We start from the raw sequence: 51,184 nt of genomic DNA, 5'->3' as shown, positions 1-51,184 counted from the left end.
AGCCGCATGGATGGCGCCATCGAGCCCCCAGGGATGGGTTTACGGCGTGTCCTGCCCACCCACACCGCCCCGCCCAACCATCAACAACCCAGGGCCGCCTTGGCTTCGGCCGTTGCCTTTGCCTGAAAAAAGCGGTGCAGCCGCAGGCTGCAAAACACCCTCAATCCTGATCCTGCGCGCGTGCCGCCTCCGCCTGGGTCTCTTCCTGCGCCGCCATCTCGCGTGCGATCCACGCATCGATCATGCGCCGCTGGCGCTGCGCCTGCCGCCGCTCGCGCGTGTACTCCTGGTCCAGCACCCGGTACAGCGACACCATCACCAGCACCATCAGCAGCGCGAACGGCAACGCCGCAATCGTGATCATGCCCTGCAACGCATCCAGCCCGCCCGCCAGCAGCAATGCCGCCGCAATCAACGCTACCGCGATGCCCCACGCCAGCTTGCGCTTCAGCGGCGGATCCCCGGCTTCGTCGGTGGACATGCTGGCCAGTACCAGCACCGCCGAATCGGCCGAGGTCACGAAGAAGATCATCAACAGCACCAATGCCACCGCCGACAGCATCAGCGACGCCGGCAGGCTGTCGAACAGGGTGAACAGCACCGTCTCATAGCCATTGCCCAGTGCCTGCACAAGGTCGGCGTGGCCGAAGATCTGCGCCCACAATGCCGTTCCCCCGAACACGGCGAACCAGAAGAAGCCAAGCAGGGTCGGTGCCAACACCACGCCGATCACGAACTCGCGCACGCTGCGGCCGCGCGAGATGCGCGCGATGAAGGAACCCACGAACGGGGCCCACGAAATCCACCAGGCCCAGTAGAAGATCGTCCAGTCGGCCACCCACGTGCTGCCGGAGAACGGCGACATGCGCAGGCTCATGGTCACCAGCTGGTTGAGGTAGGAACCCAGCGTGGTGGTGAACGTATCGAAGATGAAGCCAGTCGGCCCCAGCACAAGTACGGTCGCGGCCAGCAATGCAGCCAGTGCCAGGTTGAAGTTGGACAGCCACTTCACGCCGCGCTCCACACCGCTGGCGGTCGAGGCCATGTACAGCACGAAGGCAATGGCGATGATGGTCATCTGCACCGGTACAGTCGCCTGCAGGCCAAATACGCGCTCCACGCCTGCAGCGATCTGGATGGTGCCGAAGCCGAGCGTCGTCGCCACGCCGATCGCCGTGGCGACCACCGCCGCGATGTTGACGACACGGCCGATCCAGCCGCGATGGTGGCGGCCGATGATCGGCTGCAGCATATCGCTGACCAGCCCCCGTCCATTGCGGTTGAACTGGAACCAGGCCATCGCCAGGCCGATCAGTGCATAGATCGCCCACGGATGCAGGCCCCAGTGGAAGAACGCATAGCGCATCGATGCACGCGCGGCATCCATGCTCTGTGGCGCAATGCCTTCCGGTGGCTTGGTGAAGTGTGAGATCGGCTCGGCCGCGCCCCAGAACACCAGGCCGATGCCCATGCCGGCGGCGAACAGCATCGACATCCAGCTGGCGCGCGAAAATTCGGGTTCAGCGTCTTCGCCACCGATGCGCAGGTTGCCGAAGCGGCCGAAGGCCAGGTACATCAGGAACACCAGCGCCAGGAACACCACCAGCAGGTACAGCCAACCGACGCTGCGGATGACATCAGCCAGCGCCGCCTGCACGACGGTATTGAAGGGGCCGGGCGCGAGGCCGGCCAGCAGCACCAGGACAAGCACCAGTGCGATGGAAATGCGAAACACCATGAAGGAGCTTCTCCGATCAAGGGAATGAGGGGAGCGAGCGAAAGCTTGCAGGGAGTAGGCCGGCGACAGTGTGCGCGCACCGGACAGGCACCGCGATGGCGGCAGGGAAAGCGCCACGTGCAACGGTGCGGCGCGCGTGCACGTTACTGAATGCGACGTCACGGTTCTGTTAACGCGGGTGCGGCAGATCTGCGCCCTGCGTGGATGAACGGCCAGGAGGTCGAGTGGTTTCTATGCTCTAATGCCCACCAAGAAGCGGGGGTACCGCGGCCTTGTGGCCACGGTTGAGATAGTCCCTTGGAACCTGATCCGGCTCATACCGGCGTAGGGAAGCTTTGCAATGCAGCCGTACCCGGAACCTGCCCAGGGAGCGCCTTGGTGCCGTCCGTGCGCGGGTGCAGTGCGCCGCCGCTTCGTCCCTGACCTTCCTGGACGATGCCCGATGAACGCACAGCTCTCCGCCCTGCAGCAACAGGCCCAGCAACTCTCCGAATCCGTGACCCGGCCGATACCCGGCTCGCGCAAGATCCACGTGCCTGGCTCGCGCCCGGACCTGCAGGTGCCGATGCGCGAGATCGCGCTGACCCGCACGCCGACCGTGTTCGGCGGCGAAGAGAACGCACCGGTCACCGTCTACGACACCTCCGGCCCGTACACCGATCCGGACGTGCGCATCGACCTGTCTGCGGGCCTGCCGGCACTGCGCCGTGGCTGGGTGGAGGAGCGCAACGACACCGAACAGCTCGACGGCCTCAGCTCCTCGTTCGGCCGCGCGCGCGAGCATGATCCGAAGCTGGACCCGGTGCGTTTTCCCGCGCGCAGCCTGCCACGTCGCGCGCGGGCCGGCGCCAACGTCACCCAGATGCACTATGCGCGCCGCGGCATCATCACCCCGGAAATGGAATTCGTGGCAATCCGCGAAAACCAGCGGCTGGAAGCCATCCGCGATGCCGCACTGCTGCAGCAGCATCCTGGCGAGGCATTCGGTGCGTCGATCCAGCAGATCATCACCCCGGAATTCGTGCGCGAGGAAATCGCCCGCGGCCGTGCGGTGCTGCCCAACAACATCAATCACCCGGAAAGCGAGCCGATGATCATCGGCCGCAACTTCCTGACCAAGATCAACGCCAACATCGGCAACAGCGCGGTGTCCTCGGGCATTGCCGAGGAAGTGGAAAAGCTGGTGTGGGCGATCCGCTGGGGCGGCGACACGGTGATGGACCTGTCCACCGGCAAGCACATCCATGAAACGCGCGAATGGATCATCCGCAATTCGCCGGTGGCGATCGGTACGGTGCCGATCTACCAGGCGCTGGAGAACGTCGACGGCCGCGCCGAAGCGCTGACCTGGGAGATTTTCCGCGACACCCTGATCGAACAGGCAGAGCAGGGCGTGGACTACTTCACCATCCATGCCGGGGTACTGCTGCGCTATGTGCCACTCACCGCCAGGCGGGTTACCGGCATCGTCAGCCGCGGCGGTTCGATCATGGCCAAGTGGTGCCTGGCCCACCACAAGGAAAACTTCCTCTACACCCATTTCGAAGACATCTGCGAAATCATGAAGGCCTACGACGTGACCTTCTCGCTGGGTGACGGCCTGCGTCCTGGCTGCATTGCCGATGCCAACGATGCGGCGCAGTTCGGCGAGCTGGAGACGCTGGGCGAGTTGACGAAGATTGCGTGGAAGCACGACGTGCAGACCATGATCGAAGGCCCCGGCCATGTGCCGATGCAGCTGATCAAGGAGAACATGGACAAGCAGCTGCGCGAGTGCGGCGAGGCGCCGTTCTACACGCTTGGCCCGCTGACCACCGACATCGCACCGGGGTACGACCACATCACCAGCGCGATCGGTGCGGCGATGATCGGTTGGTTCGGCACTGCCATGCTCTGCTACGTCACGCCGAAGGAGCATCTGGGCCTGCCCAACCGGCAGGACGTGCGCGACGGCATCATGGCCTATCGCATCGCCGCCCATGCTGCTGACCTGGCCAAGGGGCATCCGGGTGCGCAGGTGCGTGACAACGCGCTGAGCAAGGCACGCTTCGAATTCCGCTGGGAAGACCAGTTCCACCTCGGCCTGGACCCGGAGAAGGCCAAGGAATTCCACGACGAGACCCTGCCCAAGGACGCGCACAAGCTGGCCCACTTCTGTTCGATGTGCGGCCCGCATTTCTGTTCGATGAAGATCACCCAGGACGTGCGCGAGTACGCCGAGAAGGGCATGCAGGAAAAGTCCGAGCAGTTCCGGGCGGCCGGCGCCGAGGTGTACCAGCAGGGCTGATCGCAGATGGGCAGTGCCGGGTCACGCCCGGCACCGTCCAGTCACCCAACTCACCGACATGCCGCTATCCTCGCCCCATCGTTCCCCGGGGACACGGAACCATGCCCATTGCCGTCACCACCCGCTGGCTGGCCATCGCCCGCCGTCATCCCTCTGCCTGGCTGCTCGGCGCACAGCTGTTGTCGGTGCTGCTGTACCCGGCGTTGGACGAAACCGCTGCCGGGCGCGCGGCAGTAGGCGTATTCGGGATGGCCGTGCTCGGCCTGGCACTGTGGGTGGTGCAGCGCAGCCCGCTGGGGACATGGCTGGCGTTGGTGCTGGCCATCCCGGCGGTGGTGTTTTCCCTTTCGGCGGCCCTGCTCGACCGGCCTGCACTGGGCATCACCGCGCAGCTGCTGGAAAGCCTGCTGTATTTCTACACCGCCGGTGCGCTGATCGCTTACATGCTGCAGGACCACAAAGTGACGCGCGACGAGCTGTTCGCCGCCGGTGCCACGTTCACTCTGCTGGCATGGGCATTCGCTTTTACCTTTGCCGTATGTCAGCAGTGGTATCCGGGCAGTTTCCAGGGAGCCAGTGGCGGCGCGCAGCGCACATGGATGGAGCTGCTTTATCTGAGCTTCAGCTTATTGTCGGGGGTAGGTCTCAGCGACGTCGTGCCACTGCATCCGCAGGCCCGCGCGCTGGTAATGCTGGAGCAGTTTTCCGGCGTCATGTACGTAGCGCTGGTGGTTTCGCGGCTGGTTGGCCTGACCATGCTGAAACGCTTCTGAAAATGAACGCCAGATAAAAATATCGCGCCCAAAAGGGCGCGAATGATGATGCGTATTATGTGAATGCGTCGGCGAGAGAGAGCCTGATGTCGACCACGCGATAGGCGAGGTAACTCGCATAGGCTAATATCCGGAGGCTTCGTTTTTTTTGCGGTATGCGCCGATGCTTTGTGCGGAATCTGGCTTCTTGCTGTGCCAAGGATGGGAAGGGATCGATGGTGAACAGTGTTTGCGGCCTGTTTCAGCCCCATAGCAACGAATGATCAACAGCGAAATCCAGTCGCCTGAATCCGACCGCGTCCGCGTCGGTGAGTGCATCGTTACTTTGTCCTCGCGTGAGGTCGAAGTCGCCGGTGCCCGCCGTACACGCCGTTTGACGCCCAAGTCGCTGGGCGTGCTGCGCGTGTTGATGCGGCAGCCGGGGCGGGTGGTGACCCGTGACGAGCTGTTCGCCGAAGTGTGGCCGGACACGCTGCCGACCAACGATGTGCTGACCCAGGCCGTGACCCAGCTGCGCAAGGCGTTCAGCGTCGACGACGACAACGGCCAGGCGTACATCGAAACCATCGCCAAGACCGGCTACCGCCTGCTTGTGCCGGTGCAACCGCTGGCGGACCACGAGACCGATGCGATCGCCGTTGTAGAGGACTCGACCGCATCACAGCCGCCTGCGCCGGATGCCGTGGCCGCCGTCGGCGTGCCGGCGGTTGAACGCGGAAGCCGCCGCTGGCGCCGTCTGCGCCGTCGCCTGCTGCTGGCACTGGGCGTGGTGATGCTGCTTGCGCTGGTGGTGTTGAGCGTACTGCTGCTGCGCCGCCCGGCGCCGGTGAATTCTCCGGTGGATGCGGCAGTGGAGAACGGCACGCGGGTGATCGGAAGCCCTGAGCGGCCGTATCGATTGATTACCGCGACGGCCGGTTTTGAGACCTATCCCACACTTTCTCCTGATGGATCGCAGGTCGCCTACGAAGGCGCCAACGACGATGGCGCCGGCGGCAACGCCATCAAGGTGCAGACCTCCGGCAATGCCCCCGCGCGCCAGCTGCTATCGCCACCGGCAGGTGCCAGCGACCGCTTCCCGAACTGGTCGCCCGATGGCCGCGAAATCGCCTTCGCCCGCTTTGGTGCCGATGCCAGCTGCCAGGTGCTGATCGCCAGCGCCACCGGCGGCGCCGTGCGCCAGGCCACGCGCTGCGACGGCACCGAGCTGCTCAGTTTCGACTGGACGCCCGATGGTCGTGGCCTGGTCTTCGGCAGCATGGTCGGTCGCTATGCCCATCGCGGCATCCGCGTGCTCGATCTGGCCACCGGCCAATGGCGTGCGCTGGAGTACGCTGTCGACGAGGATGATTTCGACTACGCCCCGCGCTATTCCCCGGATGGCCGATGGCTGGTGTTTGTCCGCAACCCTCAGCTGGGCGACCTGTGGCGGATGCCTGCCAGCGGCGGCACGCCCGAGCAGTTGACCACCGAATCGGCCGAACTGCGTGGTTGGGCCTGGCTGGGCGATGGTCGGCATATCGTGTTCGGTCGCCGCGTGGACAGCGAAGCACGCCTGTACTACCTCGACGTCGAGCGCCGCACGTTGCGCGACGCTGGGCTCGACGATGCGCAGTGGCCGGCAGTGTCCCGCCGCGGCGACATGCTGGCGTTCGTGCATCGGCGCGCGCAGTTCGGGGTGTTCAGGATGCCCGCGCAGGGCGGTGCCGGTGAGCGCCTGTTCGCCTCCAGTGGCCGCGACGGGCAACCGATGGTGGCACCGGATGGGCGGCAACTGGTGTTCAGTTCCGATCGTTCCGGCAGCTTCGCCCTGTGGTGGGCCGACATGCAGCGGCCGGAGTCGCTGCGGCCGATCGAGGGGCTGAAGCCCGAGGCACGGCAGGCGCCCGACTGGTCGGCCGACAGCCGGCATCTGCTGGTGGTGGGCCGCGATGAGCATGGCGAAGCGGTTGTCTACGAGATCGCACCGCGCGATGAACAACTGCATCGCCTTCCGGTTCCCGCCGAGCAGCCATTGCAGGCGTTGTACGGCGCAGACGCGGAGCAGCTGCTGGTGGTCGAACGTGATGCCGACCAGCACACCCGCTTGAGCCTGTTCGACCGCAGCGCGCAGCCATGGCGGCGGTTGGCCAGCCTGGAAGGCGTATCGCAGGCGCGCTTCGACCGCAGTACCGGGCGGGTGCTGTTCACCCGGCTGGCAGCCGGTGGGCTGTGGTCGGTGGACGCAGCGTTGACCCCTGCCAGCGTGCAGCAGGTCAGTGAGGACCGGCCCAGCCGTTGGCGCTACCGGACCTGGACGGTGGCCGGCAACGGCAGCATCGACTACCTCGGCAGCAGTGCCAGCTGCGGCACGACCCTGGTCCGTATCCAGTCCGGACGCGAAGAAGCCGAGCGTTGCCTGGACGCCCAGCGGCTGAGCGCGGGCAATGGACTGAGCGCCAGTGCCGACGGAAACAGCCTGTACCTGGCCCTGGCCATCAGCGATGGTGCCGACATCGGTGTGATGCGATTGCCCGAACAACCGCCCGCACTGTTCCCGGCATTCTCCAAATTATTGATCTTGAACGAGAAAGGGCCTTCGTAATTTCTTCGTGACGATCTCGCCGCGAATTCGTGGCGATCTCGGCAGTCTTTCCTGACGCGCTGTCACCTCATTTGGCAAAACGGAGGCCTGTACTTGGCAAATCCGTGGTGCCCCTATGCGTCAACTCTCGCTGGCTGATCGTGGCCAAACCGTATCCCTGGACAAGGCGATCGACGATGTCGCGCCGACCTGCATGGGGGTTGCCCGCCTCGGCAGCCTGCAGACCGCCGGCACCAGTTTCAGCGTCTGGATGCAGGTGCGCGGCACCTCGTGGGTTGAAGCCAAGGAAGGGCGGTTCCGGCTTCGCCAGGGCGAGTGGATCGCGTTCGAGAAGGAGTCCAGGCCGCTGGTCCAGGCCGGGCGCAACGGCTTGTGCGTGGGCATGAACCTGAACGTGGAAGCGCTGCGCGTGCTGACCGAAATGGCCGACTGCGGCCTGTACGCCGGTCGTGGCCAGATGAACCGCGCTGATGCGCGGGTGGCGCTGCGCCTGTGGCGTGACGCCCTCGCCAGCGGGCAGCCGGCGCAGGCACTGCGTCCGTTGCTGCTGCATCTGGCCGGTCTGCAGCGCAGCCTGGCCGACAACGTACAGCGTTGCCCGGGCCGCTCGCGCAGCCGCAAGCGCCAGGTGTTTGGTCGCATGCAGCGCGCGCGCCTGTATCTGGAAGGCAACAGCCACCGTGTGGTGCGCATCGGCGAACTGGCCGAGCTGACCAACTTCTCCAGCTGGTATCTCTCCAAGACGTTCCAGAGCCTGTACGAGGAAAGCCCGCAGTCGCTTTCGGCACGGTTGCGCCTCGAACGTGCGGCCGATCTGCTGCGCGATACCGACATGATGGTCGGCGAAGTCGCTGCCGCCAGCGGTTTCGACAACTGCTGCAGCTTCGCGCGTGCCTTCCGCGCCCGCTACGGCCAGTCCGCCTCGCGCTTCCGCGAGAATGACGGGCAGCTTCCGCCACACTCCGCAAAGTCTCCGGTTGTGTCGCGCAAATACAGCGCTGCAACGCAATCGTAACGTGCTACGGCGTTTTAACACGCTACTAACACGTACCTTGGAGAGATTGATGAACGTTCGTATTCCCGCAGTGCGGCTCGGCTTGCTGCCGGCCGGCATTGCGCTTGCCTTGGCACCGTCCTTCGCTTCGGCGCAGGACGCAGCTGCCGGCGGCACGACCGACCTGGACCGCATTTCGGTCACCGGTTCGCGCATCCGCCAGGCGAGCATGGAAACCGCGCAGCCGGTGATCGCGCTGCAGCGCGCCGACATTGAAAAGCAGGGCTTCACCAGCGTTGCCGACATCGTGCAGAACCTGTCGGCGACCGGTTCGCCGGCGATCAGCCGCGCCGATGCCCTGAGCTCCGGCGAAGAAGTCGGCGGCCAGTACGTCGACCTGCGCAACCTCGGCCCGGAGCGCACCCTGGTGCTGCTGGACGGCAAGCGCATGGGCACCAGCACCGGCGGCTACACCGACCTGGCCTCGATCCCGACCTCGGTCGTGGAACGCATCGAAGTGCTGACCGACGGTGCATCGGCCATCTATGGTTCCGACGCCATCGCCGGCGTGGTCAACATCATCACCCGCAAGAACTTCGACGGCCTGGAAGCCAGCGTCTACGGTGGCCAGTACGGCCAGGGCGACGGCCAGAAGCAGGTCTACAACTTCGTCTACGGCCAGACCGGTGAGCGCGGTTCGATCACCTTCGGCGCCGAATACAGCAAGGAAGACGAGGTCAAGGCCAAGGATCGTTCCTTCAGCCGCTACCCGAACGGCCGCTTCCACCCGTTCCCGACCGACGACGATGCCAATGGCTGGTCGCCGGCGTCGAACCAGGGCGTGCTGATCGACGACATGGGTACCCCGAAGGACGCCAACGACGATATCTGGTACACCCGTGCCAATACCGGTGCCGGCAACGGCATGGGCGACTTCCGTGAGTTCGGCACCGCCGACTACACCAATGCCAGCCAGGAAATGTGGCTGCAGAACAAGCTGACCCGTCGCTCGGTCTTTGCCAACGGCAACTACGACCTGACCGACAACATCCGCGCCACCGCGAACGTGCTGTACACCAAGCGCACCGCGACCTCGCAGATTGCCGGCTACCCGTACCAGTCCGAGGTCTACGGCACCCCGCTGTCGGCCGACAGCATCTACAACCCGCTGGGCAAGGACGCGAACTTCATCCGTCGCACCTCCGAGTTCCCGCGCCAGACCGAATCCGAGCAGGAAACCTTCCGCTTCTCGGCCGGCCTGGAAGGTTCGTTCGAGTTCGCCGACAAGTTCTGGGACTGGGACGTGGGCTACGTCTACAACCAGAACAAGGGCGTCAAGACCGGCACCGGCAACCTGTTCATCCCGAACGTGCAGAACGCCGTCGGCCCGTCCTTCATGGACGGCGACGTTGCCCGTTGCGGCACCCCGGGCAAGGTGATCGCCGGTTGCACCCCGTGGAACCCGCTCGCACCGTACGGCTCCACCGGCAACGGTTCGCTGGCTGACCCGGCACTGCAGGCCTACCTGTTCCTGCCGAGCCACGACACCTACACCAACACCACCAAGGCTTACAGCGCCAACATCTCCGGTTCGCTGTTCACGCTGCCGGCCGGTGACCTGGCCATCGCTGCCGGTTACGAGCACCGCCAGGAAAGCGGTGAGTACAACCCGGATGCACTGCTGCAGTCGGGCCTGAGCACCGACCTGGCCGGCGCACCGACCAAGGGCAGCTACAAGCTCGACGAGTTCTACGTCGAACTGAACGTGCCGGTGCTGGCCGACATGCCGTTCGCCAAGGAACTGTCGCTCGACATGGCCGGTCGCTATTCGGACTACAACACCTTCGGCGACACCATCAACAGCAAGTTCGGCCTGAAGTGGAAGCCGATCGACGACCTGCTGGTGCGTGCGACCTATTCGACGGGCTTCCGCGCGCCGAATATCGCCAACATGTACGGCGGCACCTCGCAGACCTTCGACGCCTACACCGATCCGTGCGACAGCAGCTTCGGCTCGGCTTCGCGCAATCCGTCGGTTGCCGCGGCCTGCGGCGCACGTGGCGTTCCGGCGAACTTCCGCCAGATCACCTCCGGTGGCGCACAGTCGACCGGCCCGGGCACCCAGTCCTACAGCGCCTTCGAGTCGGGTTCCAACCCGGAACTGCAGCCGGAAACCTCCAAGACCTGGACTGCTGGCCTGGTCTACAGCCCGAACTTCGTGCAGGGTCTGGACGTCAGCCTGGACTGGTGGAAGATCCGCATCAACAACGTGATCGCCGCCGAGTCGGTGACCTCGATCCTCAACCAGTGCTACGTGCTGGGCGTGGCGTCGGCGTGTGACCGCTTCAGCCGCGGTACCGAAGGCCGCACCGTCAACCAGGTGGTCGACGTTACCCGTACCCTGATCAACGGTGGCTACCAGGAAACCGCAGGTTACGACCTGGGCATCAAGTACCGCCTGCCGGAGTTCTCCTTCGGCAAGATCGTGGTTGACTGGAAGACCACCTACGTCGATTACCTCGAGTACAAGCGCGACAACGAAGCCGAGACTCCGGTCGAGCAGCACACCAGCTGGGCAACCGGCGACTGGGGTGCGAACTTCCGCGTCCGCTCGAACCTGAATGTCGATTGGAGCCTGGGCAACCTGGGCGTGAACTGGGCCGTGCGTTACTACTCGAGCATGAAGGAGCCGTGCTCCTACGACACCGAGTGCAACCTGCCTGACTTCACCTCGGCCTACACCCTGGGCCAGCCGACCCGCAAGGTTGGTTCGAACACCTTCCACGATGTGCAGGTGCGTTACACCCTGCCGTGGCAGGCTACGGTCTCGGTCGGTGCCAACAACGTGTTCAACCACGAAGGCCCGGTCATGTACAGCCAGCCGAACTCGAGCTTCTCCTACTACGGTGGCTTCGACATCGGTCGCTACTACTACATGAAGTACACCCAGCGCTTCTGATCCATCGAAGCGTGACAGCAGAAAGAGGAGGGCGGGCCGCAAGGTCCGCCCTTCTTCTTTGTGCCACCAGCACCGCACGCGCGTGAATGGGAACATGGGTGTGCGGATGAGCCTGCGCCGACGTGATTGACTCTGTAGAGGGGCTCAGTGTGCTGCTATCTTCATTGCATCACCCGCCACTTGACGGGCGTAACGTCGTTCACCAGAAAACGGAGATCGAGCACAATGAAGGCAGTGAACAAGGTCAAAACCATGGCTGTGATGGTCGTGTGCGCAGCCACGGCGCTCCCCGTATCGGCCACAGACATCAAGCGTCATACATCCGAGGCTATTCCTGTTGCTTACGCTGTCGAGGTGCCCCCAGGGCGTACGACGGTCTACCTCAGCGGCAAACTGCCGGAACCGACCGGTGTTGGCGCTCCTCTGGACTACGGCGATACCAGAACGCAAACGATCAGCGTGTTGCGGCAGATCCACGAGCAACTGGCAAGCATTGGATTGCGAATGGAAGACCTGGTGAAACTGCAAGTTTATCTCGTTGGCGGTGAGGAAACCGGTGGCAGGATGGATCTGGCGGGGTTCGCTGCGGGCTACTCACAGTTCTTCGGTAGTCCCGCAAAGAGCACAGCTCTGCCGGCCCGTTCTACCTTCCAGGTGGCGGGCTTGGCCCATCCGGCCCAACGGGTGGAGATCGAGGCCATCGCGGTCCGTCCCTGAACAACGACAGCACTCTTTGCAACCTGCCTTCAACATTCCCGTGACGTAAACGTCAGGCCTCGCTCGGCACCAGCCCCATCAGGCTGTTGGCGTGCTCGCGCCATTGCGGCAGCTTGTTCAGCACACCGGCGCGCTGCAGATACTCTTCATCCACCGGGTCACCGTTGACCAGCGCCAGTGCCACGTGCACCGCACCGGTCACCCAGAAGCTGCGTGTATTGGCGCGCTGCGGCTGCAGATGGAACGCCACCGCCTCGATGATCGGCATCGGCAGGCCCCACAGGCCCAGCAGATAGGCGCCGGCTTCGGCATGCCCGGGGCGATCATCATCGGCCGGCTCCGTTTCGCTGCGCTCGTTGCGTACACCCGGCAGCAGCAGGCCGATGTCGGCCAGCAGGGCGGCGGTGGCACCGAGTTCGGCGCTGGAGTCGGGCAGCAGGCGTGCGGCCAATCGCGAGGCCATCAAGGCACGCTGCTGCAGCGAGTTGCGTTCGGCCCCGGACAAGGTAGGCGCGGAGAACACCTCACTGGCCAGCACCAGGTCACGCAGCGTGGCCAGGCCCAGCCGGGTCACGGCGGTGCGCAGGTCGGCGATGGTGCGGCCCTGGCTGAAGAACGCCGAATTGGAAAGCTGCAGCACCTTGGCCGCGATCGCCGGGTCGGCGGCGACCAGCTTGGCGACATCGGCGCTGTCGGCGTCGTCGTCATGTTCCAGTGCCTGGGTCAGGCTCAGGTACAGGTGCGGCGGCGAAGGCAGCTTCTCGATGCGGCCGATGGCATCGCGCAGGCGCGGGCTGTCCAGCACTTCGCGCAGCTCTTCCAGGCTGGTCAATGCTTCCAGCAGTACTTCTGGTGCCAGCGGCAATGGCAGGAAGCGATGGGCGACCCCGATCAGGCGTGCCGGCGGCGGCCGGTTGCCATGCTGTGCATCGACCAGTGCGATGCGGATGGTCTCCGGGCGCAAGGTGCGGATCTGTCCCAGCAACGTGGTCGCGTTGAGATCGGGCAACTGCGGGCAGACGATCACCGCGTCCACGCCCTGGGTGGCGACCGCGGTCATCGCGGCATGGCCATCGGTGGCGGTCAACGGCTGCCAGTCTTCCCCAAGATCGGCAATGAATTCGGTCAGCTCAGCCGGCAGGCTGGCTGTATCCCCAACAAGCAGAATACGCACGACACATTCCCCTGGCTGTCTCGACGGTCGATGTCGATGACGTGTGAAGTGACGCAATTTACCTAATACGGCGGCAAAGGTGATGTGCCGCCGTCATGAAACGTGACCCGCATCGCTCCGACGCCGTGCGCCGGAGCAATGCTGTTCAGTCTCAGGCCTTGCTGTCGAGGTGGCGCTGGTGCGCCTCGATCAGGATCTGCTTGGCCTCGGCCGCGCCGCCCCAACCGTCCAGCTTGACCCACTTGCCCTTCTCCAGGTCCTTGTAGTGCTCGAAGAAGTGGCCGATGCGCTCCAGCCAGTGGCTGGACACCTGCTCGATGTCTTCCACGTGCGCGTAGCCGCCGAACACCTTGGTGACCGGCACAGCCAGGATCTTCTCGTCGCTGCCTGCCTCATCGCTCATCTTCAGCACGCCGACCGGGCGGCAACGCACCACCGAACCCGGGACCAGCGGCAGCGGCAGCACCACCAGCACGTCGGCCGGATCGCCGTCGCCGCACAGGGTGCTCGGCACGTAGCCGTAGTTGCAGGGGTAGCGCATCGGGGTGGACAGGATGCGGTCGACGAAGATCGCGCCGGTTTCCTTGTCCACTTCGTACTTCACCGGCTCGGAATCCTTCGGGATCTCGATGATGACGTTGATTTCTTCCGGCGGGTTCTTGCCGGGCGAGACGAGTTCCAGACCCATGGTGTGCTCCAGGTGGGGGATGTAGACGGATAGCCCTTCATTTTATGCCTTTGCCGGTCGCTGTGCAGGGTGGGGCGCCGACGGGCCGTCGCGGTAGCCGACGACCGGCCAGGCCGGGGTTTCCCGATGGGGCCGGCCGGGCGGCCGGGGCAGGCTGGAACCCTGAACCGAGGAGACCTGCCATGAACTGGAATCGTTGGCGCTGCGGCGTCCTGCTGTTGCTTGCTCCGTTGGCCGCGCTCGCGCGCGGGACGCATGTCGACCTGATCCACTACCCGACCCGGGAGGCCGGGTGGGACAGGGCCTACGCGCTTGAGGGAGCGCTTGCACAGGCATTCGACCGTGTGTGCGCCGATACCTTCTGCGAAGGCGATTACAGCAACTACCGGGTGATGGAGTTCCGTTGTGCGGTGCTGGCCCATCGGGGCACGGTGCAGCGGTGTGTGTGGGTGCTGGCGGCCAGCGAACTGGTGGTGCAGGGTGACACCGGCCAGGTGCAGGTGGACAACGGTCGCTGGACCTGCCCGGTGGAGATGCGGCCCGGGGTGCCGGTTGAAGCCTTCTTTGCCGCGCTGGAGGCGCCGGATGGGCTGATGGCACCGTTGCCCGGGCTCGATTACGGTCTGTTCGACGGGCTTGCCGATTGCCTGCGGGCGCAGGGGAGGGACGCCTGATGCGCACTTTCCCGGCACGATGGCTGCTCTGCGGTCTGATGGTGGTTGGCGCTGCGCAGGCCGCGCCGGCGTTCGTGGACGCCCGTGACTATCCCGATCCAGCGACCGGCCGGGAGCGGTTCCTGGCCGCCGAACGGATGCTGGTGCGCGGGTTCGATGATGTCTGCGGCGACACGTTCTGCGAGGGGCAGTACTACAACCTGTGGGCCATGCGCCTGCGCTGTTCGGTGGAGCGAGCGACAGGTGTGGTCGGCAGTTGTATCTGGACCTTCGCCGGCAGCGATACCTGGGTGCGTAAGGAAGGACGGATCGATGTCGACCTTGGCAGCTATGCATGCGTGCTGCCGCTGGCATCTGGAACCCGGTTGGAGCAGCTCCTGCAGGTCTGGCAGGTGGGTTCCGGGGATGAGGCGATCCACGCGCCCTTGCCCGGTACGACCACGAGCGTCTATGGCGGGCTGACAGACTGTCTTTGACGTCGACGATTGCGAATGCAAACGTGATTTATTCGCATTAACGGAGTAGCATGCGCGCCGCCCTGTCCGTCCCTTGGCTCCGCGCATGTCCTCCAATGCCCTCACCCTGACCGAACTGCTGATCCGCGAACGACCGGCACTGCTGCGACGCGTGCAGCGCATCCTCGGCGGCGACAGCGGGGCCGAAGACGTGATCCAGGCGGTCTGGTTCAAGGCACGTGGGGTAGACAGCAGCCAGGGCATCGACAATCCGCGCGCCTATCTCTATCGATTGGCCATCAACCTCGCCACCGACCACGGCCGCGAATCGACGCGCCGCAACCGCCTGCTGGCCGAGCACTACCTGTGGCAGGAGGACGAGCAGATCTCCACCGAGGAACAGGTGATGGCGCAGGATGAACTGCAGCGTGTGCTTGATGCCGCCGGCCACCTGCCCGAGCCGACGCGCACCATCTTTCATCTCAATCGCCTGCAGGGCCTTACCCAGGCCGACATCGCCCGGCGCCTCGGTGTGTCGGTGACCACGGTGGAGAACCACGTACGCACCGCGCTGCAGCGGCTTGCCTGGGCGCGCAGTGGCCGATGAACGATCCGGCTTGGGGGCGCACACCCGTCATGCGTCTTGATTCGCAGGCCCCCCATGCGCTCTAGTCCTTCCGCCCACCTCTGACCGTGTCCCCTGCCAGCCGATGAGCCCGCCCTCGACACCCCGCAGCACCGCCGATGATGCCGTGGCCGAACAGGCCAGGGACTGGATCGTGTGCCTGGCGTCCGGCGATATCAGCGACGCGCGCATGGACGCGTTCGAGCAGTGGCTGGCCGAGCCCGCGAATCGGCGTTCGTTCGAGCATGAGCGCATGCTGTGGCGCAGTGTGGGCCCGCGCCCGGCCGCCACCGAACGCAGGCAGGCAGCGCGCCGTCCGCGGCGGCTGCGCTGGGCCATGGCCACGGCCGCTGCGCTGGCGGTGCTGGTGGCCTGGCCCGATGCCTGGCTGCGCCTGCAGGCGGATCATCGCAGCGACCACCGGGTGCAGGATGTGCATCTGCCCGATGGCAGCCGCGCCGTGCTCGATGCCGACAGCGCGATCGCCGTGCACTTCGATGACCAGCGCCGTCGCGTTGAACTGCTGCGTGGCCGCGCCTGGTTCGACGTGGCGCCCGATGCGCAGAGGCGATTCAGCGTTGCTGCTGGCAACGGTGTAGTGGAAGACATCTCCACAGCTTTCACGGTCGCCCATGTTGCGGCCGGGGTGGAGACCGAAGTCGGGCAGGGCCGGGTACGCGTGGCCAGTCCTGTCGATGGCGGCTGGACCTATCTGCAGGTGGGGCAACGTGCCAGCTATGGCGAGCACCGAGGCGTGCAGCGTCTGGCTGACGTTGCTGCGGATGGCGTCGGCGCCTGGCGCCAGGGCGAACTGCTGCTGGAGCAGGCCAGTGTGGCCGACGCCGTGCATGCGGTCGGCCGCTATCGCGCAGGGCCGACCTTCGTGCGCGGCGATCTTTCCACGATTCCAGCCGTGAGCGCGGCGCTGCGCGTCGATCATCCGGAGCAGGCACTGGATGCACTGGCGGCCACCGCCGGCCTGCAGGTCGCCCGCCTGCCGCTGGGCGTGGCGATCGTGTACCGGTAGTACCGCGCCAGGCGCGGATGCAGCGGATGCAACGCATCGGTCTTGGGGAAAGCGCGCCGCCACTCGTCTCATCCACGAACGTACCCGCCGCCGCCACGTACGTCGTTGGGTCCGCGCATGCGCGGATGATGCCGCGCCCGCGGCCACGCTTCTCTGACAGGTTCCCCCATGTACGAATTCCGCCGCCCGGGCCGCGCACCGCGCCCGTCCCGTCTGTGCATCGCGTTGCTGGCCGCCGGCCTGGCAACCGCCGCCCCCGCCGTGATGGCGCAGTCCAGCAGCGCTGCTCCGGCAGCGGCACAGCACTTTGATATTCCCGACCAACCGCTGGACGATGCACTGCGCGCCTACATGCGCCAGTCCGGTGTGCAGGTGGTCTATCCGAGCACGCTGGCCAAGGGCGTGATCTCGCAACCGGTCAGTGGCACGCTGTCAGCCGACGAGGCCCTCGCCCGCCTACTGCGCGGCAGCGGCCTGAGCGTGCGCCGGGTAAGCGCCGATGCGGTCACGCTGGAGGTCGCTGCGGCGGGACAGACGGGCGGCGTGATCGTCACCGATACCCTCAGCGTGGCCGGAGACCGCGTGCAGGGCGGTGCGGTCAGCGATGAAGCGCGCCTGCTCGACAGCTACCGCAGCGTGGGGTCGACCACCACCATCGGCCGCGTCGCGCTGGAGCGTTTCCGCGGCACGTCCAACGGCGACATCGTCAAGGGCGTGGCCGGTGTCACTGCGGGCGATCCGCGCGTGGGCAACGGCTTCGACGTCAACATCCGCGGCATCCAGGGCCAGAGCCGGGTGCCGGTCATCATCGACGGTGGCCAGTCCAGCATGGACACCTACCGTGGCTATGCCGGCCAGTCGCAGCGCACCTATCTCGACCCGGACCTGATCTCGCGCCTGACCATCACCAAGGGCCCGAGCCTGCAGGCCAATGCCTCCGGCGGCATCGGTGGCGTGGTCGAAATGGAAACGCTGAATGTCGATGACGTGCTGCGCGAGGGGCGTGATGTCGGCGTGCGCGTGCGCGGGGGGCTGGCCAACGGCAGCGCCAACAACCTGCCCGGCTACGAAGCCGCGCCGCGCAGCGATCGTAGTGCCACCGGCAGCCAGTTCTTCAACGTGGCCGCTGCCGGTCACTGGGACCGCTTCGACCTGGTGGCCGCCTATGCATACCGCGACAACGGCAACTACTTCTCCGGCAAGCACGGCTATGACGACTTTCCGCAGACCCGTCGCACGCTGGCGCCGCTGAATCCGCCACGCACCGAAGTGTTCAACACTTCCTCGCGCTCGAAGTCGACCCTGCTCAAGGGCACCTGGCGCATCGACGACGCGCAGACGCTGGAAGCGGGCTATCGTCGTTACGAAGGTAGTGCGGGCGAGATCATGGCGTCGCAGATCATCCGCGTCGACCGCGACCGCGTGCCGCAGTGGGACCCGGGCCATGTGGACATGGACAGCTACAGCCTGCGCTACCGGTTCAACCCGGACAGCGAGCTGATCGACCTGCGCGTCAACGCGTGGTACACCGACGCCGACAGCGTGATGTACAACAGCCTGACCGGCATCACCCCCTGGTACTTCGATCGCCGCACCGAGTGGTACGACGCACCCAGCTTCAGTGGCAATCCCGGCTACAAGGATGCCTACCGCAACCCGTTGCGGCAGAAGCGCTTCGGCCTGGACGCCAGCAACACCTCGGTGTTGGACGGCAGTGCCGGCCGCTTCACCCTCGATTACGGCCTGTCCTACAGCGACGAGGACATCGCCCCGGGCAGCTCCGGGCCGATCATGCACGACGACCTGGTCAACAACCGCTTCCTGCGCAATGCCGAGCGCAAGGAATACAGTGCGGTGGCATCGCTGAAGTGGGCACCGGACGAACACTGGGAGATGCTGCTGGGTGGGCGCTGGAACCGCGTGGACGTGCATGACCGCAATCGCCTGGCCACGCCGGACGGATACGAAGTGCAGGGTCAATACCGCTACACCGAACTGCTCAACGGCAATCCCAAGCTGCCGTCGTGGCGGGCCAAGCGCATTGCCCTGTTGAACTGGTATCCGGACGCCAACGGCAACTTCACCCAGGAGTCGCTGCTGGCCTCCCCGTACAAGAAGGGCACCGTCGGTGACATCGGTGGCTGGAACTTCCATGACGCTGACGCCGCGGAGGACCTGAAGGTACCGGTGAGCTGGACCTGGTCCCAGCCGATCCGCCGTCGTGACAGCGCGTTCTCGCCGACCGCCAGCGTGGCCTTCCGTTTCAGCGAAGACAGCATGGTCTACCTGAAGTACGCAGAAGGCACCAAGCTGCCGAGCCTGTTCGAAACCACGCTCGGCCTGTTCACCGCGGCCAAGCCGGTGGATGAACTCAAGCCCGAGCGTGCGCACAGCTGGGAACTGGGCGCGAGCACGATCCAGCACGACCTGTTCACTGCCGGTGACCGCCTGGCGCTGAAGCTGGCCTACTTCGATACCCGCATCGATGACCTGATCACCCGCGACTACCGCACCTTGTCGGCCGGACTGATCCGCAACGTCGACCGCTTCAAGGTGTCGGGCATGGAGTTCCAGTCCAGCTATGACAGCGGCAAGGTATTTGCCGATCTGTCGGCGCACTACTACTTCAAGGCCAAGACCTGCGCACCGGACATCGCGGCCGAACGCCGCGCCTACGGTGTCCAGCGCAGGATCGAGGAACTGGTCGGCACGCCGGACTGCGTGGATGGTGGTTTCGAAGGCTCCTACAGCAACACCCAGAACCCGCCGCGCTACATGATCAACCTGACCCTGGGCTCGCGCCTGTTCGACGAGCGGCTGACCTTCGGCACCCGCGTGGTCCACAACGCCGGCCCGATCAGCAAGCTGGACAAGGAATGGAACGTCGGCCTGTCGGCGATCCAGCAGCTGTACCGGCCGACCACGCTGGTGGATCTGTTTGCGAGCTGGAGCTTCAACGACCAGCTGTCGGTGGAAGCGAACGTGGACAACGTGACCGACCGCTACTACCTGGATCCGCTGGCGCTGGGCGTGATGCCCGCACCTGGGCGGACTGCGCGACTGGCCTTTACCTGGCGGTATTGATCAACCCTCCACGCTTGCACCGGTGGAGGGGGCGGATCCCTTTCCCGCGGAAAGGGACCTGGCCCCATCGGGTCCGGTCATCCACGCATGGCGTGGATCTACTGGGGGGGGCGCCGGGCCATGCCCGGCGCTGCCGCCTGGCGCTTACAGCCCGGTCGCGGCCTTCACCGCCGCTTCGTGCAGCGCTTCATTCAGTTCGTCCACCACGGTGGTCCATGCCGCATCGGCCTGCAGCGATTCGGCCAGGAACTGGCGTTGGGCTTCGTTCCAGTACGGGGCATCGGCCACTTCCACGCCGGCGGCCAGCTGATGGTCGGCGATGAACCGGGCAATGCCCTCGGCACTGGCATCCAGGCCCAGCTGCAGGAACAGGTTGGTCATGCGCGGTTCGGTGGTGATCATCGGTGGTGCCCTGGCAATGGAAAGGAACCTGCATTATCGACGCAAGCAGGGTTGGGGGAACCCTCGCCAGGATCGTCTACAGGGGGACGCTTTCCCTGGCACTCCCGATGACCGTTCAGACATCCCTCGAAGACAGCCGCAGCGTGCGGCTGAAGGCCGCCACCCGTGACAGCCATGGCGCCCTCGACAAGCGCATCATGGCCGGCGACATCTTCGCCGACCGCCGCAATTTCGCTCGCTTCCTGCGCGTGCAGTACCGCTTCCACCGCAGCATCGACGCGTTGTACGCAAGCCCTGCGCTGGACGCATTGCTGCCGGACCTGGCGGAGCGTCGCCGCCTGCAGCAGGTGCGCTGCGACCTGCAGGACCTGGAGCAGGCGCTGCCGGGCGAGGACATCGCGGCCCTCCGCGACGACCTGCCGCTGCCGACCGCGTTGGGCTGGTTGTATGTTGCCGAAGGTTCCAACCTGGGCGGCACCGTGCTCTACAAGATGGCCGCTGCACTCGGCCTGGATCGGAACTTTGGTGCTCGTCACCTGGCGGCACATCCCGATGGGGCCGCGCGGCATTGGCGCGAATTCACTGCTGCTCTCGATGCAGTGGTGCTGTCGCCGGCACAGGAACAGGAAGTGATCGATGCCGCCGATGCCGCGTTCCGCAGCGTGCACGGCCATGTCGAAGTGGAGTTCTCCTGATGTCCCTGCACCGCCCGCTGGCGCGCGATTGATGCGCTGGCTCTGGTTCGTGCTCGGCTGGTTGATGGTCGCGCTGGGGGTGATCGGCGCACTGCTGCCGGTCATGCCGACCACCATTTTCCTGATCCTGGCGGTGGGCTGCTTCGCACGCAGTTCGCCCAGGTTCGAACAGCGGCTGCTTTCCCATCCGCGCTACGGTCCGTCGCTGCGCCTGTGGCGTGAGCAGGGCGCGGTATCGCGCAAAGGCAAGGCGTTTGCCAGCGCCGGCATGGCGGTGGGATTCGCGATGTTCTGCTGGGGCGCACACCCGTCCTGGCGTCTGCTGCTGGGCGTGGGACTGTTCTTTGCGGTCAGTGCCGGTTATGTCCTGAGTCGACCGGCGCCCCGTTTCGATCCAGCGCCGCTGGTGGGCGTGGACGACGCCACCGATCCGCGCGCTGCCCGCCGTCGCACTACTTCTACCGATTCCAATGGAACCTCCGACGATGCTGCCTGCTGATCTGGCTCCCATGGCCGCCCCCGCACTGACCCCCTGGGGCATGTACCTGGCCGCCGATGTGGTGGTGAAGGGCGTGATGATCGCCTTGGCCGTGGCCTCGCTGGCCACCTGGACCGTGCTGCTGGCCAAGGGCTGGGAACTGGCCCGGCAGGCACGCGCGTTGCGCCTGGCGCGAAGCGTGCTGCTGTCGGCACCCAGCCTGCCGGTCGCAGGCGGCGAGCCCGCACTGCAGCAGAACATCGCCGCAGCCATGCTGGATGCCGCGCGCACCGAACTGCATCTGTCGCAGGAACTTGATCACCGCGAGGGGATCAAGGAGCGGGTGGCATCACGACTGGAGCGCCTGGAACTGGAGACCGCACGCAACCAGCGTCGTGGCATCGGCGTGCTTGCCAGCATTGGCGCGGTGGCGCCGTTCGTAGGCCTGTTCGGCACCGTGTGGGGCATCATGAACAGCTTCATCGGCATCGCCCACAGCAATACCACCAACCTTGCCGTGGTGGCGCCAGGTATTGCCGAGGCGCTGCTGGCTACAGCGCTCGGTCTGGTCGCGGCGATCCCGGCGGTACTGGTCTACAACCACTTCACTCGGGTGCTGGCAGGCCTGCGCGGCCTGCTGGGCGATCTTTCCGCGGCTGTGCAGCAGCTGGTGTCGCGTGATCTGGATCGGGCTGCACGCCGGGCGCCGACAGGCACGCTGCGTGCAGTGAACTGAGGCACGCCATGGCGATCAGGACCGCATCCACACGCGATGACACCCCGGAAGAAGCTCACGAGATCAATGTCACGCCCTTCATCGACGTGATGCTGGTGCTGCTGATCATCTTCATGGTGGCCGCGCCGCTGGCCACGGTGTCGGTGCCGGTGCAGCTTCCTGCCAGCAGTGCGCAGGCGGCGCCGGCAGAAAATGCGCCGGTGTATGTGACCGTGCAGGCCGATCTGTCGCTGCGGGTGGGCGAGGCGCCGGTGGCACGCGATGGCCTCGCCTCTGCGCTGCGCTCGGCAACGCATGGCGATACGTCGCAGCGCCTCTATCTGCGTGCCGATCAGCGGGTCTCCTATGGAGACCTGATGGCGACGCTGGATGCGTTGCGCAGTGCCGGTTACCTGAAGGTCGCCCTGGTCGGGTTGGAGCAGGGCGCACGATGAGCGGGCTGCAGCGCTGGGCAACCAGCCTGGCAATCGTGCTGCTGGCCCATGCGGTGCTGATCGCTACGGCGTGGTGGTGGGCATCGCGTACGCCGCCGGTCGTGGCAGCGGCACCTCCTGCCGCCTTGATGCTGGAACTGGCTCCCGCCGCACAGGCCCCACCGGTACCGCCGCGCGCGCTGCCGGCCGGACCGCTGCAGCAGGAGCAGCAGCGGCGCGTGACCGTGCCCAGGCAACAAGAACAGATCAAGGCGCCGGTGCTGCCCCAAGGCGAACTGGCGGCCCCGGCCGAGCCACCTGCAGAACCGGCAGAGGAAGCGGCGGACAGCAACATCGATCGCACGCTGGCGCCGCCGGACGTTCCTGCCCAGGCCGCAGCGAGCTACGCCGCACCGCGTACCACGGCCGGCGAACGCAGCAGTGCCAACGCCACCTGGCAGGGGGTGCTGCTGGGACACCTGCAACAGCATCGGCGCTATCCACGCCAGTCCGAACGGTTGCGCCAGCAGGGCGTGGCCTATGTGCGCTTTGCCGTTGCCCGCGACGGCCGTGTATCGGCGCCGCGCATCGAGCGCAGCAGCGGCTTCGCACTGCTTGACCAGGAGACGCTGGACACGGTGCAGCGCGCCAGCCCGGTGCCGGCGCCGCCGGCCGATGTGGCCGGCGACCCGGTGGAGGTGATGGTGCCCGTCGCGTTCTTCCTGCGCGGGCGGTAATCGTCGGCGGGGTCGGATCCCTTCCCACAGGAAAGGGCTCTGACCCCATCGGAGGCGACCCCATCGGAGCCGCCATCCACGCATGGCGTGGATCTACAGCAACGGCACCAGCAGCAGCGCCACGATGTTGATGATCTTGATCAGCGGGTTGATCGCCGGGCCGGCGGTGTCCTTGTACGGGTCACCGACCGTGTCGCCGGTCACCGCTGCCTTGTGCGCTTCGCTGCCCTTGCCGCCGAAGTGGCCATCCTCGATGTACTTCTTGGCGTTGTCCCAGGCACCGCCGCCGGTTGTCATCGAAATGGCCACGAACAGCCCGGTGACGATCGTGCCGATCAGCAGCCCACCCAGCGCGCGTGGCCCCAGCAGCAGGCCGACCACCACCGGCACGGCCACCGGCAGCAGCGACGGTACGATCATTTCGCGGATCGCCGAGCGGGTCAGCATGTCCACCGCCTTGTCGTACTGCGGCTTGGCGGTGCCCTGCATGATGCCGGGAATCTCGCGGAACTGCCGCCGCACTTCCTCCACGACCGCGCCGGCCGCGCGACCGACGGCTTCCATCGCCATCGCACCGAACAGGTACGGAATCAGGCCACCGATCAGCAGGCCGATGATCACCGTGTGGTCGCTGAGGTCGAAGCGGAACTCCTGGCCGGGATTGGCCGCCTGCAGGTTGTGCGTGTAGTCGGCGAACAAGACCAGCGCGGCCAGTGCTGCCGAACCGATGGCATAGCCCTTGGTGACCGCCTTGGTGGTGTTGCCCACCGCATCCAGCGGATCGGTGATGTCGCGGATCTCCGAAGGCAGCTCTGCCATCTCGGCGATGCCACCAGCGTTGTCGGTGATCGGCCCGTAGGCATCGAGTGCGACGATCATGCCCGCCATCGACAGCATTGCGGTGGCGGCGATGGCGATGCCGTACAAGCCGGCCAGCGCGTGCGCGCCCCAGATCGCCGCGCAGACGGCAATCACCGGCAGCGCGGTGGACTTCATCGAGATGCCGAGGCCGGCGATGATGTTGGTGCCATGGCCGGTGGTCGAGGCCTGTGCCACATGTTGCACCGGCTTGTACTGGGTACCGGTGTAGTACTCGGTGATCCACACGATCAGGCCGGTCAATACCAGGCCGATCAGCGCACAGCCATACAGCGCCATCGGCCCGTACACGTTGTCCGCCATCAGTCCTGTGGTGATCGGATAGAACGCGATCGCTGCCAGCACACCGGAGACAATCACGCCCTTGTACAGCGCGCCCATGATCGAGCCACCGGGCTTCACCTTCACAAACAGCGCGCCGATGATCGAAGCGATGATCGAAACACCGCCCAGCACCAGCGGATACAGCACCGCATTGGCGCCGGCCTCGGCCAGCATCAGGCTGCCCAGCAGCATGGTGGCGATCACGGTGACCGCATAGGTTTCAAACAGGTCGGCGGCCATGCCGGCGCAGTCGCCCACGTTGTCGCCGACGTTGTCGGCGATCACCGCCGGGTTGCGCGGGTCGTCCTCGGGAATGCCTGCTTCGACCTTGCCGACCAGATCGGCGCCGACATCGGCACCCTTGGTGAAGATGCCGCCGCCCAGGCGCGCGAAGATCGAGATCAGCGATGAGCCGAAGGCCAGGCCGACCAGTGCATGCAGTGCCTGTTCCATCGGCAGGCCCAGCCGCAGCAGCAACGCGTAGTAGCCGGCCACGCCGAGCAGGCCCAGGCCGACCACCAGCATGCCGGTGATCGCACCGCCGCGGAAGGCCACGTCCATTGCCGCGCTGATGCCGTGGCGCGCCGCCTCTGCGGTGCGTACGTTGGCGCGCACCGACACGTTCATGCCGATGTAGCCCGCTGCACCGGACAGCACCGCACCGACCGCGAAGCCGATCGCGGTGTACCAGCTCAGGAAGATGCCGACCAGCACGAACAGCACCACGCCGGCGATGCCGATGGTCAGGTACTGGCGGTTGAGGTAGGCGCGCGCGCCTTCCTGGATGGCCGTGGCGATGGCGACCATGCGTTCATTGCCGGTGGGTTGGCGCAGGATCCAGCGCGCCGAGACGATTCCGTACAGGATCGCGAGAATGGCGCAGCCCAGCGCCAATGACAGCCCGTGACGTTCCAGCATTAGACCCCTCCGCAGAATGGATGGACAAGCATCCAGTGGCGATGAACGGCACCACGAGGGGGACGACGGGCTGCAGCCTGGAACCAACCCGTACCGACCTTGGTGGTCGTCCGACGTATGGCGGTGTTCAGCATTCCCTGGTGTCCGCAGTATGCGTGCACCCGCGCCCGGATGGTAGCGCCGGGCCGCGCCCGGCGAGCGCAGCGGTTGCTGCAACGACGCGATATCCATCGTCCCCATCGCCACCTTTGCACCCCGTTAAGCCAACCTCTGCAAGCCTGCTCGCAGTCCCGTCGGAGAATCCCCATGCGCCTGTCCCTGTTGATGCTTGCCGTTCTGGCCCCGGCCCTGCCTGCCTTCGCGGCGGAAGCACCGGAACTGCAGCGCGCGGTGGGTGCACCACAAGCGGTCGGCGCGGTGCACACGCTGCGGCAGATTCCCGAAGCCTGTGCCCGCCTGGAAGGCGCGTTTACCGGCCAGGCGGCGGAGCCCTATCGTTTCTCGGCGGTGCGCACCAGCGAGCAGTGCCAGCCGCGTGCCCGCTTTGTCGACTACAGCAAGGCGCAACCGAGTGCGGACAAGGGCTGGAAACTCAATGATGTGATCCGTGTTCCGAATGCCACCTGTCCGGCGCAGCAGGCGGTGGTGCGCGTGTGGCGTCTGCCGGTGAACAACGCCCAGGCGCTGGATGGGCAGGGGCAGTCGCGCATCTATCTGGAAGAAGCCAAGAAGCAGGCCGCCGCCGGCAAGATCCCGCAGGTGACGATGTTCGCCGCGCAGCTGCAGATGGAAGGCAAAGCCTGCAATTGAGGCCGAGCATCCACGCATGGCGTGGATCTACTGGGAGGGAGGCCTGGGCAAGGCCTGCAATTGAGGTCGAGCATCCACGCATGGCGTGGATCTACTGGGAGGGAGACCTGGGCAAGGCCTGCAATTGAGGCCGAGCATCCACGCATGGCGTGGATCTACTGGGAGGGAGGCCTGGGCAAGGCCTGCAATTGAGGCCGAGCATCCACGCATGGCGTGGATCTACTGGGAGGGAGATCCGGGTAGTGCCGGCCGCTGGCCGGCAACCCCGCGATCAATCCGCAAGCCTCGCTCCACGCGCCACCAGCAGCTCGCGCAGTGCCGACCGGTGGCAATGCGCCTCGTCCTCGCAATAGCAGCCCACCGCGATATCGCTGTGCTGCGACAGCGCTGCGAGCAGGTCCAGCGCATGCGCTGCATCGGGCGCCTTCATTTCGGCCTTGTAGTGACGGAAGAACGCCGTCCAGTCGGCGGCGCTCTTCGCCTCATGCGCCTGTTTCACCAGCTCCGCGCTGGGGGACAGCGTCGGGAACCACACGTCGTACCAGTCCTGCCGGGCAAATTCGCTGCGCGGCACACCACGCGGCGGGCGCCGCACGGTGCCGATGCGCAGGCCTTCACCGGGCGCACGCGGAGAGCCAAGTCGAACAACGCGCAACGCCATGGCATTCCTCGCAAAAAGGGGACGGAGGGGGTCAGCCTTCGAACGCAGGCAGCTTCTGCTTCACCGCCACGTTCTTCAGCGTCACGTACTTGGGCAGGCCATCGCTACCGTAGGGCAACGGTGCTTCGCCCTTGATCAACGGCTGCAGGTAGGCGCGCGCCTTGGCCGTGATGCCGAATCCATCGCGACGGATGAAGCTGGCCGGCATCTTCTTCTCGTGGTTGGCAATCTTCGACAGCGGTGCGGCTTCGATCTTCCAGCGATACGGTGCATCGCTGCTGCGCACGATCACCGGCATCACCCCGTTCTGGCCCTTCAGCGCCAGCTGCACCGCGGCCTTGCCGACCGCCTGGGCCTGTTCCCAGTCGGTTTTGCTGGCCAGGTGGCGGGCTGAGCGCTGCAGGTAGTCGGGCAGGGCCCAGTGCACCTTCAGCCCCAACTGGTCCTTGACCCGCCCGGCCAGATGCGCGGCCACGCCGCCCAGCTGCGAATGGCCGAAGGAGTCCTTGCCGCCGCCGGCGTCGGCGACGAAGCGGCCATCGGCGGTGGCGATGCCTTCCGACGCCACCACCACGCAGTAGCCCACGCGCGCGACCACGGCCTTGACCTTGGCCAGGAACGCGGCCTCGTCATAGGCGCGCTCGGGCAGCAGGATGATGTGCGGGGCGTCGTCCTCGCCGGTGCCGGCCAGGCCGGCGGCCGCGGCCAGCCAGCCGGCGTGGCGGCCCATCGCCTCGTAGATGAAGACGCGGGTGGAGGTCTCGGCCATCGCGGCCACGTCCAACGCCGCTTCGCGCACGGACACGGCCGTGTACTTGGCCGCCGAGCCGAAGCCGGGGCAGGTGTCGGTCACCGCCAGATCGTTGTCGATGGTCTTGGGCACGCCGATGCAGGTCAGGTCGTAGCCGGAGCTTTTTGCCAGCTGCGACACCTTCAGTGCGGTGTCGGCCGAGTCGTTGCCGCCGTTGTAGAGGAACCAGCGCACGTCATGGGCGCGCAGGACCTCCAGCAGGCGGTCGTAACGGGCACGGTCGGCCTCCAGCGATTTCAGCTTGACCCGGCACGAGCCGAACGCGCCGCCGGGGGTGTGGGCCAGGGCGCGGATGGCCGCAGCACTCTCCTTGCTGGTGTCGATCAGCTCCTCGCGCAGGGCGCCTAGGATGCCGTTGCGCGCAGCCAGGACCTTGATTCCCTTGGCGCGGGCCTGTTCGATCACCGCCGCGGCAGTGGCGTTGATGACGGCGGTGACGCCGCCGGACTGGGCGTAAAGGAGGGTGCCATTGCGCATGCTTCTACCTGTTCGGGGGAGGGGACATTGCAGGGACATTACCCGGATGCGCTAAAGTGGCGCTATTGCGGTGCAGCGATACCGGACCGTCCGGGGCGCGAACCTTCTTTATTTTCAACACGTTGGAGTCAGGTCAATGCGATTGGTTCTGTTGGGACCGCCCGGTTCGGGCAAGGGGACACAGGCGACGCGCCTGAAGGAAAAGCTCGAGATCGCCCACATTTCCACCGGCGACATGCTGCGCGCTGAAATTGCCGCCGGCTCGGAGCTGGGCAAGCAGGCCAAGTCGGTGATGGATGCCGGCAACCTGGTGTCCGATGAGATCCTGCTGGGCATGCTGAAGTCGCGCCTGGCCCAGGCCGATGTCGCCAAGGGCTTCATTCTTGACGGCTATCCGCGCAATGTGGCCCAGGCCAACGCGCTGGACGGCATGCTGGCCGAGATCGGCCAGCCGCTGGATGCCGTGGTGCAGCTGGACGTGGCCACCGAACTGCTGGTCGAGCGCATCGCCGGCCGTGCGCAGGAGCAGGGCCGCGCCGACGACAATCCGGAATCGGTGCGCAAGCGCCTGCAGGTCTACACCGAGCAGACTGCTCCGGTGGTGGACTTCTACGCCGGCCGGGGCACCCTGGCCCGCGTCGATGGCGTCGGCGAACTGGACGAGATCGAAGCCCGCATCCTGGCGGCGATCAAGCGCTGACCCTCGTGGCCGGTTTATGCCGGCCACCGCAGGCGCAAAAAAACAGGCCTGATCCGCGAGGATCAGGCCTGTTTCGTTTCATAGGTGCCAGCAAAGGGCTTGCTCAGGGCCCCCACAGCATGAGCTCCCTTGGGGATGGCCTCTTGGGGAGTAGGACCGGTTCGGGTACTGCGGCTGGCATCCTGAATTGTGTCCGGGTTCACAGAACATCGCTATCAGGAATTCCCTGACATGTGGCTGGAGTTTTCTCACAGCAGCTGTAGGGGTTCTCTTACCCCGGTGCTGACAATGGCCCTATACAGCCGTGATCGGTCACAATCCCCGGTCATGAGCAGCGTACATATCCTTGCAATCGCCGGCACCTTCATGGGTGGCGTGGCCGCCCTGGCGCGGGAACTGGGCCATACGGTCAGTGGCAGCGACCAGGCCATCTATCCGCCGATGTCGACCCAGCTCGAGCAGCTGGGCATCACCCTGGACCAGGGCTACCGCGCCGACAGCGTGCCGGAGGGCACAGGGCAGGTGGTGATCGGCAACGCGCTGTCGCGCGGCAATCCCGCCGTCGAAGCGGTCCTGGACGCCGGCCAGCGTTACATTTCCGGCGCCCAGTGGCTGTCCGAGCAGGTCCTGCCGGGCCGTGACACCCTGGCCGTGGCCGGTACCCATGGAAAAACCACCACCACCACCATCCTGACCTGGCTGCTGGAGAATGCCGGTCGCTCCCCCGGCTTCCTGATCGGCGGCGTGGCCGAGGACTTCGGCGTGTCCGCCCGCTTGGGCCAGGGCCGCGAGTTCGTTGTCGAAGCCGACGAGTACGACACCGCGTTCTTCGACAAGCGCAGCAAGTTCGTGCACTACCGGCCGCTGGTGGCGATCCTCAACAACCTTGAGTACGACCACGCCGACATCTTCCCCGACGTGGCGGCGATCCAGCGCCAGTTCCACCACCTGGTGCGTACCGTGCCGGCGCGCGGCCGCCTGATCGTCAATGGCGAAGACGCGCACCTGGCCGAAGTGCTGGCGATGGGCTGCTGGACCCCGGTCGAACGCTTCGGCTTCGACCCCGCGCTGGAATGGCATGCCGAGCTGTTGGCCGCCGATGGCAGCGCGTTCCGCGTCCATCATCGCGGGCAGGCGCTGGGTGATGTGCACTGGTCGCTGCTGGGCCGGCACAATGTGCTCAATGGCCTGGCTGCGCTGGCCGCTGCGCACGCCGTGGGTGTCGCGCCGGCCGAGGTGATCCCGGCGTTGGCGCGCTTCCGCAGCGTCAAGCGGCGCATGGAAGTGATCGGCAACCACGATGGCATTACCGTCTACGACGACTTCGCCCATCACCCGACCGCGATTGCGACGACCCTCGAAGGGCTGCGTGCCAGGGTCGGTGATGCCCGCATCGTGGTGGCGATGGAGCCGCGCAGCAATTCGATGCGGTTGGGCGCTCACGCACAAGCACTGGCACCGTCCTTGGCACTCGCCGATGAGGTGGTGTTCCTGCACCGCCCGGAGCTGGCCTGGGATGCGGCAGCGGTGATCGCGGCGGTGCGCGGACAGGCGCATGCTGTGGCCGACACCGATGCGCTGTTGGCGCAGCTGCAGGCCGACGTGCGCAGCGGCGACCATGTGGTGTTCATGTCCAACGGCGGCTTCGACGGCGCGCCGCGCCGCTTCCTTGCAGGGCTGCAGGCACGATGAGCAGTGAGGGTTCGCTGCCGCTGTTCCCGCTGCATACGACGCTGCTGCCGGGCGCGGCCATCGGCCTGCGGGTCTTCGAGCCACGCTACCTGGATCTGGTGCGCGAAACCGGCCGCAGCGGCGAAGGTTTCGGTGTCTGCCTGATCCTGGAAGGAAACGAAGTGGGAGCGCCGGCAACGCCGGCCGCCTTCGGCGTGCAGGTGAAGATCGAGGATTTCGATGTCGGTGCCGATGGCGTGCTGCAGCTGCGATTGCGCGGCACCCGTCGTTTCCACGTCGAGCGCACGCGCGTGCGCGACAACGGGCTGGTGGTTGCCGATGTGCGCTGGTGCGATGAGGATCCCGATGACGAACTGCGTCCGCAGCATGCGCTGCTGGCGACGGTACTGGACCACATCATCGAGCAGGCGGGCACGGCGTTCGCACCGGCCTCGCCGGCCTTGATGGACCAGGCCAGCTGGGTCAGCTGGCGGCTGGCCGAGCTGCTGCCGCTGAGCGAACAGCAGCGCCTGCAACTGCTGCAGCTGGACGACCCGCACCAGCGCCTGCAGCAGCTGCTGGGCTGGATGCCGTAAAAACCGGCCGTCGTGCTCGCCGGGCATGACCCGGCGTCGTCGGTAGATGCCAACCGTGGTTGGCAGCCTTTCCCGAAAGCGCCAACCAAGGTTGGCGACTACCAGAGCGGAGCAGTCGCGCCGGGCCATGCCCGGCGGCTTCGTTACGGCGTGGCGGTCTTCAACCGCAGTACCGGCAGCCCGGTCTCCGGCTGCACATCCTCGCGCTGCGGCAACGACTGCACCGCTTCCTTGACCGCATTCAACGCCGGGTCGATGCCTCGCACCGGGTGCCACATGCCGATCCACTGGAAGTGGCGCTCGTAGCGCAGGGTCTGTGCGCTGCCCAGCCACAACGGGGTGTCGCCCGGCTGCAGCTGCGCCGGCGCCTGCCACAAGCGCAGTACGTAACGCTCGTCGGCCTGCGCGCCCTGGCGCACCATCAGCAGCGCTTCAACGCGCGTATCCAGTGTCGCCGGCAGTACCGGCAGTTCATTGGCGCCGGTGTTCTTGTCCAGCATCAGCAGCGCTTCCTGCCAGCCGGCCTGGGCCTGTACCTGCCAGCCGCGCGCTTCCAGCTGCGCCTGCAGCGGCGGCAACGGACCGGCCACCTGCACGTCCAGTGGCCAGCGCTGGTCATCGTCGAATTCGTTGCGACGCGCCGGCAGCTTCGCCCAGTCGTGCTGCCACCAGGCCTGCGCGTCCATCGCCAGCGGCGCCGGCAGGGTCGGCTCGAAGCGTTCCAGCTTGATGGCGATGTTGCGCGGCGCGTACCACATCGCCGCCACCACGAAGACGCCGTAGAACAGCCATGCCACCGGCTTTACCCAGAACGAGCGGTTGAAGCGGCGGCGGTAGGCGATGCCCAGCACCAGCAGCCAGAAGGTGCCGAACAGCATGCCGCCGATGACATCGCTCAGCCAGTGCGCGCCCAGGTACAGGCGCGCAAAGCCGATCAGGCTGACCACGATGCCCGACACCAGGTAGGGCCAGACGCGGGTGCGGCCGGGCATTTCGCGGGCGATCAGCACCGCGAAGAAGCCGAAGGTGATGGTGGCCATGGTCACCGACACCGACGGGAAGCCGAAGCCGCTGCTGGCATCGATCGGGCGCACCACATCGACGGTGGTACCGAGCAGTTTGGTCAGGGCCAGGCCGAAGGCCAATGCGGCCAGCCAATGGGCGGCCGCCATCCAGCGCCGGCGCCAGATCAGATAGCCCAGCGCGGCAGCGGTTGCCGGCAGCAGCACCTGCCATGCGCCAAGCGAGGCCAACGCGGCCATCGGGTAGTCGGCCAGCGGATTGCGCAGGGCCAGCATCGCCTGGTGCACCAGCAGGTCCACCGCCAACGGCTCGCCATGGGCGACCACCACCGTCAGCAGCGCGAACCAGCCCCAGCCCAGCAACAGCAGCATCAGCGCCAGCATCGCCAGCGGCACCGATTCGCGGCGCTTCGGGTCGAGCACGCCCACCGTGTAGCGGCCCAGCGTCGGGTGCCGGTTGGACCAGTCGAGCAGCCGCGCCAGCCAGCTGTCCATGCGCGCGGCCGACCAGCGATAGCCGTACAGCACGATGGCCCAGACCAGGCTGAGGATCACTGCCAACAAGCCCACCACCACCACCAGCCGGCCGGCAACGGCAGCGACGGCATCATAGGCTTCGCCAAGAATCCAGCCCGGTGCCAGGAACAGCACAGCCCAGGAAATACTGGCGATGCCACTGGCCTGCACGTAACGGCTGGCGGGCATTTTCATCATGCCGGCAATGGCGGGCACGAACGGCCGGATGGCACCGACATAGCGGGCGATCAGGATGCTCTTGAACGCATTGCGGCGGAACAGATTCTCGCCCCGGTCAAGCAGCTGCGGGTAGCGGCTGAACGGCCAGACGCCACGCAGGCGGTCGCCCCAGCGCCGGCCTATCCAGTAGCTGATGCCATCACCGGCGAACGCACCCAGCGCCGCGGCGGCAACCGCATACGGCCCGGAGATCTGGCCCAGGCCGATGAACACGCCAACGGCGAACAGCAACGGCAGCGCCGGCACGATGGCGCCAAGAATGATGACCGCATCGCAGAAGGCGATCAGAAAGATGACCGCACCCGCCAACACGGGATGAGCGGCAATCCACGCGAGGGTGGCGTCGATCCATGAAGAGTCCATTGTCCGATTATAGGGGCGTGAAGGTGACTGGTTCCCAGCCGCTTGGTGACCGATTGCAACCGGCGCCATCGCCTAGAATGTCGCCATGCCTGTATCCAATGACGCGCCAACGCATGCACTGAAGGCCGACAGTTTCGGCCGGATCCTCCTCGTGCAGGGGCCTGAAGGCCCCTTCGTGCGCCGCGATCTGGGGGCCACGCCGCTGTGGCTGCGGTTGCCAGCGTGGTGGTTGGCGCGACGCGAAGCGCGTGCATTGCGCCACATCCATGGCATGGCCGACGTGCCGCAACTGCTGGACTGGGATGGCCGCCACCTCGACCGCAGCTTCATGGCCGGCGATGCGATGTACCAGCGCCCGCCGCGCGGTGATGTGGCCTGGTTCCGCGCCGCACGCCGCCTGCTGCAGCAGCTGCATCGGCGCGGTGTGGCCCACAACGACCTGGCCAAGGAAGCCAACTGGCTGGTGACCGAGGACGGTCGACCGGCCCTGATCGACTTCCAGCTGGCAGTGATAGGCGACCCGCGCTCGCGCTGGATGCGACTGTTGGCGCGCGAGGACCTGCGCCACCTGCTCAAGCACAAGCGCATGTACTGCCGGGAGTCGCTGACGCCGGTGGAGAAGCGCGTGCTCAAGCGCACCTCGTGGGTACGCGATCTCTGGTTCGCCACCGGCAAGCCGGTCTACCGCTTCGTCACCCGCCGCATCCTGCATTGGGAAGACAACGAAGGGCAGGGCCCCAAGCCGTGAGCGCCCAGCTGAGCGAAGGCAGCGTGCTGCGTTCGCAACTGCCGGGTGCCGATTTCGTCCATGCCTGCCAAGAGGCGGCGCCGCGCAACGGCCGTTCGGCGCTGCAGGCCTACCGCGATATGGCCGCGACGGTGCCCGGCTGGTTCGATGGACTGATGGCGCTGCGCAACAGGGGCATGCGGCTGCTGGGCATGAAGGATCTCGGCTCGCTGCGCGGAGTGCAGCAGACCGCCGATCCGCAGCGCGGGCAACGCCTCGGCATCTTCACCCTGCAGGCGCTGGACGAGGATGCCATCGTGCTGGAAGACAACGACCGCCATCTGCGCGTGCAGCTGGCGCTGCAATGGCACGGCGATATGTTGGAAGTGGCGACGGTGGTGCACACCCACAACGCGTTCGGCCGCCTGTACATGCTGCCGGTGGCACCGGTGCATCGATGGATCGCGCCGCACCTGCTGAGCAAGCAGGTGCGCGGATATCAGTAGATCCACGCCATGCGTGGATGCGCGTTGCCGCATGGCGCGGCAAACCCCTACGGCGTCACCGGCACCACCTGCTGGCCGATGAAGTTGCGCTTGCCATCGAAGTCATAGCCGATCTGCAGCTGGCCCACGTCCGGGCACGCATGGCAGTCGCGCAGCGGCGTGCGGTACAGCAGGCGGATGCCGCCCCCATCCAGCGCCGCGGTACCCGCGGCCTGCGCCGGCGCGAACGGCGTGGCCTGCGGATGCGCCTTGAGCACCTCCTGCACGCCGGGATCGGCGCGCAGCGTGTCGTCCAGCTGCACCGCATCCACGTCGATACGCTTGCCTGCGGCATCGACCAGGCGCGTGCCTTCATTGGTATTGGCGCGGAACGGATACTCGACGGTGGCCACGCCCAGGCCGTCGTGTTCATGCCAGGCGGTCACGTAGGCCAGTTCGCCACCGGTGGACAGCTGCTCGGCCGCAGTGACCGCATCGGCACTGGCCCCACCGGACCGCATCGCATCGCGCAGGCAATCGCGGGTGGCCGCGCTGTCGCCCTGACGGCAGGCGTTGAGGTCACCATCCCAGACAACGGCCTCGCTCCAGCGCAGCTTGCCATCACCGGTGGCCTTGTCGACGCTGGCGGCGTCATCCTTGGCCGGCGCGCTGCCGGGTTCGGGCGAGCGGCCCTGGCAGGCGGTGAGCAGGGCCAGGCCCAGGGCAGGCAACAACAGGCGGGAACAGCGCATGGCATGGACCTCGTGCAGTGACCGGGGCGCCAGTATCGTCAACGTGCGGTGAACTCCGCGTCGGCGCGGCATACTAGCGGCTCATTGCATACGCTGGAGTGTGGAACGTGGGCAGTCTGCAGGGCAAAACCCTTTTCATCACCGGTGCCTCGCGTGGCATCGGCCTGGCGATCGCGTTGCGCGCCGCGCGTGACGGCGCCAACGTCGCCATTGCCGCCAAGTCGTCGGTGCCCAATCCGAAGCTGCCGGGTACCATCCACAGTGCTGCCGAGGCCGTCATTGCAGCCGGTGGCCAGGGCCTTGCGCTGAAGTGCGACATCCGCGAAGAAGACCAGGTGCAGGCGGCCGTTGCTGCCGCCGTGGACACCTTCGGTGGCATCGACATCCTGGTCAACAACGCCAGCGCCATCTGGTTGCGCGGCACCATGGACACGCCGATGAAGCGCTTCGACCTGATGCAGCAGGTCAATTCGCGCGGCAGTTTCCTGTGTGCGCAGGCCTGCCTGCCGTACCTGCTGCAGGCGCCGAACCCGCATATCCTGACCCTCGCGCCGCCGCCGAGCCTCGAGCCCAAGTGGTGGGGCGCGCATACCGGCTACACGCTGGCGAAGATGGGCATGAGCTTTGTCACCCTCGGCCTGGCCGCCGAGTTCGGTCCGCAGGGCGTGGCGGTCAATGCGCTGTGGCCGCGCACGGTCATTGCGACCGATGCGATCAACATGATTCCGGGCGTGGACGTCGGCGGCTGTCGCACGCCGCAGGTCATGGCGGATGCTGCACATGCGGTGCTGGTGCGCGAGGCGGCCGGTTTCCACGGCCGTTTCCTGATCGATGACGAGGTGCTGGCCGAAGCTGGCGTGACCGATCTTTCCGGGTATGCGGTGGATGCGTCGCGTCCGTTGCTGCCGGATCTGTTCCTGGATTGAGCCAGCCGGTAGGGAAAGGCCGATGGCTGCCGCCTTCGGCCCGCTGCGCTAGAATGCGCGGCTGTAATCGTTTTCAACAGGGATGTGAGCCCATGTCACGTACTCTTTCCATCGCGGCACTGGCCGCTTCGCTGTCGCTTCTTCTGGCTGCCTGTGGTGGCAAGGCGCCCGCAACCGACGGCGACCCGGGTTCCGCCGGCAAGCCGGAGGCCAGCACGGCATCGGCTGACGCCCAACAGCAGTTGACCGCAAAGCTCAACGCCTACATCGGCTGCTTCAACGCGCTTGATTCGAAGACGCACAGCAGCATCCAGACCTACACGCGCTGGATCAAGGACGTGGACGCCGGCCCGAGCGGGCGCGAGACGAACGTGTACGGACCATTCGAGATCGGCGATTACGACATGAAGCAATGCGACGCCCCCGTGACGGAGGCGATCGCTGCCAAGCCGGCGCTTGCCGATCTCGATGCCGCTGCCGGCCACTACCAGCAGGCGCTGAAGGCGCTGGTGCCGATCAGCAAGGAAGCCCACGACTACTACGAGCGTCAGGACTTCGAAGACGACAAGTTTGCCAAGGGCAAGCAGCTGCACGCGCCGTTGATGACCGCCTTCAAGGATTTCGTGGTTGCCAGTGAAACATTCAACACCGAACTGGAGCGCCAGAACGACGCTGCCCAGCGCGAACAGCTCAAGGCGCTGGAGCAGGCCGAAGGACGCACCCGCGAGTACTACCGACTGGCGATGATGCTGGAAGCGAAAGCGATCATGGAGATGATGGGCGAGGACGACTTCGACGTGGCCCGGGCACGGGAGCGGCTGGACGCCTTCAACCGCATTTCCGACGAAGCGCATGCCAAAGTGGCCGATCAGGAGCCGGGCAAGCTGGACTGGAACAGCTTCGAACGCGAGGCCGAGAACTTCCGCCGCGAAGGCAAGGAGCGCCTGCAGCGCGTCAGCGCGAACACGCCCTACACCGACTTCGAACGACGCATGCTTGATTCGCCCTCGATGGCGCCGAGCGGCTCGGCCGGGCGACTGCTGCACATCTACAACGCACTGGTGTTCCAGAGCAACCGCCAGTAATCCGGGGCGCTGCACCCACTTCTGTCGCATTCGAGCAGGCTGATTGCGACGTGAAGGATGGGGTGCCCCGTCGTCTCGATGGCATCGGCGTCCGCATATGCGGGCTGTTCCACCGCGCGCGCGAATGTGCGCCGTCTCATATCTGCAAGGAACCGGTTTGAATTCTTCCGCGCGTGTACTTTCTCTGCTTATGCTCGGCGCTGCCGCCGCCCTCGCTGGTTGCAACGGATCGGCAGGACTGCCGGTGGCCGATCCGGGCCTGCAGAAGATCAACGCCTACATCGAGTGCTACAACGGCGTCGAACAGCCCATCCACGAGGGCTTCCAGACCTATACCGGCTGGATCAAGGATCCCGAAGCGGGGCCGACGGGCAAGGAAGCGCAGCCGCGCTCGCCGGGCAAGGTGCTGTCGCATCGTGTCGAGTACTGCGGCCAACCGCTGACCGATGCGTTGGCCCGGACGCCGGCCACGCCGCTGGATGAGCCGGTGCGGCAGTACCAGGCGGCCTTCCAGTCGTTGTATGCGCTGATCGAACGCGCTGATGGCTATTTCACCCGTGAGGACTATCGGCGCGACAACGGCGAAGGGATGCGCGCCCAGCATGCGCCGCTGATGCAGGCCTACGCTGACTTCTTCAAGGCCAGCGAGGCCCTGGACGCGGCGCTGGAGAAGAACGAGGAGGAACGCCGTGCCGCGCAGCTCAAGCAGATCGAAGCGGACGAAGGTCGTTCACTGGCGTACTACCACCTGCGCATCATCGGTGACGGCAAGCGCCTGGCACTGTCGCTGCAGGGAGAGGCGCCGGACCTGCAGGTGGCGCGCACGCAGCTGGCCGACTACCAAGCGCTGGTCAAGGAAATGCAGGATGCAGGGGTGGGTAGGGACAACCCGCTGTGGGCACATGTACAGCGGTCGACGGACGTGCTGATCCGGGATGCCGGGCGCCGCGTCGAGCGCCTTGCATCAGGCAAGGCATTCACCGAACGTGAGCGCGAGGAAGAACGGACATCCAGTGGCCGTGTCGGATCGGCGCCTGCGGGCTCGGAGGCGGCAGTGATGGCCGCCTACAACGATCTGGTGACCACCAGCAATCGCATGAATTGAGCCAATGGGTCGACTGCGATGGATGGATGCGGGATGCCGCATTCGTCCATCGCGCGGATCTGCTGTGTGCCTTTGGTGGGGCTTCATCCACGCATGGCGTGGATCTACTCCGCTGGCTTCGGTGGGGCCGGCCGTCGGCTGGGCTCATCGTCAGTGGCTGAACGTATCCGGCAGCGGTCTGCCACACTTGCGGCAGTGCCGCGCATCCGGCTCGTGGCCCTCCAGCCCGCAGTGCGGGCAGCCACGTGCATCGCGGCGCGCGGCCAGCTCGGCATCGCGCATGGTGCTGGCCAGTTCGGCGGTGTAGATGCCGGTGGGCACGGCGATGATGCTGTAACCGATCAGGATCAGCACCGAGGTGACGAAGCGGCCGAGCACGGTCTGCGGCACGATGTCGCCGAAGCCGACCGTGGCCATCGTCACCACTGCCCAGTACATGCTGCTGGGAATGCTGGTGAAGCCATGGTTCGGTCCCTCGATCACGTACATCAGCGTGCCGGCGATGATGGTGATGGTGACCACCGTGAACAGGAACAGCAGGATCTTGCGCCGGCTGCGCCACAGCGACTGCATCAGCACGCCGCTTTCTTCGATGTAGCGGGTCAGCTTGAGGATGCGGAACACGCGCAGGATGCGCAGTGCGCGCACCACCAGCAGGCTCTGCGCACCGGGAATGAACAGCGACAGGTAGGTCGGCAGGATCGAGGCCAGGTCGATGATGCCCCAGATGCTCACCGCGTAGCGCAGCGGGCGCTTGACCACCACCAGCCGCAGCACGTATTCGGCGGTGAACAGGATGGTGAAGCCCCATTCCAGCACGTACAGCCAGTCGGCATGGGCGATGTGGAAGCGCTGCACGCTGTCGAACATCACCACCAGCACGCTGGCGATGATCGCGTAGACCAGCAGCAGGTCGAAATTGCGCGAGGGCCGGCTGTCGTGGCGGTAGATGATGTCGAACCACCGGCGGCGCCAGCCGGTCTCGGTGGCGGGGTTCAGCTGGGGGGCGGAAAACGGTCGCATGCGTGCATTGTGCCGCACGGGTTCCAGCGCGAGAATGGGCATTCCTGAACCCTGCTGACCGCCATGACCGCCGCTACCGATCCGCTGATCTCCCTGTCGCACTACTACCTGCCGGTGTACAAGCCCCGCCAGGTGGTGCTGGAGCGAGGCCAGGGCGCCCGCGTGTGGGACAGCCAAGGCCGTGAGTTCATCGATCTGGCCGCGGGCATCGCCGTGTGCGGCCTGGGCCACAACGACCCGGACCTGGTCGCCGCGCTGGTCGAACAGGCCGGCAAGCTGTGGCACACCAGCAACGTGTTCTACAGCGCGCCGCCGCTGCACCTGGCCGAGGAACTGGTGAAGGCCAGCCGCTTCGCCGAGCGCGTGTTCCTGTGCAACTCCGGCGCCGAAGCCAACGAAGTGGCGATCAAGATGGTCCGCAAGTGGGCCTCCAGCCAGGGCCGCCCGGCCGACAAGCGCGTGATCATCACCTTCCGCGGCAGCTTCCACGGCCGCACCATGGGCGCGGTGACCGCTACCGCCCAGCCGAAGTACCAGGAAGGCTACGAGCCGCTGCCGGGGGGCTTCCGCTACATCGACTTCAACGATGAAGTGCAGCTGGAAACGGCGATGGCCGCTGGCGACGTGGCGGCGGTGATGCTGGAGCCGATCCAGGGCGAGGGCGGGGTGATGCCGGCCAAGTCCGGTTTCCTCAAGCGCGTGCGCGAACTGTGCGACCAGCACAACGCACTGCTGGTGCTGGACGAGATCCAGGCCGGCATGGGCCGTACCGGTACCTTGTTCGCGCATTGGCAGGATGACGTGGTGCCGGACATGGTGACCCTGGCCAAGGCACTGGGCGGTGGTTTCCCGATCGGCGCGATGCTGGCCGGCCCGAAGGTGGCCGAGACCATGCAGTTCGGTGCCCACGGCACCACCTTCGGCGGCAATCCGCTGGCCGCGGCCGTCGCCCGCGTGGCGCTGCGCAAGCTGGCCTCGGCCGAGATCGCAGCCAATGTCAGCCGCCAGTCGAAGGCGCTGCGCGATGGCTTTGCCCGCATCAACGATGAGTTCACGGTGTTCAGCGAGGTGCGCGGTCGCGGCCTGATGCTGGGTGCGGTGCTGAGCAAGGAGTTCGCTGGCCAGGCCGGTGCCATCCTCGACCACGCTGCGGAGCAGGGCCTGTTGACCCTGCAGGCTGGCCCGGACGTGCTGCGCTTCGTGCCGTCGCTGAACATCACTGACGAAGAAGTGGCCGAAGGCCTCAAGCGCCTGCGCGCGGCGATTGCCGCGTTCGTCGCCGCGCGCTGATCATTGACCAAGGTAGCGCCGGGCCATGCCCGGCGTTGCTTTTCCGCTGCGCTCGTCGTGCATGGCCCGGCGCTACCGCACCCCGTAGCGCTTCAGCACCTTCCCCAGTCCGCGTCCGTCCTGCACGGTTTCCGCGTGCAGGCCCGCTGCGCGTGCACCGCGCACGTTGACGAACAGGTCATCGACGAACAGCGTGTGCGCCGGTGCCACCTCGAGGGCTGCGAGCGTGCGCAGGAATACCTCCGGTGCAGGCTTGCGCAGGCCGAAGTCCGCGCTGCAGAACACCCGGCCCTGCAGCTTGGGAAACAGCTCCGGCAGCAGCGTCGGCAGCGCCTGCGTCATCAAGGCACCATTGTTGGTCAGCACCGCCATCGGCACCCGCAGGGCGTTCAGCCGTTGCAGCACGGCGTGCTGCGGGTGGCTGGCCGCGTGCCGTGCGGCGATCCAGGTGTGCAGCGTTACCGTTGTGCCGAGCCGTTCGCCAAGCTGGGCCAGATAGCGCTCGCCATCCAGCGCACCGCTGTCGTGTGCCGCTTCGAGCCCGCTGTCGTACAGCGCGGCCTGCACGTGCGCGGTCGGCACGCCCAGCGCCTGCGCCAGATGCAGCACGCGCTGTGCGCGCTGGTAGTGCAGCAGCACGCCATCAACATCGAGCAGGAGAAGATCGATCCGCATCGGTCGAGCATGCCATTGCCGTATCCGCACGCAAACCCTGGACCACCACTGCGACACACGGTCGCAGCCGGGTGGCCAGGTGTCTGCCTAGAATGACCACCGAACCTGCAGGAGACGCGACGATGAAGGCTTGGATGGTAGCGGTGGGGCTGGGTGCGCTGATGCTGGCGCCATCGGCGATGGCGCGCGTATGTGCGGTGAGCATCGACAGCAACGACCAGATGAGCTTCAGCAGCCGGGAGATCAAGGTGGCTGCCGATTGCAGCGAAATCGACCTGACCCTGCGGCACACCGGCAGGCTGGCCGCCACCGCGATGGGCCACAACTGGGTGCTGACCCGCACCGCCGACTACCAGCCGGTGGCGATGGCGGGCATGCGCATGACCTTGGCCGACAGCTACCTGCCGAAGGCCGACAAGCGCGTGCTGGCCCACACCAAAGTGATCGGTGGTGGCGAGACCGCCCGCGTGCGTTTTTCCACGAAGGGCATGCAGAAGGGCGGCGATTACACTTTCTTCTGCTCGTTCCCCGGCCACTTCGCGATGATGAAGGGCAAGTTCGTCTTCGGTTGAGTGCGCAGCAGCCACGCATGGCGTGGCTCTACTCCAGAGACGCAGCTCAGTAGATCCACGCCATGCGTGGATGAAGCACATCGATCCAGTAGATCCACGCCATGCGTGGATGAGGGCAGGCAGTGCCGACCAAGGTCGGCACCTACCAGGCCTGGATTCAGCCCTTGGCCGCCTTGAACGCCACGCGTGCCGCTGCCAGCGTGGCCTCGATCACGGCATCATCGTGGGCGCTGGACAGGAAACCGGCCTCGTACGCCGACGGTGCCAGGAACACGCCCTGGTCCAGCATCGCGTGGAAGAAACGGTTGAACGCGGGAATGTCGCAGGCCGTGGCCTGGGCGTAGGTCTCCACCTTCTCAGCGGTGAAGAACAGCCCGAACATCGCGCCCACCTGGGTGGTGGTCACCGCTACGCCTGCATCGGCGGCGGCGGCTTCCAGTCCCGCACACAGGCGGGCGGCGCGCGCGCTCAGGTCGTCGTGGAAACCCGGCTGCTGGATCAGCTCCAGCATGGCCAGGCCGGCGGCCATCGCCACCGGGTTGCCGCTGAGCGTGCCGGCCTGGTAGATCGGGCCAGCGGGCGCGATCTGCTGCATCAGCTCGCGGCGGCCGCCGTAGGCGCCCACCGGCATGCCGCCGCCGATGATCTTGCCGAAGGTGGTCAGGTCCGGGCTGATACCGTAGTGCGCCTGCGCACCGCCAAGGGCAACGCGGAAACCGGTCATCACTTCGTCGAAGATCAGCAGCGCGCCATGCTGCGTGCACAGCGCGCGCAGGTGCTGCAGGTAGCCTTCGCGGGGCGGAATGCAGTTGGCGTTGCCCACCACCGGCTCGATGATCAGGCCGGCGATCTCGCTGCCGCGTGCGTCGAACAGGGCGGTGGCCGCCTCGAAGTCGTTGTAGGGCAGGGTCAGGGTCAGTTCGCTCAGGCCGGCCGGCACGCCGGGCGAGGTCGGCACGCCCAGGGTCAGCATGCCGCTGCCGGCCTTGACCAGGAACGAGTCGCCGTGGCCGTGGTAGCAGCCTTCGAACTTGACGATGCAACTGCGGCCGGTGGCACCGCGCGCCAGGCGGATCGCCGACAGGGTGGCTTCGGTACCGGAGTTGACCATGCGCACCATCTCGCACGACGGCACCAGCCGGGTGATGGTCTCGGCCATGGTCACTTCCGCTGCGCACGGCGCACCGAAGGACAGGCCGTTGTCGATCGCCTTCTTCACCGCCTGGCGTACGGCGGTGTGGTTGTGGCCGACGATCATCGGGCCCCACGATCCCACGTAGTCGATGTAGCGGTTGCCGTCGACGTCGTACAGGTAGGGGCCGTCAGCGCGCTCGACGAAGAAGGGTTCGCCGCCGACCGACTTGAACGCGCGCACCGGTGAGTTGACGCCGCCAGGCAGCAATTCCTGGGCGCGGGAGAACAGGGCGTGGGACTGGTCGTGGTTCATGGGGTTTCCTGGGGGTTACTGCTGCGTATCGAATCGGGCGAGGTAGGCGCGCTGGGTCGCGACCGGGTCCTGCGCGGCGTAGATGCCGCTGACCACGGCCAGCAGGTCGGCGCCGGCATCGATGATGGGACCGACATTGTCCGGGCTCAGGCCACCAATCGCCACCCGCGGCACGCCCAGTGCGGCGCTTTGCCGCAGCAGGTCGGGGTGGGCGCGGCTGCTGGTGACCTTGGTGGTGGTGGGGAAGAACGCGCCGAAGGCCACGTAGCTGGCGCCGGCTGCCACGGCGCGCTCGGCGTTGGCCAGCTGGTCGTAGCAGGAGGCGCCGATGATGGCGTCCGGGCCGAGCAGGCTGCGTGCGGCGCCGATGTCACCGTCGGTGCCGCCCAGGTGCACGCCCGCCGCGCCGATGGCCTGGGCAAGCGCCGGGTCGTCGTTGACGATCAGCGGCACGCCGTGGGCGGCGCACAAGGCCTGCAGCGCCGTGGCCTGTTCCCGCCGCAGCGCATCGCTGGCGGTCTTGTTGCGGTACTGCAGCCAGGTGGCGCCGGCGGCGAGCAGCGGCGCGGTGCGCGCCAGCAGGCGGGCGGTATCGGGTTCATCCGGGGTGATCAGGTAGACGCCGCGGGGCGCCGGGGAAGCAGAAGTCATCGATGGCTACCGGTGAGTGGACCGCGATGGGACAATGGCGGCCCGTGAATCCAGCCCTGATTATCCGATGAGCGAAGCCACCCCCACCACCCTGCGTACCTGGATGTGCGTGGTCTGCGGATTCCTGTACCGCGAAGCGGATGGGCTGCCGGAAGAGGGCATCGCCCCGGGCACGCGCTGGGAAGACATTCCCGAGACCTGGACCTGCCCGGATTGCGGCGTGACCAAGGACGATTTCGAGATGGTCGAGATCGATTGATCGCAATCGCCGCCGGGCATGGCCCGGCGCTACCGGTGGGGCGGATCGTTGGTGGGGGGTGCGGACCGTTGGTCCGCACACCGGACAACCTCAATGCAGCCGCGGTACCGGGCCGCCCAGGTCGATCAGCTTCTCGCGCAGCCATTGCGCGTCGCTGGCCTCGGGGTTGCGCTTGAGGTACAGGCCCAGGTCGTTGCGCGCGCCGGCCAGGTAGTCCAGCTGCAGGTAGGCCAGGCCGCGATCGCGCAGGGCATCGTCCTGTTCGGGGGCAAGCTTGAGCAGGCGGTCGGCACTGCGCGCGGCACGGTCCCACTCGCTGGCCTCGGCATAGACCCCATGCAGGTTGCGCAGCATGCGGATCAGGATCGCGCGGCTCGGTGCAGGATCGAGGATCTGCGCCAGCACCTGGTCGTCGGGCATCTGCCCGCCCAGGTGTGATTTGGCGCGTTCGCGCAGTTCGTCCACGTCCAGCGGCCGGCCACCATTGAACGGGTCCATCACCAGCACGCCATCGTCAACCGGCAGGCGCACCAGGAAATGACCGGGGAATGACACGCCGTCCAACGGAATGCCCAGCCGTCGCGCCACCTCCATCTGCACCAGGGCCAGCGAGATCGGATTGCCCAGACGGCGCTCGAAGACCTGGTTGAGGTAGCTGTTGCGCGGGTCGTAGTACTCCTGGTGGTCGCCGCTGTAGCCCAGCTCATCGAACAGATGCCGGTTGATGGCCGCCATCTTCAGCGGGCTGTGCTCGATGCTGTCCACCTCGGCGCGCAGGTGCTCGACGTGGCTCTGCACCAGCGCATCGTAGGTCGACGGCTGCAGATCGGGATATTCATCGCGCGCGATCAGCAGCGCGGTCGGCAGCAGTGGCAGCGCCTCGTCGTCGAAGTCGGCCAGTGCATCCCAGTCGGGGAGTGTGATCCGGTCCTGCATGTCCACAGACTGGCGGCAATCGCAGGCGGTTTCAAGCAGTGCGGCGTGAATTCATCATCCCTACGTGTCCCCATCCACGCATGGCGTGGATCTACCGTGTCGACCAAGGTCGACACCCACCAACAGCGGCAGGAAGCTGTCAGAGGTGGGGCGGTGTGGGCTTGCAGGACCGCAGGCGCCATGGATGGCGCCTACGAGCCCCCAGGGATGGGTTTACGGCGTGTCCTGCAAGCCCACACCGCCCCACCATGCCTCGATAACCCAGCTCTTGCTTTTGATGTTGATTCGGCGGGTGCCGGGCGCAGCCCGGCCGCCCCCTACTTCTCGATGCCCGGGCCGAAGATCAGCTCGGTGCCATCCTTCAGTTTGAGCTTCTCCGCCTGGCCGGCATTGAGTTCCAGCACGAAGCGTGCCGGGCCACCGCTGGGGTAGGGCGGGCACATGTCACCGGCCGAGCACGGCGGCACGTCGCGCTGCTGGCTCACCAGCCGCCGCTCGCTGTCGAAGTACAGGATGTCCAGCGCGATCTTGGTGTTCTTCATCCAGTACGCCTGCATTTCCTCGCGGTCATGCACGAACAGCATGCCGTGGTCCTCGGCCATCTGGTCGCGGAACATCAACCCGCGCGCACGGGTTTCATCGTTGGTGGCCAGTTCAACGTCATAGCGCGCACCGTCAAGTTCCACCCAGTGGCGGGCAGCATCGGTGGCGCAGCCGGTCAGGGCCAGCAGCGGGAGCATCAGCAGTGAGCGCAGCAACGACATCGTCAGGGTCCTTCGAAAGGGTCAGAGCACGATCGGCGGCTCGCCGCCGACGATCACCACATCGGCACGGCGCCGTGCGAACAGGCCGACGCAGACCACGCCCGGCAGCTGGTTGAGCTCACGCTCCAGTTTTTCCGGATCGGTGATCTGCAGGTTGTGGATGTCCAGGATCTGGTTGCCGTTGTCGGTCACCACGCCCTCGCGCCAGGTCGGCTGGCCGCCGGTCATGTCGCGGATCTGGCGGGCAACCAGGCTGCGGGCCATCGGGATCACTTCCACCGGCAGCGGGAACCTGCCCAGCACCGGTACCTGCTTGCTCGGGTCGACGATGCAGACGAAGCGCTCGCTGGCCTCGGCGATGATCTTCTCGCGGGTCAGCGCAGCGCCGCCGCCCTTGATCAGGCACTTGCCGGGATCGCACTCGTCGGCGCCATCCACGTACAGCGACAGGGTGCCGGTGTGGTTCAGCTCGATCACCTCGATGCCATGCTGCTTCAGGCGCGCGGTGCTCTGTTCGGAACTGGACACCGCACCCTTGATGCGATGCTGGATGCGGGCCAGCGCATCGATGAAATAGGCGACGGTGGAACCGGTGCCGACACCGACGATCATGCCGTCTTCGACGTACTCGATGGCCTTTTCGGCGGCCAGGCGCTTGGCTTCAGACATTGCGGAGAGCTCTCAGGCAGGGAATCAGGATTTCTTTTCCAGCGACAGCAGCAGCTTCCACTGCGCAGCGGTCACCGGGAACACCGACAGGCGGTTGCCCTTGGCAACCAGCGGGAAGCCTTCGCCGAGTTCCTCGGCATGCAGCTTGATCTCGTCCAGCGCGATCACCTGCTTCAGCTTGCGGTCGAAGGCCACGTCCACCAGCATCCAGCGCGGGTTCTCGCGCGTGCTCTTGGGATCGTGGTAGTCGGATTTCGGGTCGAACTGGGTGTCGTCCGGGTAGGCCGCGCTGGCCACCGTGGCCAGGCCGACGATGCCGGGCACCTTGGTATTGGAGTGGTAGAACAGGATGCCGTCACCGACCTGCATGCCATCGCGCATGAAATTGCGCGCCTGGTAGTTGCGCACGCCGTTCCAGGGTTCAACCTTGACCTTGGCCAGGTCGTCGATGGAAAAGGCGTCCGGTTCGGACTTCATCAGCCAGTAGCGCTTGCGGGCGGTCATGCGTTCACGGGGGCAGCGGAAGGGAGCAGGGTGCCGGCTTCAGTGCAGATCGCATCCACCGGCACGTCCCAGGACGCCACCGGCAAGGACTCGACCTGCTGCACCGAGAATGCCGCGCCGACCAGCCAGGGTGGCGCCGGCCGATCATGGCGGAAGGCGAAGCTGCGATCATACCAGCCACCTCCCATGCCCAGCCGCCGGCACCGTGCGTCGAAGCCCACCAGCGGCGTCACCACCAGTGCCATCTGCGCCGGTTCCAGCGTGTCTTCGAGGGCGATGTCCGGTTCGGGAATGCCGTAGCGGTTGCTGGTCAACGGTTGGCCGGGGCGCCAGGGCGCGAAGCGCAGCACGTCGCCGTGCAGCACCGGCAGGCAGTAGGTCAAGCGATCGGGCAGCTGCAGTTGCCAGCGGTGCAGGGCGATTTCGCCATCCAGCGCCCAGTAGCCGGCCACGGCGCCTTCGCGCGGGGCGAACGGCAGCGCCAGCAGCGCATCGGCCAGCGATTCGGCAGCGGCGATACGGGCGGGGGCGGAAAGGTCGCGGCGGCGTTGCCGCAGGTCGTGGCGCAGGGCCTGTCGCGGGTCGGTCATGGCAGCGTGCGGCAAGGATCAGCCGTCATTGTGCCGGAAAGAACAAGGGCGACGCCCGAAGACGCCGCCCTTGCTGGAATATTGCATTCTCCGCAATGTCGATGCATGCGAAACGACCTTGAACCCGGGGGCTCAAGTGGGAACGCTGGAGAACCATCGGGCTTCCCGCTGCAAGGCGGACCTGCACTCCCGGCGCTGTCGCGCTCCCGGTGTCGTTCTTAAGGGACAAGGCGAATGTTTGCACATGCCGTCGAGTACCGCAGAGAACGCGTGGCCATTATAGCTACCGCGCGTGATCTGGATAGGCCGTTCGTCGGCAACAGTGCGTGCCAATTCAGAAAAGAGAAGGCGCATTCCGCGCCCATCTCAGGTGCTGCTGTCGATCGCCCGGTCCAGGCGCCGGTTCAGGTCGGCCAGGGTCTGTTGCAGGGCGACCGCCTGGCGGGCGTTCTCATCGCGCAGCAGCTGCAGTTCGTGTGCCAGGTTGAGTGCCGCCAGCACCGCGATGCGGTCCACCGCGGCCATCCGGTTGCTGCCGCGGATCTCGCGCATGCGCGCATCCAGCAGGCGGGCGGCCGCCATCAGGCTGTCGCGTTCATCGCCACCAACGCCGACCGTGTATTCGCGGTCAAGGATACGGACGCTGACCGGTTCGGCACTCATGTGTGCTGCTCCAGGGATTTGAGCCGGGTGATCATCGCTTCCACCCGCGAACGCGCCTGCTCGTTCTTGGCCAGCAGCGTCGAGCGCTCGGCCACCAGCTGTTCCTGCTGGTGGCGCAGGCTGCGGTTCTCCTCGGCCAGCCGCTGGTTGCGGTCGAGCAACGCCTCCACACGGGCGGCGAAGGCCTGCAGCTGGGCAAGGGGATCGGCGGGTTCCATGCCCGCACGATAGGCAAGCCGGGTCAGGGCGGTCAAGCACTGTCGCAGCAGGGCCCGGCGGCTACGGAGAGCAGGCGGACACATTGCTACACTACCGGGCTCACGGGCGCGCGCGTGCGCGCTCCGCAGTTTCCCTTCCGAACGAGCCGCACGATGACCGAACTTCCCTCCGTCGACGACGTTACCCGCGCCAGCCAGGAACTGGGCCTGGGCGCCACTGCTGCCGAGCTGCATGGCGGGCTGTGCGGCTGGCTGGCCGCTGGCGGTGCTCCCGGCAATGATTGGCCGGCGCGCGTACTGGCCGACGACAATCTGCCGCAGGCAGCTGCCGACAGTGCGCTGGCGCAGTTGCTGGAGGCCACCATCAAGCAGCTGGAAGACCGGGACTTCGCCTTCGAGCTGCTGTTGACCGACAGCAGCGACGTGGCCGCGCAGGCGGACGCCATGTTCAGCTGGACCCGTTCCTTCCTGGGCGGCTTCGGCCTGGGCAGTGGCGGCCACCGGCCGGCCCTGTCCGAAGAAGGCGAGGAGGCGCTGAACGACCTGGCCAGCCTGGCCCGTGCCTCGAGCGAGGATTTTGAAGCGGGAGGTGATGATGACGACGAAGCCCTGTCGGAGATCGAGGAGTTCATCCGCGTGGCGGTGCTGCTGCTGCACGGTGACGTGGTGCTGGCCGCGCGCCATCGGCAGCGCCTGAACTGATGGATATCAAGCAGCGCACCGGCATCGCTGCCGGCGAGTACAAGCGTCGTCGCCGGCAGTTGATGGACATGGCGGGCGAAGACGCGATCCTGGTGCTGCCGGCGGCATCTGAGAAGGTGCGCAGCCTTGATACTCATTATCCGTACCGGCAGGATTCGGATTTCCAGTACCTGAGCGGCTTCCCGGAGCCGGAAGCGGTACTGGTGCTGATTCCCGGCCGTCGCCACGGCGAAGCGATCCTGTTCTGCCGCGAGCGCGATCCCGAGCGCGAAGCCTGGGATGGCGGTCGCGCCGGCCAGGACGGCGCCGTGGCGCAGTTCGCGATGGACGATGCCTACCCGATCACCGACCTGGACGACATCCTGCCGGGCCTGCTGGAAGGGCGTTCGCGGGTGTACTACCACTTCGGCCGCGATGCGGATTTCGACCTGAAGCTGATCGGCTGGGTGAACCGCGTACGTTCGCAGGTGCGCCACGGTGCGCAGCCACCGCATGAGTTCCTGGAACTGGGCCATCTGCTGCACGAGCAGCGGTTGTTCAAGTCCGGTGCCGAGGTGGCGTTGATGCAGCGTGCGGCCGACATCAGTGTGCTGGCGCATCGCGCGGCCATGCAGAGTGCGAAGGCGGGCATCCACGAGTACGAACTGCAGGCCGAACTGGAGCGGGTGTTCCGTGCCAACGACGCGGTACCTGCGTACTGCAGCATCGTCGGCGCCGGCCGCAACGCCTGCATCCTGCATTACCGCGACAACAACGCGCGTTCGCGCGACGGCGAACTGGTGTTGATCGATGCCGGCGCCGAGTACCGCGGCTACGCCAGTGACATCACCCGTACGTTCCCGGTCAATGGTCGTTTCAGCGCCGAGCAGCGCGCGCTGCATGATCTGGTGGGTGCGGCGCAGGCGGCGGCGCTTGCCCAGGCCAAACCGGGCGTGGCGTACGAAATGGGCCATCTGGCGGCGGTGCAGACCCTTACCGAGGGGTTGCTGCAGCTGGGCCTGTTGAAGGGCACGCTGGAAAAGAATCTCACCGAAGGCTTGTACCAGCGCTTCTACCGGCACAAGACCGGGCACTGGATCGGGCTGGATGTGCACGACGTAGGTGACTACCGCCTGGCCGGCGATTCGCGCCTGCTGGAGCCGGGCATGGCCTTCACCATCGAGCCGGGGCTGTACATCGGCGTGGACGACACGACGGTGGAACCCCGTTGGCGCGGCATCGGCATTCGTACCGAAGATGACGTGCTGATCACCGACGACGGGCATCGGGTGTTGACCGAAGGGCTGGAACGCAGCGCCGACGAGATCGAAGCGTTGATGGCGGGGTAAGAGGGGTTTCGGCAGGGCTTGCAGCCCTGCACCTGCAGAGGCCACAGCCACAGCAACAGCAACAGCGGCATTCGGTGGGGGGCGGGGCACTGTGGGTTTGCGGGGCCGCCGCAAGTACGTCCTTGTAGGCTTGGTCGCCGCATCCATGCGGCTCACACCCCGCAAACCCACAGTACCCCGCCTTCGACAGTTTCCCGCGGCTGTTGGTAACGGCGGTTGTCGGCACGCGGAACTATTGGTAGGTGTCGACCTTGGTCGACACGGAGCGAGCGCAGCAAGCGACCCGCTTTTGATCTTCTTTTTCTTTTTTCCGTGGCTGGACGCGCGCAAGGAACTGTCAAAGGCGGGGTACGAGGGGTTTTGGCAGGGCTTGCAGCCCTGCATCCGCTACAAGCCAGAGTAACAGCGACAGCAACAGCAACAGCGGCATTCCGTGGGATGGCGGGGTACTGTGGGTTTGCGGGGCCGCCGCAAGTACGTCCTTGTAGCAACTGTGTTGCTGGAGGAGCGCCAGCCCTTCCGGTAAACGGGCACGGTAGTGCCGGCCGCTGGCCGGCAGCCTCAGGAGCAACGCCCTCTGGTGCG

Annotated in this window: 50 protein-coding genes, 1 other RNA gene and 1 riboswitch; of the genes, 30 read left to right on the top strand and 21 right to left on the bottom strand. The window is 66.3% G+C overall.

The window, feature by feature from the left end; genetic code table 11:
• Nucleotides 1–160 precede the first annotated feature (160 nt).
• Nucleotides 161–1,738 carry a BCCT family transporter gene (locus tag BW38_RS07725; RefSeq protein ID WP_032976764.1) on the bottom strand — a complete coding sequence of 526 codons (1,578 nt, stop codon included), beginning with the start codon at nt 1,736–1,738 and terminating at the stop codon, nt 161–163.
• A 247-nt stretch (nt 1,739–1,985) separates the two neighbouring features.
• A riboswitch (TPP riboswitch) is annotated at nt 1,986–2,087 on the top strand.
• Between the two features lie 93 nt (nt 2,088–2,180).
• Here BW38_RS07725 and thiC point away from each other — a divergent pair.
• From thiC to BW38_RS07755, 6 genes are all read left to right on the top strand, one after another.
• Nucleotides 2,181–4,025 (top strand): phosphomethylpyrimidine synthase ThiC, encoded by a 1,845-nt coding sequence (gene thiC, locus BW38_RS07730; protein ID WP_032976762.1) that lies wholly within the window; start codon nt 2,181–2,183, stop codon nt 4,023–4,025.
• A 101-nt stretch (nt 4,026–4,126) separates the two neighbouring features.
• Nucleotides 4,127–4,798: an ion channel gene (locus BW38_RS07735; RefSeq protein WP_032976761.1), complete on the top strand. Its 672-nt coding sequence runs from the start codon at nt 4,127–4,129 to the stop codon at nt 4,796–4,798.
• Between the two features lie 259 nt (nt 4,799–5,057).
• Entirely contained in the window at nt 5,058–7,382 is a 2,325-nt protein-coding gene (locus tag BW38_RS07740; RefSeq protein ID WP_032976760.1) for a winged helix-turn-helix domain-containing protein, read from the top strand.
• Nucleotides 7,383–7,497: 115 nt separating this feature from the next.
• Complete coding sequence (locus BW38_RS07745; protein ID WP_025874158.1) at nt 7,498–8,397, top strand: helix-turn-helix transcriptional regulator; 900 nt, start codon at nt 7,498–7,500, stop codon at nt 8,395–8,397.
• A 49-nt stretch (nt 8,398–8,446) separates the two neighbouring features.
• Nucleotides 8,447–11,335 (top strand): TonB-dependent receptor, encoded by a 2,889-nt coding sequence (locus tag BW38_RS07750; RefSeq protein ID WP_032976759.1) that lies wholly within the window; start codon nt 8,447–8,449, stop codon nt 11,333–11,335.
• A gap of 225 nt (nt 11,336–11,560) precedes the next feature.
• Nucleotides 11,561–12,052, top strand: a complete 492-nt coding sequence (locus BW38_RS07755) for a Rid family hydrolase (protein ID WP_051585056.1) — start codon at nt 11,561–11,563, stop codon at nt 12,050–12,052.
• Between the two features lie 52 nt (nt 12,053–12,104).
• On the opposite strand, the gene BW38_RS07760 is transcribed toward BW38_RS07755, so the two are convergent.
• Complete coding sequence (locus BW38_RS07760; RefSeq protein WP_032976758.1) at nt 12,105–13,226, bottom strand: HDOD domain-containing protein; 1,122 nt, start codon at nt 13,224–13,226, stop codon at nt 12,105–12,107.
• Between the two features lie 151 nt (nt 13,227–13,377).
• Nucleotides 13,378–13,914 (bottom strand): inorganic diphosphatase, encoded by a 537-nt coding sequence (gene ppa, locus BW38_RS07765; protein ID WP_025874161.1) that lies wholly within the window; start codon nt 13,912–13,914, stop codon nt 13,378–13,380.
• Nucleotides 13,915–14,096: 182 nt separating this feature from the next.
• On the opposite strand from ppa, the gene BW38_RS07770 reads away from it, so the two are divergent.
• The 5 genes from BW38_RS07770 (at nt 14,097) to BW38_RS07790 (ending at nt 19,779) form a co-directional block, all read left to right on the top strand.
• Nucleotides 14,097–14,588 carry a hypothetical protein gene (locus BW38_RS07770; protein WP_032976756.1) on the top strand — a complete coding sequence of 164 codons (492 nt, stop codon included), beginning with the start codon at nt 14,097–14,099 and terminating at the stop codon, nt 14,586–14,588.
• A complete protein-coding gene (locus tag BW38_RS07775) occupies nt 14,588–15,064 on the top strand; it encodes a hypothetical protein (protein ID WP_032976755.1) in 477 nt (158 codons plus the stop codon). Before BW38_RS07770 ends, BW38_RS07775 begins: the two co-directional genes overlap by 1 nt.
• Nucleotides 15,065–15,149: 85 nt before the next feature.
• Nucleotides 15,150–15,650 carry an RNA polymerase sigma factor gene (locus BW38_RS07780; RefSeq protein ID WP_025874164.1) on the top strand — a complete coding sequence of 167 codons (501 nt, stop codon included), beginning with the start codon at nt 15,150–15,152 and terminating at the stop codon, nt 15,648–15,650.
• Nucleotides 15,651–15,753: 103 nt separating this feature from the next.
• Entirely contained in the window at nt 15,754–16,695 is a 942-nt protein-coding gene (locus tag BW38_RS07785; protein WP_032976754.1) for a FecR domain-containing protein, read from the top strand.
• A 168-nt stretch (nt 16,696–16,863) separates the two neighbouring features.
• Entirely contained in the window at nt 16,864–19,779 is a 2,916-nt protein-coding gene (locus tag BW38_RS07790) for a TonB-dependent receptor (RefSeq protein WP_032976753.1), read from the top strand.
• A gap of 144 nt (nt 19,780–19,923) precedes the next feature.
• On the opposite strand, the gene BW38_RS07795 is transcribed toward BW38_RS07790, so the two are convergent.
• A complete protein-coding gene (locus BW38_RS07795) occupies nt 19,924–20,181 on the bottom strand; it encodes a DUF2789 domain-containing protein (RefSeq protein WP_032976752.1) in 258 nt (85 codons plus the stop codon).
• A gap of 107 nt (nt 20,182–20,288) precedes the next feature.
• Between BW38_RS07795 and BW38_RS07800 the strand changes: the two genes are divergently transcribed.
• Genes BW38_RS07800 through BW38_RS07820 form a run of 5 tightly spaced genes read left to right on the top strand, consistent with a single transcriptional unit; the run spans nt 20,289 to nt 23,240 of the window.
• Nucleotides 20,289–20,876 carry a biliverdin-producing heme oxygenase gene (locus BW38_RS07800; protein ID WP_032976750.1) on the top strand — a complete coding sequence of 196 codons (588 nt, stop codon included), beginning with the start codon at nt 20,289–20,291 and terminating at the stop codon, nt 20,874–20,876.
• A 31-nt stretch (nt 20,877–20,907) separates the two neighbouring features.
• Entirely contained in the window at nt 20,908–21,375 is a 468-nt protein-coding gene (locus tag BW38_RS07805; protein ID WP_032976749.1) for a YbaN family protein, read from the top strand.
• Complete coding sequence (gene exbB / locus BW38_RS07810; protein ID WP_032976748.1) at nt 21,362–22,090, top strand: tonB-system energizer ExbB; 729 nt, start codon at nt 21,362–21,364, stop codon at nt 22,088–22,090. Before BW38_RS07805 ends, exbB begins: the two co-directional genes overlap by 14 nt.
• 8 nt (nt 22,091–22,098) lie before the next feature.
• Nucleotides 22,099–22,524 (top strand): TonB system transport protein ExbD, encoded by a 426-nt coding sequence (gene exbD, locus BW38_RS07815; protein ID WP_032976747.1) that lies wholly within the window; start codon nt 22,099–22,101, stop codon nt 22,522–22,524.
• Nucleotides 22,521–23,240, top strand: a complete 720-nt coding sequence (locus BW38_RS07820) for an energy transducer TonB (RefSeq protein WP_032976746.1) — start codon at nt 22,521–22,523, stop codon at nt 23,238–23,240. The genes exbD and BW38_RS07820 overlap by 4 nt, the downstream gene beginning before the upstream one ends.
• Before the next feature lie 93 nt (nt 23,241–23,333).
• Here the strand turns inward: BW38_RS07820 and BW38_RS07825 are convergent, their stop codons facing one another.
• Nucleotides 23,334–25,361, bottom strand: coding sequence for a sodium-translocating pyrophosphatase (locus tag BW38_RS07825; protein WP_025874173.1), 2,028 nt, complete (start codon nt 25,359–25,361; stop codon nt 23,334–23,336).
• A 306-nt stretch (nt 25,362–25,667) separates the two neighbouring features.
• Between BW38_RS07825 and BW38_RS07830 the strand changes: the two genes are divergently transcribed.
• Nucleotides 25,668–26,171, top strand: coding sequence for a hypothetical protein (locus BW38_RS07830; protein ID WP_032976745.1), 504 nt, complete (start codon nt 25,668–25,670; stop codon nt 26,169–26,171).
• Nucleotides 26,172–26,442: 271 nt separating this feature from the next.
• Here BW38_RS07830 and BW38_RS07835 read toward each other — a convergent pair whose 3' ends face one another.
• Together BW38_RS07835 and BW38_RS07840 are read right to left on the bottom strand one after the other, a co-directional pair.
• Nucleotides 26,443–26,832: a DUF488 family protein gene (locus BW38_RS07835; protein ID WP_032976744.1), complete on the bottom strand. Its 390-nt coding sequence runs from the start codon at nt 26,830–26,832 to the stop codon at nt 26,443–26,445.
• Nucleotides 26,833–26,863: 31 nt separating this feature from the next.
• The gene (locus BW38_RS07840) at nt 26,864–28,120 is read right to left on the bottom strand and encodes a 6-phosphofructokinase (RefSeq protein ID WP_025874176.1); all 1,257 of its coding nucleotides are present in this window, start codon (nt 28,118–28,120) and stop codon (nt 26,864–26,866) included.
• Nucleotides 28,121–28,256: 136 nt separating this feature from the next.
• Between BW38_RS07840 and BW38_RS07845 the strand changes: the two genes are divergently transcribed.
• The 3 genes from BW38_RS07845 (at nt 28,257) to BW38_RS07855 (ending at nt 31,087) form a co-directional block, all read left to right on the top strand.
• Complete coding sequence (locus BW38_RS07845; protein WP_025874177.1) at nt 28,257–28,820, top strand: adenylate kinase; 564 nt, start codon at nt 28,257–28,259, stop codon at nt 28,818–28,820.
• A gap of 327 nt (nt 28,821–29,147) precedes the next feature.
• On the top strand, nt 29,148–30,512 hold the full coding sequence (gene mpl, locus BW38_RS07850) for a UDP-N-acetylmuramate:L-alanyl-gamma-D-glutamyl-meso-diaminopimelate ligase (RefSeq protein ID WP_032976743.1): 1,365 nt from the start codon (nt 29,148–29,150) through the stop codon (nt 30,510–30,512).
• Nucleotides 30,509–31,087, top strand: a complete 579-nt coding sequence (locus tag BW38_RS07855) for an LON peptidase substrate-binding domain-containing protein (protein ID WP_032976742.1) — start codon at nt 30,509–30,511, stop codon at nt 31,085–31,087. The genes mpl and BW38_RS07855 overlap by 4 nt, the downstream gene beginning before the upstream one ends.
• A gap of 143 nt (nt 31,088–31,230) precedes the next feature.
• Here the strand turns inward: BW38_RS07855 and BW38_RS07860 are convergent, their stop codons facing one another.
• Nucleotides 31,231–33,228 (bottom strand): bifunctional DedA family/phosphatase PAP2 family protein, encoded by a 1,998-nt coding sequence (locus tag BW38_RS07860; protein WP_032976740.1) that lies wholly within the window; start codon nt 33,226–33,228, stop codon nt 31,231–31,233.
• Between the two features lie 85 nt (nt 33,229–33,313).
• Here BW38_RS07860 and BW38_RS07865 point away from each other — a divergent pair, with 85 nt between their 5' ends.
• Together BW38_RS07865 and BW38_RS07870 are read left to right on the top strand one after the other, a co-directional pair.
• Nucleotides 33,314–33,976 (top strand): serine/threonine-protein kinase, encoded by a 663-nt coding sequence (locus BW38_RS07865; RefSeq protein ID WP_025874181.1) that lies wholly within the window; start codon nt 33,314–33,316, stop codon nt 33,974–33,976.
• A complete protein-coding gene (locus tag BW38_RS07870) occupies nt 33,973–34,461 on the top strand; it encodes a DUF2867 domain-containing protein (RefSeq protein WP_032976738.1) in 489 nt (162 codons plus the stop codon). Before BW38_RS07865 ends, BW38_RS07870 begins: the two co-directional genes overlap by 4 nt.
• Nucleotides 34,462–34,508: 47 nt before the next feature.
• Here BW38_RS07870 and BW38_RS07875 read toward each other — a convergent pair whose 3' ends face one another.
• Nucleotides 34,509–35,192, bottom strand: coding sequence for a hypothetical protein (locus BW38_RS07875; RefSeq protein ID WP_025874183.1), 684 nt, complete (start codon nt 35,190–35,192; stop codon nt 34,509–34,511).
• Between the two features lie 107 nt (nt 35,193–35,299).
• Here BW38_RS07875 and BW38_RS07880 point away from each other — a divergent pair, with 107 nt between their 5' ends.
• From BW38_RS07880 to BW38_RS07890, 3 genes are all read left to right on the top strand, one after another.
• Nucleotides 35,300–36,118: an NAD(P)-dependent oxidoreductase gene (locus BW38_RS07880; protein WP_032976737.1), complete on the top strand. Its 819-nt coding sequence runs from the start codon at nt 35,300–35,302 to the stop codon at nt 36,116–36,118.
• 92 nt (nt 36,119–36,210) lie between these two features.
• A complete protein-coding gene (locus BW38_RS07885; RefSeq protein ID WP_032976736.1) occupies nt 36,211–37,203 on the top strand; it encodes a YiiG family protein in 993 nt (330 codons plus the stop codon).
• A gap of 157 nt (nt 37,204–37,360) precedes the next feature.
• Nucleotides 37,361–38,308 carry a YiiG family protein gene (locus BW38_RS07890; RefSeq protein ID WP_032976735.1) on the top strand — a complete coding sequence of 316 codons (948 nt, stop codon included), beginning with the start codon at nt 37,361–37,363 and terminating at the stop codon, nt 38,306–38,308.
• A 150-nt stretch (nt 38,309–38,458) separates the two neighbouring features.
• On the opposite strand, the gene BW38_RS07895 is transcribed toward BW38_RS07890, so the two are convergent.
• Entirely contained in the window at nt 38,459–39,331 is an 873-nt protein-coding gene (locus BW38_RS07895; RefSeq protein ID WP_032976765.1) for an ion transporter, read from the bottom strand.
• A gap of 63 nt (nt 39,332–39,394) precedes the next feature.
• Between BW38_RS07895 and BW38_RS07900 the strand changes: the two genes are divergently transcribed.
• On the top strand, nt 39,395–40,621 hold the full coding sequence (locus tag BW38_RS07900) for an acetylornithine transaminase (protein ID WP_032976734.1): 1,227 nt from the start codon (nt 39,395–39,397) through the stop codon (nt 40,619–40,621).
• Between the two features lie 72 nt (nt 40,622–40,693).
• On the opposite strand, the gene BW38_RS07905 is transcribed toward BW38_RS07900, so the two are convergent.
• Nucleotides 40,694–41,296, bottom strand: coding sequence for an HAD-IA family hydrolase (locus BW38_RS07905; protein WP_032976733.1), 603 nt, complete (start codon nt 41,294–41,296; stop codon nt 40,694–40,696).
• A 122-nt stretch (nt 41,297–41,418) separates the two neighbouring features.
• Here BW38_RS07905 and azu point away from each other — a divergent pair, with 122 nt between their 5' ends.
• Entirely contained in the window at nt 41,419–41,868 is a 450-nt protein-coding gene (gene azu / locus BW38_RS07910; RefSeq protein ID WP_032976732.1) for an azurin, read from the top strand.
• Nucleotides 41,869–42,025: 157 nt separating this feature from the next.
• Here azu and hemL read toward each other — a convergent pair whose 3' ends face one another.
• Together hemL and thiE are read right to left on the bottom strand one after the other, a co-directional pair.
• Complete coding sequence (gene hemL, locus BW38_RS07915) at nt 42,026–43,315, bottom strand: glutamate-1-semialdehyde 2,1-aminomutase (RefSeq protein ID WP_032976731.1); 1,290 nt, start codon at nt 43,313–43,315, stop codon at nt 42,026–42,028.
• A 15-nt stretch (nt 43,316–43,330) separates the two neighbouring features.
• Entirely contained in the window at nt 43,331–43,966 is a 636-nt protein-coding gene (thiE, locus tag BW38_RS07920; protein WP_032976730.1) for a thiamine phosphate synthase, read from the bottom strand.
• A gap of 34 nt (nt 43,967–44,000) precedes the next feature.
• Here thiE and BW38_RS07925 point away from each other — a divergent pair, with 34 nt between their 5' ends.
• Nucleotides 44,001–44,225, top strand: coding sequence for a rubredoxin (locus tag BW38_RS07925; RefSeq protein WP_025874193.1), 225 nt, complete (start codon nt 44,001–44,003; stop codon nt 44,223–44,225).
• 90 nt (nt 44,226–44,315) lie between these two features.
• Here BW38_RS07925 and BW38_RS07930 read toward each other — a convergent pair whose 3' ends face one another.
• The 8 genes from BW38_RS07930 to BW38_RS07960 all read right to left on the bottom strand — a co-directional run bounded on the left by BW38_RS07930 (nt 44,316) and on the right by BW38_RS07960 (nt 48,569).
• The gene (locus tag BW38_RS07930) at nt 44,316–45,161 is read right to left on the bottom strand and encodes a SirB1 family protein (RefSeq protein WP_025874194.1); all 846 of its coding nucleotides are present in this window, start codon (nt 45,159–45,161) and stop codon (nt 44,316–44,318) included.
• A gap of 317 nt (nt 45,162–45,478) precedes the next feature.
• On the bottom strand, nt 45,479–45,925 hold the full coding sequence (locus BW38_RS07935) for a DUF192 domain-containing protein (RefSeq protein WP_025874195.1): 447 nt from the start codon (nt 45,923–45,925) through the stop codon (nt 45,479–45,481).
• A gap of 21 nt (nt 45,926–45,946) precedes the next feature.
• The gene (rpiA, locus tag BW38_RS07940; protein WP_032976728.1) at nt 45,947–46,594 is read right to left on the bottom strand and encodes a ribose-5-phosphate isomerase RpiA; all 648 of its coding nucleotides are present in this window, start codon (nt 46,592–46,594) and stop codon (nt 45,947–45,949) included.
• A 24-nt stretch (nt 46,595–46,618) separates the two neighbouring features.
• The gene (locus BW38_RS07945) at nt 46,619–47,098 is read right to left on the bottom strand and encodes an EVE domain-containing protein (protein WP_025874197.1); all 480 of its coding nucleotides are present in this window, start codon (nt 47,096–47,098) and stop codon (nt 46,619–46,621) included.
• Nucleotides 47,095–47,688, bottom strand: coding sequence for a 5-formyltetrahydrofolate cyclo-ligase (locus BW38_RS07950; protein WP_032976727.1), 594 nt, complete (start codon nt 47,686–47,688; stop codon nt 47,095–47,097). The genes BW38_RS07945 and BW38_RS07950 overlap by 4 nt, the downstream gene beginning before the upstream one ends.
• 83 nt (nt 47,689–47,771) lie before the next feature.
• Nucleotides 47,772–47,957: non-coding RNA, 6S RNA (gene ssrS / locus BW38_RS21525), on the bottom strand.
• Nucleotides 47,958–48,054: 97 nt separating this feature from the next.
• Entirely contained in the window at nt 48,055–48,351 is a 297-nt protein-coding gene (locus tag BW38_RS07955; protein ID WP_025874199.1) for a cell division protein ZapA, read from the bottom strand.
• Nucleotides 48,348–48,569 (bottom strand): TIGR02449 family protein, encoded by a 222-nt coding sequence (locus BW38_RS07960; protein WP_025874200.1) that lies wholly within the window; start codon nt 48,567–48,569, stop codon nt 48,348–48,350. Before BW38_RS07960 ends, BW38_RS07955 begins: the two co-directional genes overlap by 4 nt.
• 153 nt (nt 48,570–48,722) lie before the next feature.
• Here BW38_RS07960 and BW38_RS07965 point away from each other — a divergent pair, with 153 nt between their 5' ends.
• A complete protein-coding gene (locus tag BW38_RS07965; RefSeq protein WP_025874201.1) occupies nt 48,723–49,271 on the top strand; it encodes a UPF0149 family protein in 549 nt (182 codons plus the stop codon).
• Between the two features lie 5 nt (nt 49,272–49,276).
• Nucleotides 49,277–50,599: an aminopeptidase P N-terminal domain-containing protein gene (locus BW38_RS07970; protein WP_152543311.1), complete on the top strand. Its 1,323-nt coding sequence runs from the start codon at nt 49,277–49,279 to the stop codon at nt 50,597–50,599.
• The last annotated feature ends 585 nt before the right edge of the window (nt 50,600–51,184 follow it).

Source organism: Stenotrophomonas sp. RIT309 (assembly GCF_000632045.1).
GTDB lineage: Bacteria > Pseudomonadota > Gammaproteobacteria > Xanthomonadales > Xanthomonadaceae > Stenotrophomonas > Stenotrophomonas indicatrix.
This window is presented reverse-complemented; position numbering and strand designations above follow the sequence as displayed.

What these genes read in the sequence shown, in the direction of transcription:
- BW38_RS07965 (WP_025874201.1), top strand. Translation starts at nt 48,723, where the DNA reads ATGACCGAACTTCCCTCCGTCGACGACGTTACCCGCGCCAGCCAGGAA.
- exbB (WP_032976748.1), top strand. Translation starts at nt 21,362, where the DNA reads ATGCTGCCTGCTGATCTGGCTCCCATGGCCGCCCCCGCACTGACCCCC.
- ppa (WP_025874161.1), bottom strand. Translation starts at nt 13,914, where the DNA reads ATGGGTCTGGAACTCGTCTCGCCCGGCAAGAACCCGCCGGAAGAAATC.
- BW38_RS07725 (WP_032976764.1), bottom strand. Translation starts at nt 1,738, where the DNA reads ATGGTGTTTCGCATTTCCATCGCACTGGTGCTTGTCCTGGTGCTGCTG.
- BW38_RS07805 (WP_032976749.1), top strand. Translation starts at nt 20,908, where the DNA reads ATGCGCTGGCTCTGGTTCGTGCTCGGCTGGTTGATGGTCGCGCTGGGG.
- BW38_RS07905 (WP_032976733.1), bottom strand. Translation starts at nt 41,296, where the DNA reads ATGCGGATCGATCTTCTCCTGCTCGATGTTGATGGCGTGCTGCTGCAC.
- BW38_RS07750 (WP_032976759.1), top strand. Translation starts at nt 8,447, where the DNA reads ATGAACGTTCGTATTCCCGCAGTGCGGCTCGGCTTGCTGCCGGCCGGC.
- BW38_RS07775 (WP_032976755.1), top strand. Translation starts at nt 14,588, where the DNA reads ATGCGCACTTTCCCGGCACGATGGCTGCTCTGCGGTCTGATGGTGGTT.
- BW38_RS07885 (WP_032976736.1), top strand. Translation starts at nt 36,211, where the DNA reads ATGTCACGTACTCTTTCCATCGCGGCACTGGCCGCTTCGCTGTCGCTT.
- BW38_RS07800 (WP_032976750.1), top strand. Translation starts at nt 20,289, where the DNA reads ATGACCGTTCAGACATCCCTCGAAGACAGCCGCAGCGTGCGGCTGAAG.
- BW38_RS07945 (WP_025874197.1), bottom strand. Translation starts at nt 47,098, where the DNA reads ATGACCGCCCGCAAGCGCTACTGGCTGATGAAGTCCGAACCGGACGCC.
- BW38_RS07930 (WP_025874194.1), bottom strand. Translation starts at nt 45,161, where the DNA reads ATGCAGGACCGGATCACACTCCCCGACTGGGATGCACTGGCCGACTTC.
- BW38_RS07925 (WP_025874193.1), top strand. Translation starts at nt 44,001, where the DNA reads ATGGCGGCCCGTGAATCCAGCCCTGATTATCCGATGAGCGAAGCCACC.
- BW38_RS07735 (WP_032976761.1), top strand. Translation starts at nt 4,127, where the DNA reads ATGCCCATTGCCGTCACCACCCGCTGGCTGGCCATCGCCCGCCGTCAT.
- thiE (WP_032976730.1), bottom strand. Translation starts at nt 43,966, where the DNA reads ATGACTTCTGCTTCCCCGGCGCCCCGCGGCGTCTACCTGATCACCCCG.
- BW38_RS07740 (WP_032976760.1), top strand. Translation starts at nt 5,058, where the DNA reads ATGATCAACAGCGAAATCCAGTCGCCTGAATCCGACCGCGTCCGCGTC.
- BW38_RS07960 (WP_025874200.1), bottom strand. Translation starts at nt 48,569, where the DNA reads ATGGAACCCGCCGATCCCCTTGCCCAGCTGCAGGCCTTCGCCGCCCGT.
- BW38_RS07745 (WP_025874158.1), top strand. Translation starts at nt 7,498, where the DNA reads ATGCGTCAACTCTCGCTGGCTGATCGTGGCCAAACCGTATCCCTGGAC.
- azu (WP_032976732.1), top strand. Translation starts at nt 41,419, where the DNA reads ATGAAGGCTTGGATGGTAGCGGTGGGGCTGGGTGCGCTGATGCTGGCG.
- BW38_RS07785 (WP_032976754.1), top strand. Translation starts at nt 15,754, where the DNA reads ATGAGCCCGCCCTCGACACCCCGCAGCACCGCCGATGATGCCGTGGCC.
- BW38_RS07900 (WP_032976734.1), top strand. Translation starts at nt 39,395, where the DNA reads ATGACCGCCGCTACCGATCCGCTGATCTCCCTGTCGCACTACTACCTG.
- BW38_RS07770 (WP_032976756.1), top strand. Translation starts at nt 14,097, where the DNA reads ATGAACTGGAATCGTTGGCGCTGCGGCGTCCTGCTGTTGCTTGCTCCG.
- BW38_RS07895 (WP_032976765.1), bottom strand. Translation starts at nt 39,331, where the DNA reads ATGCGACCGTTTTCCGCCCCCCAGCTGAACCCCGCCACCGAGACCGGC.
- thiC (WP_032976762.1), top strand. Translation starts at nt 2,181, where the DNA reads ATGAACGCACAGCTCTCCGCCCTGCAGCAACAGGCCCAGCAACTCTCC.
- exbD (WP_032976747.1), top strand. Translation starts at nt 22,099, where the DNA reads ATGGCGATCAGGACCGCATCCACACGCGATGACACCCCGGAAGAAGCT.
- BW38_RS07790 (WP_032976753.1), top strand. Translation starts at nt 16,864, where the DNA reads ATGTACGAATTCCGCCGCCCGGGCCGCGCACCGCGCCCGTCCCGTCTG.
- BW38_RS07820 (WP_032976746.1), top strand. Translation starts at nt 22,521, where the DNA reads ATGAGCGGGCTGCAGCGCTGGGCAACCAGCCTGGCAATCGTGCTGCTG.
- BW38_RS07955 (WP_025874199.1), bottom strand. Translation starts at nt 48,351, where the DNA reads ATGAGTGCCGAACCGGTCAGCGTCCGTATCCTTGACCGCGAATACACG.
- BW38_RS07865 (WP_025874181.1), top strand. Translation starts at nt 33,314, where the DNA reads ATGCCTGTATCCAATGACGCGCCAACGCATGCACTGAAGGCCGACAGT.
- hemL (WP_032976731.1), bottom strand. Translation starts at nt 43,315, where the DNA reads ATGAACCACGACCAGTCCCACGCCCTGTTCTCCCGCGCCCAGGAATTG.
- BW38_RS07950 (WP_032976727.1), bottom strand. Translation starts at nt 47,688, where the DNA reads ATGACCGACCCGCGACAGGCCCTGCGCCACGACCTGCGGCAACGCCGC.
- BW38_RS07935 (WP_025874195.1), bottom strand. Translation starts at nt 45,925, where the DNA reads ATGTCGTTGCTGCGCTCACTGCTGATGCTCCCGCTGCTGGCCCTGACC.
- BW38_RS07755 (WP_051585056.1), top strand. Translation starts at nt 11,561, where the DNA reads ATGAAGGCAGTGAACAAGGTCAAAACCATGGCTGTGATGGTCGTGTGC.
- mpl (WP_032976743.1), top strand. Translation starts at nt 29,148, where the DNA reads ATGAGCAGCGTACATATCCTTGCAATCGCCGGCACCTTCATGGGTGGC.
- BW38_RS07855 (WP_032976742.1), top strand. Translation starts at nt 30,509, where the DNA reads ATGAGCAGTGAGGGTTCGCTGCCGCTGTTCCCGCTGCATACGACGCTG.
- BW38_RS07860 (WP_032976740.1), bottom strand. Translation starts at nt 33,228, where the DNA reads ATGGACTCTTCATGGATCGACGCCACCCTCGCGTGGATTGCCGCTCAT.
- BW38_RS07825 (WP_025874173.1), bottom strand. Translation starts at nt 25,361, where the DNA reads ATGCTGGAACGTCACGGGCTGTCATTGGCGCTGGGCTGCGCCATTCTC.
- BW38_RS07840 (WP_025874176.1), bottom strand. Translation starts at nt 28,120, where the DNA reads ATGCGCAATGGCACCCTCCTTTACGCCCAGTCCGGCGGCGTCACCGCC.
- BW38_RS07780 (WP_025874164.1), top strand. Translation starts at nt 15,150, where the DNA reads ATGTCCTCCAATGCCCTCACCCTGACCGAACTGCTGATCCGCGAACGA.
- BW38_RS07830 (WP_032976745.1), top strand. Translation starts at nt 25,668, where the DNA reads ATGCGCCTGTCCCTGTTGATGCTTGCCGTTCTGGCCCCGGCCCTGCCT.
- BW38_RS07835 (WP_032976744.1), bottom strand. Translation starts at nt 26,832, where the DNA reads ATGGCGTTGCGCGTTGTTCGACTTGGCTCTCCGCGTGCGCCCGGTGAA.
- BW38_RS07795 (WP_032976752.1), bottom strand. Translation starts at nt 20,181, where the DNA reads ATGATCACCACCGAACCGCGCATGACCAACCTGTTCCTGCAGCTGGGC.
- BW38_RS07845 (WP_025874177.1), top strand. Translation starts at nt 28,257, where the DNA reads ATGCGATTGGTTCTGTTGGGACCGCCCGGTTCGGGCAAGGGGACACAG.
- BW38_RS07875 (WP_025874183.1), bottom strand. Translation starts at nt 35,192, where the DNA reads ATGCGCTGTTCCCGCCTGTTGTTGCCTGCCCTGGGCCTGGCCCTGCTC.
- rpiA (WP_032976728.1), bottom strand. Translation starts at nt 46,594, where the DNA reads ATGTCTGAAGCCAAGCGCCTGGCCGCCGAAAAGGCCATCGAGTACGTC.